Source organism: Embleya sp. NPDC059213, assembly GCF_042754445.1.
Lineage (GTDB): Bacteria > Actinomycetota > Actinomycetes > Streptomycetales > Streptomycetaceae > Embleya.
On record NZ_JBHZAV010000085.1, the window covers coordinates 1 to 40620 of the forward strand.

Here is a 40620-nt window from a genome sequence, read left to right on the forward strand (position 1 = left end):
CGGACCAGTCGCACCACCGTGCGCGACCTGGTGCACGAGCCGTACGCCCACGACTTCCCGCTGCTGATGGCGGCCAACCGGGCGGAACCGTTCGCGTACGAGGCGCTGGACGACCTGATCCGACACGAGGACGCCACCGACGCGGACCGGGCCTCGTTGCAACTGGAGTCGGTCAACTTCCTGCGCGAATACGGGCGTCGCGCGATCGACATCGCGCCGCAGGAGTGGCTGCGTACCAAGGCGTTCGACCGGCACGAGGACTGGGCCAACGCGGCCGTCGAGCACGGCCTGCTCGACCCGGTCCACCTGGTGGACGTCGCCCATCCCGGGCACGCGGTCATCGCGAGTATCAAGCGGCTGAGCCCGACCCTGGTCGTGGCCCCGATGCGAGCCCGGCTCGCCGAACTGACGCGGGATCATCTCGCGGGCCACACCGAGGCGTTGGCGATCGCGGTGGGCCTCGTCGACGGATTCGACGGGTCGCTCGCCGAACTGGTCACGCTGGCCGGGCAGGCGGCGGGCCCCCGACCGGACGCCGAGGAGGTGGCCCGGGCCGACGCCGCCGCGCTCGCGCGAGCCCGGGTCGAGGCGGCCGAGACCGCGCCGACCGCGTCGGTGCCGGCCGCCGCGGACCCGGTGGCGGAGACCGGGCACCAAGGCCCGAATCGGCCGACCGAGCCGGACCGCACCTCGCACCTGGTCGCGGTACACCTGCTGCGCACGCAGGCCGGTGTGGTCGAGGGCGATCCCGAGGCCGCGCCGGTGCCCGACGATCCGGCCGTGCTCGCCGCCCTGGCCTCGCTCTCGACGTTCGACGCGCCCGGCTACGAATATCCGAGCTGGCTCTACGAGGCGTGTTTCGCGAGCGAGTCGGTCGAGCCGCGGGTGGCCCTGGCACGTCGGGTGTTGGACGAATCGGTCGCCAACGACCTGATCGACCTGGGCGAGCCGGAGGTGCTGGCGGCGCTGGGCGAGAACAACGGCTTGGCGGAGCCGACGGCGAAGCGGCTCGCCGCGATCGTGGCCGGCAGGCCGGCCGGGCGGCCCGCGCAGTATCCGTCCCGGGACACCTGGCCGGATCCGGCCGAGCCGGGTATGTGGCTGCGTTGGATCCACGAGTACTTCGGCGAGGGACGCGGCGGTGGCGGCGAGTTCCTCGCCGAGGGCGCCTACCGACACGGCATCGTCGGGCCCACCGACCTGCTCGGCATCCTCCCGGCGCGGGCGCTGACCCCGCTGCCCCGGAAGTGGCGGTTCCGGGTCGTGGCGGGCCCGATCAACCGGGCGGTCGACGCGCTGGTGGCGGATCGGCTGGGCGTGGACCCGGACCGGTGGTTGCGCGCGCTGATCGCGATGGGCACCGAGGCGAACCGTCCGCTCACCGAAGTCCTTTCCATGAAACCGGAGTTGCCAGCCGTCGAGGACGAGGACCGGGAGGCCGCCTGGCAGCGTCTCGAATCCCCCCACACGATCGAGGCCGCAGTGGCGCACGAGGCCGAGTGGCGGGTGCGGCGCGCCTGGCACTGGCCGGCCGGCGACCTGCTGCTGCACGCGTCGCCCGAGGCGCTGGCCGCGATCCTGCCCCGGCTCGGCCCGCACGCCTACCCCTCGCTGTGGGCGTACGCGCGGCACGTCGAGCACCCGTCGCCCGCACTGGACGAGTACCCGTTCATCGCGAACGACCATGCCGCGCTCCGGATCGTCGCCACCCACAGTGAGAGCCCGGCGGTCCTGAAGCGCCTGTTGCGTCTCGACGACCCCGAACTCAACAGTGATCTGTACGGCCCGCCGTTGGACGACGAGGGCGCCTCGATCCGACGTGTGGTGCTCTCCCGGGTGCCACAGGGTCGGCCGGCGACCGGCCCCGACGACCTGCTTCCGCTCGACGCGGAGTTGCGCGCCCGGTTGCTGGCGGAGCACCGGCCCACCGCCTCCCTTCTGCCCGCGCTGCGCCTGAAGGTGGAGGCGGCCGACCCGGGGATCGTCGAGCACGCGCTGCGCCAACTGAGCCGGAAAGCCTCGCTGCCGGACCGGCTCGTCGGGGTCCGCGGCCTGCTGCGGTACGGCGGCGCGGACCGGATCGGCGCGTTGGTCGAGGAGGGCGTACTCGGTGCCGCGGCCGGACGGGTGGTGGCCAAGGCACTCACCGAGCCCGACCCCGACGCGGCGCTCACCGCCCGCATCGACCGCGAGCGCGGCGGCGACAAGTTGGTCGCGAAGCTGCGCCGTTGCTCCGGGGCGGCCGACGCCGACGAGGCACTGGACCTGCCCTACATCCAGGACTGGGACCTGATCCTGGCCGAGCACGAACGAGAGCCCTTCCCCCGCGAAGTGCTGAGCCGCCTGGTTATCCAGCGGGAATCCCCCGCGAGGCTGCTCGAACTCGGCCCGGTCGACGTCCGCTCCGCCCGCCGCTCCGCCCTCCTCAGCCCCGCACACGCCCTCGCCTGGATCTCCTCCGGCCAGGACGCCCTCGGCGATGCCACCTGGTACACCCACCTGGACGACCTGGTCACCAGGGGCCACCTGACCGGACGAGACCTGGTCCACCGGGCCCGCGGCGCCGCCACCATCCTGCGCTGGACAGCCGAGTCCACCCGACGCATCGAAGCCCCCGCCCGAATCCACAGCGCGGGCCGGGAAGCCCTAACCGAAATCGAATCCCTCCTGACCCCCAAAACCCGATGGCCCCGGATCTACGCGGCCCTGACCGGCCAAGACCCCACCTGGTCCCCGGAGTCGCCCACCTCGACCATCCACAACCTCCTGACCCGCACCGAGTAGCCCCGTACAGCCGCCGAGACCGCAGCCGACGACCACGCGCCATGTCCCACCCGAACGCGCAAGGTCGAATCGCCACCCTCACCGACTCGAACGCACGCATCCGCGCCCGGCAACGGGACACACCACCGCCGGTGCGACGTTCGGTCGGGGGGTGGCGACTCTCCATGGGGCGAGAAGCAGCGGTGTGGCGCGCGGGAGGTGCCTCAGGCCGCAACAGCGGGCCGGCGGCGCGAATTTGCTCGCCGGCCAGGGTGGCGCGTATGCGATGCGCCTCGGTCTTGTCGTTCCGCGATCGCAAACGGCGTGCCGTCGACGGTCGGGTGCTTCGGGGCAGCACAATCGTCGCGTGATCTCGCCCGACTCGCCGACCGCGTCGCCCTACGAGCCGATGCGTGTTCCCGCCGGCACCGACCGCCGCCTCATCTCGCCTCGCCGCTGGACTCCGCCCCGCGCCCCCGCCGACGCCGGGCGTACACCCCTCACCGGCCGTCTCGTCGTCGCTCGCCGCATCGGCACCGGCGGTCACGGTCCCGAGGACGTGATCTTCGACAGGCAGGGCGGCCTGCTGACCGGCCTCGGCGACGGCAGCATCGTGCGTATCGATCCCGCCGCCGGAACCCGCACGGTGGTGGGCAACACCGGTGGCCGTCCGCTGGGATTGGCACCGGCCGCCGACGGCGGCATCCTGATCTGCGACCACGACCGGGGTCTGCTGCGGATGTCCGCCGACGGGTCGGTCCGGGTGCTGGTCGACACCATCGCGGGGCGGCCGCTCACGTTCGCAAGCAACGTCGTCGAAGGCCCGGACGAAACCGTCTGGTTCACCGTGTCCACCCGCCGCTGGGACCTGGAGCACTACCTCGGCGACATCGTCGAGCACTCCTGTACCGGCCTGCTCTGCCGCCGAGACCGCGACGGCACCGTCACCGTGCTGCGCGACGGTCTCAAGTTCGCCAACGGACTCGTCCTCGCCCCGGACGCCTCACACCTGCTGGTGGCCGAGACCGCCGGGTACCGGATCAGCCGCCACTGGCTCACCGGCCCGAAGGCCGGAACCGACGAGCCGTTCGTGGAGAACCTCGCCGGCCTGCCCGACAACATGAGCCTGGGCAGCGACGGGCTGGTCTGGGTGTCGATCGCCGCACCCCGCAACGCGCTGCTGGACCGGCTGTTGCCCCTGCCGGGGCTCCCGCGTGTCCTGCTGTGGAACCTGCCCGAGGCCCTACGGCCCAAGGCCACACCCGTCGCCTGGGTGATGGCCTTCGACCTCGACGCGCGCGTCGTGCACGATCTGCGGGCCGACGACGTCTCGTACGGCTTCGTCACCGGCGTCGCGGAGCACGAGGGCACGGTGGTCGCCGGCAGCCTGCACGAGGACGACATCGTCGTGCTCGCCTCCTCTTCGGCCCGGTAGGTGGCGCACCCGGTCGGCGGCCCCGAGGACCCCCGGAGGCGATGGCCGAAGTCTCGGTCCGCTCGCCCCCGGGGAGTCGGCACGGAACGTCACTCCCCGGCGAGACGCCAAAGCGAAGTGACTTCCGCGGCCCGGGCGGCGTGCAGAGGGTCGGCGGTGTTCCGCGCGCGTGGATGCCGGGGCCGGGTGTCGATCCGGTCCAGCACGTGCAGGCCCGCAGCCTCGATGTCGGCGAGAAGTTCGCTGCGCGTCCTGAGCCCGAGGTGCTCGGCCAGGTCCGACAGGACGAGCCACCCTTCACCTCCCGGTTCGAGATGCGCGGTGAGTCCGTCCAGGAAGTCGCGGCGCATGCCGCTGCCCGGGTCGTAGACACCCTGCTCCACGGCGGAGGTGGGTCGGGCCGGAATCCAGGGCGGGTTGCAGACCACGAGGTCCGCTCTCCCGTCCGGAAAGAGGCCGGGGCCCACGACGTCGATGTGCCCGGTGAAGTGCAGTCGGCGGACGTTCTCGCGCGCGCAGGCCAGGGCCCGCGGACCGATGTCGGTGGCCACGACGTGGTCGATTCCCCGGCGGACCAGGACGGCGGCGAGCACTCCCGTTCCCGTGCCGAGGTCGAATGCGGTACGGCGGCCCGGGCGACGGCCGGGTGTGGGGAGTGGCGCACGTGCGACGAGGTCGACGTATTCGCCCCGGACCGGGGAGAACACTCCGTAGTGTGGGTGAATGCGAGCGTCGAGGGCCGGTACCTCGACTCCCTTCGTGCGCCACTGATGCGCTCCGATCACGCCCAGCAGTTCCGTGAGCGAGACAACCATCGGTTCGGCCGGCGCACCGTACGCCTCGGTGCATGCCCGGCGCACATCGGGTGCGCCGCGCAGATTCAGGCGGTGGCCCTCGTCCAGCAGAACGAGGAGTTTGCCCAGCACCCGGGCCCGGTGGCCGCGGGCCCGGCGATGCAGGTGGAAGGTCTCGGCCGGGCTGTCGCCTGGCCGTGCGGGCTTGCGGTCGATGCGGCGGCCCATCGCCTGCAGCAGTCGACGTGCGTGCCGGAAGTCGCCCCGCCACAACAACGCGGTGCCTTCGCAGGCGAGTCGGTAGGCGTCGTCGGCTTTCATGCGGTCGTCCGCGCCGACGACCCGGCCGGGAGCCGATGTCGCGCTCTCGGAGTGCCAGCGGGCGGAACGGGGCGTGTTCGTCTCGGTCCAGTGGATGGTGGACACCACGTACTCCTCGTGATCGAACGTGCAAGGGCACGAAGAGCACTTCGACGAGGAGCAGGGCGAACGGCCCGTGCGGCAGCACGGGCGCGTAGGTCAGGGCAGGTCGGGGGACCGCTCCCGCGTCGAAGCGCGAGAGGAGTCGCCGAGAACCATGCCGAGTGTCATGACCAGCCCTTTCGGAGATGACGTAAGAGGTTCGCATACTCCTCTCACCGCGGACAACCCCGCCTGGGGGTGGAGTGGTTCCCCACTCCACCGGTTCGAGAGGTTCAGTGCTCGCAGAGGGAGAACTCGCGTTCGTAGAGCTGCTCGTTGTGTTCGTCGACGAAGAACTTGCGTTCCCGCATGAGTTGTTCGCGGTGCTTCCTGGCCTGTTCCAGCGTCATGGTCGAGGTGTCGGACCATGGTTGTTGCGGTGGCACATCGGACGTCGAGACGATCCTTTTCGACGGGTCGACCAGGAAGAACGCGAGAATTTTGCGATGCCCCGGGCGGCTGGGGTCCGCGAGGCGGAAGGAGTCGACGCGGTGTTGCAGGATGTTCGGGAACGCCAGGCAGCGGCCCGCCGGGGTCGAAGTCGATCCCAACACCAGGTTCAGCGCGTCTTCGTCCTCCAGGCCGTAGATGTCACGTAGGCCGTTGTCGTCGTTCTGTTCGTAGTTCGGGTCGTCGAGTGCCGCCCGGAAACTCAGCCGGCTTTCGGTGATGTTCTCGCTGTCCCAGTAGTAGATGCCGGTCGAAACGATCCGCTCGTTCATCATCCCCTCGACATGCCAGGAACCGCCGGGGTACTCGGGCTTGTCCGGGGTGAGCCGAATGGTGGCGAGCTTGACGATGATCTGGAGACGGCGGCCACGCAGGTCGACGCGGGCGGATGCGTCGGGCAATTCGGGCGGAGTGAAGGCCGGGGCGTCCGGGATGACCGGACGGCGGTTCTCCCACCAGTCGTCCTGGGCCCTTTCCCAGACACGGAGGGCTTCCGCGTAGGCCTCGTCGTCAGCGTAGGAGGATTTGTTCGGGTGCTCCGGCTCGGAGTCGTACCACCCGTAAGGATCGGCCTCGATCCGCACGGGCCGCGGATGGCGCAGATCGGTGAGCACGTTCTCCAGCAGCGGGCGCATGCGTGCGAACAAGTCCGGTAGGACGGCAGCCAGTTCGCGATGCTTCACGGGATGGACGTTGTTGACGTACGAACGGAAGGTGACATCGCCGCCGTCACTGACGTCGACGTCCGTGGGCAACCACTGGTATTTCTCCGAGAATTCGTACTTCGAGTAGCGGTCCGTCGGGTTGTGCCAGGCCCGTTCGGGCGCACCGCTCACGTTTTTCACCAGGCAGAACAGTGAGGGGTGAACCAGATCCAGCACCTGGCCGTCGGATCCGGGGTGCCAGTCCTGTTCCGCTTCGGGGACCCGTTCCAGAACCCGAACCGCCGCGCGCAGCCGGGACGCGAGCTCGTCGTCGACCAGTGTGTCCGACTGCCACACCCCGTCGACGGTGGACACCTCGACGCCGGTGCGTTCGTCCCGCAGCGCGGCGTAATGCAGGAGTTCGGCGAGCACGTAGCGAACCTGCGCCTCGGTCAGGCCCTGGGCGACCGCTTCTCGCGTCCACCTGGCGACGATGTCGGCATCGTGCATCTTGTCGAACCACCCGGGCTTGGCCCGAATGTGTGAGCTGCACTGCATCATCTGAAGTTCCCGCAGCGTTCGGGGTGTTGCGAACGATATGGAACGGGAGGCCAGAAAGGGCAGCGGGAAAGCGGACAGGCCGGTCAATTCTCTCGGTCCTCACAGTCGGTGTGCGGCGGCGGGAAGCATACTTCAGCGGACGGACACGGCGGCCGGGAAGCCATCGGCCGCCACCGGCAAGGCCGTTCCCTCCCCCATCCACCGATTCCGGTCCCGTCCCGGTCCCGCCGGAGATCCGGCTCGTGTTCCGGCGGAGCCGCATATCGGCGCCATGTCCCGGTTCGGGCGTCCGCGGCCGGGCTCGCGCCGATGGTAATCCCTCGTCGTGATCTCCCAGGGCCCGCTTCGGGAACCGCCACCGGTGCGGTGCCGTCCATCGGGACATCGACGTCGATCGGGCCTCGGCCCGGGTCGACGATGCGAACACCCCACACAGGGGTCGGAGCGGGGGGACCCGATCCAGTCGGCGGTTTCCGCGAGGGGGGCCCTGCGGACGACTGGGGCGGGATCCGGCACGACCCGAAGTCCACCCGGCGCGCGTGCGCCGGGTATCGAAGCTTTGGGAAACGCGGGGGATCCGGAGACAGAATGCGTTACCGACAGGAACAGCCCCATCAGTCGTATCCGCAGCAGATGCCGTCGCCGTCCGGGCGCGGACCCGGACGTGAGGAGGGACACGGCAGGCTCATGCTGGTCCTCACGCTGGTGGGTACGCTGGCGACCGTGGTCAGCGTGCTGATCGCGCTGGGCATCGGCCCGTTCGACGTGACGGGCGGCGGCGGGAGTGGGGGAGGGGACAACAACCCGCGTGCCGGCGGGGATTCGGGCCCCAGGGGCGACGACAAGCCGGCGCAGACGGGTGCGACGTACGTCGAGACGGTCAACAAGATCTGTGGCGACAAGCTCGACGGCATCACCCGACGGGTCACCGAACTCAACCAGGCCGTCGCCGATCAGGACCTGGACGCGGTCGGCCTGAGCCTGTCCCAGGCGAGTACGGAACTTGCGGCGCTGACGACGCGGATCAAGGGCGTCGCCCTGCCGACCGACCCGAACGAGGCGCGACCGTTGCAGGAATGGCGGGACCTGTACCAAGCCAACGCCGAGGCGATGAGCAAGGCCTCCAGTGAATGGCAGAACGGCAGTTACGACGTCGCGAGCACCACGTTGAACGGCGCGCCGAGCGCCGAGGCGGACGCGAAGGGGGACGAGGTACACATCGCCTGCCCCTGACACCGACGCGCCGCGCACGGGCGAGTCCGCACTTCGACGCGCCCTCCGCGCCCAAGCCCCGGCCGGCCCGGCCCCGGGCCGGCCGGACGCGGGAGAAGCCCGTCCCAGCCTTCGCCCGCTCGAGCAGCGAGACGAACAGGACCCGGTGCGACGCGTCGCAACGCGACAACCATGGACGTGAGTTCGCACGGGAGACCGACCCGGCTCGTGGTGATCCGTGTGATCGGCGTCGGGTGGTCATCCTTGGGGTTGATCCGGGTGTGGGACTTTCCGTCGACGTGTGGCTCGTGCGTCGTTGACAGTATCTCGGCATGATCGAATCACGGGGGATCGTCATGTCGAGCCTGTCGGGATCCGCTGCGCCGCCCGCCCCGCGATGGGCGATCGTGGCCGCGCACGTGGCGGCGCTGACTCCGTTGCCGTCGGCGGTCTGGCGCTTCGCGTTGGTGTTCGGGAGTCACGGCGGCTACACCGAGCAGGGCTACGCGGACCTGGGCATGGACGGATGGGGCGCCGCCTGGGTGGTCTTCCTCAGCCTGTCCACCGAGTCGGCGGCACTGCTGACCCTGGCTCTGGTGCGGCCCTGGGGCGAATATCCGCCGCGCTGGGTCCCGTTCGTGGGCGGCAGGAGGATGAAGCCGGTACCGGTCACCCGGATCGCGTGCGGCGCGGTGGTGGTTCTGGTGCTGTTGTGGGCCCAGTTCCTGTTCTGGTGGGCTCTCCCGCACGAGGACATGACCGATTCCGGGGCCGACCTGCTCGGCGTGCTGTATCTGCCGCTCGTGCTCTGGCCCCCGCTCCTGGCGGCCGTCACCTGGTCGTACCATCGGCGCCACCTCGCCGAACCCACCCCCGGCAGCATCGGGCGGTCGTGACGTTGCCCGACGCTGCGCCACACGCCTGCCACGGCCGGGCCGGTGCGCCTTCCATCCCGGCTCTCGACCGTGGCTCCTTCGTTGCTCCTCCGTTGCTTCTCCACCCGGTCCCCAGTCGTCGACTACCTGGGGTCGTAGGCGAGGTTGGGTCGGAGCCAGGCCTCCGCCTCCCGGAGGTCCATGCCGCGTCTGCGGGCGTAGTCCTCGGTCTGGTCGAGCCCGATCCGTCCGACGGTGAAGTACTTCGCGTCGGGGTGGGCGAAGATCAGCCCGCTGACGCTCGCCGCCGGGGTCATCGCGAACGACGTCGTCAGGCCCATGCCGATCCTGTCGGCTTCGAGCAGGTCGAACAGGTGCTTCTTGAGACTGTGGTCGGGGCTTGCCGGGTAGCCGAGTGCCGGCCGGATGCCGCGGAACCGCTCGGCGTGCAGGTCCTCCAGGACCGGGTCGGCGTCGGGCTCGAACCAGTCGCGACGTGCGCGTAGGTGGAGGTGCTCGGCGAAGGCCTCGGCGAGGCGGTCGGCGAGTGCCTTCACCATGATCGACTTGTAGTCGTCGTGGTCGGCCTCGAATGAGGCGGCCAGGGCCTCGGCGCCCTGGATGGAGACCGCGAAACCGCCGATGTGGTCGCCTTCGGGTGCCACGTAGTCGGCGAGGCAGCGGTTGGCCCGGTTTTCCGGCTTGGCGGTCTGCTGCCGGAGCATCGGGAAGCCGACCCCGACAGGGGCGTCGTCGAGCACGATGTCGTCGCCGCGGGAGTGGGCGGGCCAGAATCCGTACGCGCCGTGTGCCTGGAGCAGCTCGCCCTCGACGATCTCGTCCAGCAGGGCGTTGCCCTCGTCGAACAGCTCGCGCGCGACGGGTTGGTCGAGGATGGCGGGGTACTTGCCCTTGAGCTCCCAGGCGAGGAAGAAGAACTGCCAGTCGATCATCGCGCGGAGCTCGGCCAGGCTCGGCCGAACGGTGCGAACGCCGGTGAAGGCCGGGACCGGGAGCTCGGTGAAGTCGACCCGCTCGGGGTTGGCCCGGGCCTGGCCGAGGGTGAGCAGGGGCTGCTTCTGCCTGGTCTCGTGCAGTTCGCGCAGGCGGGCCTGCTCGGTGCGGTTCTCGGCGTCCAGGACTTCGGCGCGGGTGGGGTCCAGCAGGTCGGAGACGACGCCGACGACGCGGGAGGCGTCCAGGACGTGCACGGTGGTGTGGTCGTAGGCGGGCGCGATCCGGACGGCCGTGTGCTGGCGCGAGGTGGTCGCGCCGCCGATCAGCAGCGGGATCTTCAGCCCCCTGCGCTGCATCTCGCTTGCCACGGCGACCATTTCGTCCAGGGACGGGGTGATCAGGCCGGACAGGCCGATGGCGTCGGCGCCCTCGGAGATCGCGGTGTCCAGGATGGTGGCGGCCGGGACCATCACGCCCAGGTCGACGACCTCGTAGTTGTTGCAGCCGAGTACCACGCCGACGATGTTCTTGCCGATGTCGTGCACGTCGCCCTTGACGGTGGCGAGAACGACCTTGCCATTGCCGCGTTCGGTGTCGGCGGCGTCCTTGGCGGCCTCGATGTAGGGCTCCAGGTAGGCGACGGACCGCTTCATCACCCGGGCGCTCTTGACGACCTGCGGCAGGAACATCTTGCCGGAGCCGAACAGGTCACCGACGATCTTCATCCCGTCCATCAGCGGGCCCTCGATCACGTCGAGCGGTCGAGCCGCGTGCCCGCGGGCCTCCTCGGTGTCCTCCTCGATGAAGTCGATGATGCCGTGCACCAGCGCGTGGGCGAGGCGTTGCCCGACCGGGGCCTCGCGCCAGGACAGGTCGACCTCGCGGCGGGTGCCGGAACCGGTGACCGTGCCGGCGAAGGTGACCAGCCGGTCGGTGGCGTCCGGCCGCCGGTCGAAGATCACGTCCTCGACCAGTTCCAGGAGTTCGGCGGGGATGTCCTGGTAGACGGCGAGTTGGCCGGCGTTGACGATGCCCATGTCCAGGCCCGCGGTGACGGCGTGGAACAGGAACGCCGAATGCATGGCCTCGCGGATGATGTCGTTGCCGCGGAAGGAGAAGGACAGGTTGGAGATGCCGCCACTGGTGCGTGCGCCCGGGCAGCGTTCCTTGATCAGCGGAAGGGCGTCGATGAACGCTTTGGCGTAGCCGTTGTGTTCGGCGATGCCGGTGGCGACGGCCAGGACGTTGGGGTCGAAGATGATGTCCTCGGCGGCGATCCCGGCCTGTTGGGTCAGCAGGTCGTAGGCGCGGCCGCAGATGGCGACCTTGCGTTCGGTGGTGTCGGCCTGGCCCTGCTCGTCGAAGGCCATGACGACGACGCCGGCGCCATAGGACTTGATCGTCGCGGCCTGTGCGAGGAAGGGTTCCGGGCCCTCCTTGAGGCTGATCGAGTTGACGACTCCCTTGCCCTGGATGCACTTGAGGCCCGCTTCCAGGACGCTCCAGCGGGAGCTGTCGACCATGATCGGGATCCGGGCGGCCTCGGGCTCGGTCGCGATGAGGTTGAGGAAGGTGGTCATCGCCTGCTCGCTGTCGAGCAGGTCGGCGTCCATGTTGACGTCGAGCAGGTTCGCGCCGCCGCGGACCTGCTCCAGGGCGACGGCGACGGCCGCCTGGTGGTCGTTGCCCTCGATCAGCTTGCGGAACCTGGCCGAACCGGTGACGTTGGTTCGCTCACCGATCATCACGAAGCCGGTGTCGGGCCCGATTTCGAAGGGTTCGAGGCCGCTGAGCCTGGTGGCGGGCCTGGTCTGCGGGACGGTGCGCGGCGGCAGGCCCGCGACGGCGCCGGCGATCCTCTCGATGTGTGCCGGGGTGGTGCCGCAGCAGCCACCGACGATGTTGGCCATGCCCGAGGCGGCGAACTCCCCGAGCAGTTGCCCGGTTTCCTCGGGGGTCTGGTCGTAACCGCCGAAGGCGTTGGGCAGCCCCGCGTTGGGGTGGCAGGCGACGTGGGTGCCGGCGAGGCGGGCGAGATCGGCCAGGTGGGGGCGGATCTCGTCCGCACCGAGGGAGCAGTTGACGCCGACGATCAGCGGGTTCGCGTGTTCGACGGAGTTCCAGAACGCCTCCACGGTCTGGCCCGACAGGGTTCGTCCGCTGAGGTCGACGATGGTCACCGAGATCCACAGGGGCAGATCGGGGGTGACCTCGCGGGCGGCGGCGATGGCGGCCTTGGCGTTGAGCGTGTCGAAGATGGTCTCGATCAGGAGGAGGTCGACGCCGCCCTCCTGCAGGGCCAGGAACTGCTCGGCGTAGGAGTCGAAGACCTGCTGGTAGGAGACGGCCCGATAGGCGGGGTCCTCCACCTTGGGGGACAGCGACAGGGTCACGTTGAGCGGCCCGACCGAGCCGGCGACGAAGCGTCCGCCGAACTCGTCGGCGGCCTGCCTGGCGAGCCGGGCGCCCTGCACGTTCATCTCCCGGACCAGGCCCTCCAGGCCGTAGTCGGCCTGCCCGATCCCGGTGGCGGTGAAGGTGTTCGTGGTGGTGATGTCGGCGCCTGCCGCCAGGTATTGCCGGTGCACGTCGAGGATGACGTCCGGCCGGGTCAGGTTGAGCAGGTCGGGGTCACCCGTGACGTCCCTCGGGTGGTCTGCCGTGATCAGGCTGCCCCGGTAGTCGTCGGCCGTGAGCGAGGCCCCCTGCAGCATGGTGCCCCAGGCGCCGTCCAGCACGACGACCCGCTGTCGCAGCAGCTCCCGCAACCTGGTCTCGGACGATCTTTCCACCAGTCCACCTCCCATACGTCGGGAGGCGCCCTTGATCGTCGAACGGGCCGAGCGTGGCGGGCCGTGACCCGTTGCAGCGCCTCTCGGCCGTGGGCCAACCATAGCGAGTAAGTGGGCCCGGGGCCTGCATTGGGTCGATCTCGTTTCGCTTCGCGTCGCCGCGGCCGGTGTCGCGGGCAACTTCCGGCTGCGGTGGACCGGCTCGGCTCGGTGTGCGCGTGACGGCGCCGGCTGCGCCGATGCCGGATCCGGTGTCGCGGTGCCGACCGGGGCGGCGGGGCGGGATCGCATCGGAATCCGCCGTCCGGCTCCCTGCGTTCGATGCCTCGGCCGGCGCCGGGTCGGGTGCCAGACTGTGGGGGATGAGCACGCCGATGCGCCCTTCGGGTGGGGCGAGGCCGCGTGGGGTGGTGACGAGCTGCCGGTTCGGGAACGAGCGGTCGTCATGGGCGTCCCTGGTCGGTGAGTTGCGGCGGCACGGATATCTGTCGGCGGCGGACGATTTGGAGCGCCTGTGGTCGGCGCAGAGCCCGAGATTCGACGTGGAGATACCCGACGACGTGTGTTCGGGCCTGCGGGAAACGGTTGCCCTGGTGCGCTTTCGGCCGTCCCACGGGTACCTGGCACGAACCTTCTCCACCTCGGCGCCGTTGTCCTGGGCCGAGGCGTTTCGGCGGTATGGCACGGCCCTGATGATCCGGGCGTTGGCGGACGTGCGGGGCCGAGCGGAGATCCCGGGCTACGGAGGTCGGCGGGTGCGGCAACGCCTATGGAAGAAGCTCTGGTTCCTCTGCATACCGATTCTCGGGCCGAGAATGGTGCTCGCGCTGATCCACCGATCCGTCACCGAAATGCGCCGGCGTGATACCTCGGCCGCGCATCGAACGCCCGCGTGGCTGGTGTCGCTGCTCGGCGCGGGGCCTCCGGCGGCGGCCTTCGCGGCTGTGTGCTGGGCGTGGTTCGCCATTCCACTGCCGCCCGACGGCGTGCCCGCGCGCCTGGCCGTGGCCCTGCCGGCAGCCGGCACCGCCGCGTTCCTGGTGGTGATTCCGTGGTGGGTCTTCCTCGCGTTGGCAAGCATGCGGCCACAACCAACCATGGGCGACGACCCCTGACCTCGCGCCGCCCCGCCGCGACGATCGTCGTGTGAGCCTCGCCGACCTCGTCTCCCAGGGCTTCCGGTGGGCCGCGCGCCACACCACCCTCCGCTACGCCGCCGTCGGTTCGGGCGCCGCGTCGGTCGTCGCGCGCTGTCCGAGCTCCAAGGCTGCGATGGCCTCGGCTGTTTTCGGGGTTTGCGCTGTGGCGACCGACGGGGAGCCGATTCGCCCGAGGAGGTGCGCGGACTCCGCCTGTTGAAACCGGCTCCGGCCATGCGGGCGATAGCCTGGGTCGCATGGCTGGGATCACGGGCGCGGAGATCGTCGCTTTTGCGGACGCTGCGGCGTTCGAGAGCTGGCTGGCCGAGAACTACGGGCGCCACGAGGGTGTGTGGATCAAGGTAGCCAAGAAGAAGTCCGGCATCCCGACGGTCACCGATGACGAATTGGTCGACGTCGGGCTGTGCTACGGCTGGATCTCCGGGCAACGGCGGTCGTTCGACGAGCAGCACTACCTGCAGAAGTACGTGCCACGTCGACGCAAGAGCCTGTGGTCGCAAGTGAATGTGGAAAAGGTGGCGACGCTGACGGCCGCAGGCCGGATGCGCGAACCCGGGTTGGCCGAGGTGCGCAAGGCGCAGGAGGACGGGCGATGGGCGGCGGCCTACGCGTCGCAGAAGACGGCGACCGTACCGCCCGATCTCGCGGCGGTGCTCGACGCGAACCCGGCGGCCGGGAAGGCGTTCGAGGCGCTCGACAGGACCGGACGCTACCTACTGATCCTGCCGCTGCTCCAGGCTCTCACGCCGGAGGCCAGGCAGGCCCGGCTCGACAAGACCCTGCACATGCTGGAGAGCGGTGACGGCCCGGAATGAGCCGACGGCCGCAAGCCCGACGCGTGCGCCCCCGTGGAGCAGCGTGCCCGACGGTCCTGCCGACCGCAGCGCTCGTTCGCGGCGCGAACCGCTTGGCCCCGCTCGCGGCATCGAGCGCGTACACGTTGCCGTCGAGGCTCCCGGCATAGACCACGCCGTCGGCGACCACGAGGGAACGGGAGGCGGTACGACGGCGAGCAGGCGGCGCTGTACGTCGTCGGCCGACGCGGGCCGCTCGGCCGGGTCCTTGGCGAGCAGGGCCGGCACCAGGTCGTCGAGCGTGCCCGGCACGCCGTCCCGCCGCCTGCTCGGCGGTTCCGGCACGGTCCGCAGGTGCGCGTTCATCGTTGCTGCCGGCCCGGTGGTCCCGAACGGGACGTCCCCGGTGAGGAGTGCGTACAGGACGCAGCCGAAGGAGTACAGGTCGGAGCGGGCGTCCCCGCCGTGCTCGTGGAACCGCTCCGGCGGCATGTACGCGAGCGTCCCCATGACCATGCTCGCCGGGTTGGTGGTCTCCGTGAACCGGGCGATGCCGAAGTCCGGGATCTTGACGGTTCCGTCGGCGGCGAGCATGAGGTTCGCGGGCTTCAGGTCGCGGTGGACGACGCCCTCCGCGTGCGCACGGGCGAGCGCACCGGCGGCCTGTGCCGCCCAGTCGGCCGCGACCGCCACCGCCGGAGGCCCGTCGGCGCGCAGCACTCGGGCGAGGTCCCGGCCGTCGACGTACTCCATGACCAGGAACAGTGTGCCGTCGGCGTCGTCCTCGCCCGTGTCGACACGGTGACCACGCCCGGATGGTTCAGGGCCCCGGCGGTGCGCGCCTCGCGCAGGAACAGCTTCGCCCCGGCCGCGTCGCCTTGCGCGTGCGGCAGGAGTGCGACGGCGACGCGCCGTCGAATCCGCCGGTCGCGGCCCTCCCACACTTCGCCCATACCGCCCCGGCCAACGAAACGGACAAGCTCGTACCGACCCGCCAACACGCGCACAGACACCACTCCCCGACCGCCCGTTTCCGCGCCGCCGAGGTTACCGGCCCGGTTGCCCGGGCCCGGACGGGTGTCGGACCGTACGCCACTTCGCGCACCGCGGGGCCGCGGCCGTCAATCGCCCGGCACGTCCGGCCCACCTCGGCCGCGCGTCCTTCCCCCGCGCGGTGGGTTGGGCCCCGGGGTCAGAACCGCCAAACGCTCGCGATACTCCTCGGTGTCGATCTCGCCGCGGGCATAGCGCCGAGCCAGCACCTCGGTCGCCGACGAGCCGGCCGAATCCGAGGGCCCGCGACCACGTGAGGTGCCTCGCACCAAGAACCACACCACTGCGACGATCGCCGCGAGCAGGAGCAGCATCATCATCGACCCCCACACCCAGCTCCAGCCGTCCTCCTCGTACATGTGCCCGACGCGACGCGTGGGCGCCGTCGCCAGGACCGGAGTCAATCTCATTGCCCTCACCTTCCCGGGACGCCGAACCGGCCTGCACCTTCATGGTGCGTCGCAGACCCGAGGAGCGTCGGAGCCGTTCGGCCCGGTCGGCCGGGTCGACCGGCCCTCCCGGGCGGTATCGCCGGTCCGGGCAGCGGAGGGCGAGCGGACATCCGCACCCCACTCGGGATGGTGCGGCCGGGCCCTGTCCGGCGGACCTTGGCGGATCGGGGGCCGCGTCGTGTCGCCTCCGTTCGGGTCGTCATTCGCGCCAAGGGTCGGTCGGGTCGAGCGTCTCCGACACGGGGCGACGAGGAGTGGGGGCTCCGGGAGGCCCGTATCCCATCCGCAGCACCATCTGGACGTACCCGGGGCCGGTTCGCGGATCGCGCAGATTCGCGCGGGTGTCGGGCCACTCCACGGCTTGGTGGAGGACCGACATGCGCAGGCCGTGGACGGTCGCCAACAGCCAGGCCCGCTCCATGGCCTGGCCCGCCCGCATCCAGTCCTGCGGATGATCGAAGCGGGTGGTCAGGGTTGCCACTTGGGGTAGCGCCTCGAAACGCTGTGTCGTCACGGGCGAGGTGGGCGGGTGTCCGGTGAAGGCACGGACCGGTACCCGGGCATCGTGGTCCTGTGGTCCCAGGGCCGCACGGGGGATGCCGTCGGTGGCGGGCGCCTCCAGGCGCAACCACGTGCGGGTCTCCGCCTGCCGTGCGACGTCCGCCGCGGTCCGCCGCTCGGCCTCGGCGGTCAGATCCAGGACGCGGCGTGCGTCGCCCTCCTCCAGCACGTCCAGGACCGCGCCCTCGGCTTCGGCGGCGGCGATGAGATCACCGACGACGCGCTCCGGTACGTCGCGGTTGGAGAACGGCAGGCGGCTGGAGTGCCGTTCGGCGATCGCCGGGTACAGGTCCGGGCCGTACGGATATGCGGCGTCGGCGCCTTGGCTCAGGTCCAGCACGGCCGCCGGCAACTCGGGGGTGTCGTGCGACGACAGGGTCACCACGGGTTTCCGGCCCAGGTGCAGCGCGGCGACGCGCAGGTTGAACACGGCCGCGCCGACGGAGATGTGCATGGCCCTGCCCGCCGGGTCGGTGAGCGGGACCGCGCGCCTGCCGTCGACGAACACCGCGAGTCCACCTGCGTCTACCGTGGGCCGGAAGAACCACGGCTGGCTGTTGTGGAGCGAGGGGGCCGCACCGCCCGCCGCGGCCAGGGACCTCACGTCGACGGGGCTCGGGGAAGTGTTGGTCATGTCGATCTCTCCCTACGGCCCCTCGACGCGGCCGAATGTGGGGGACGGGTGAGCCGGACCGGCGGCGCGGCAGGATCGGTCGGGTCGAACCTGTGGTGCCGGTGCGGGGACGGTGGCCCTGTCGGGTACGTGGGTACGGTCGTCCATCTCGACGCTCCCGCCGTGGATCGCGCGGCCCGATCGGGCCGACGGCCTGCCGGGACAAGTCTCGGGTGCCCGACGACGAGGCCACAGGGCCGGACGCCCCGGGCGTACCAGGGTCGTGAGTCCCACGCCCGGGCTTCGCCGCCCGAGCCGGTCGTTCGCGCTCCACCGGCGGCGATCCACCGGTCGGCGCGGGCGGCGACGTATCCCAGGATCGCACCGGCGAGGGGCATCAGCAGGTCTTCGACGGGCAGGGCACGTGTGCCCGGCCGGTCCCGCGGCATCGCTACGCACCCGCCGGCCGGTCCCGGGGCGGCGGAAACGGGGACGGTGATCGGCAATGCGCAGGCCGCGACCCAGTCGGCGCCGACGAGCAGCGTCGCGCCGACCGCGGCCGCGGTGACCGGGTCGGTGCCGGTGCCGGGTACGAGTCGTCGGGCGATGTGCGGCGCCGCGAGCGAGACGAACGAGTTGTCGGAACCGGCGGAACAACCGCCGAGCAGCAGTGCGGTGAGGCAGAGGCAGACGAGGGCGACGACGGCGGATTTGGGGGCGCGCATGGGGGTGTTGCCTTTCGCGGAAGCGAGCAAGTCAGGTAAGGCTTACCTTGCGAACCATTGAAAAGGCGATCGGGTGATACGGCGTCGTGCGGCCGGCCGCGGCGGGGTCGGATTCGGCTCGAATCCCTTTCGGGCAGGGCGAGTTCACCATCCGGCGTGGTCGCCTGACGGTGTTCCGATCATGGGGCGGGAGTCGGTCCCGCCCCGCCGACGGTGTGGGGTGGGCGGGTTGCTCAGGACCGACGTGCCCGCGCCGCCGCGGAGTTCGTGTCGTGGTCCGGGTCGCGCGGCAACAGCCCGTCGACCAACGCCCGCAGGCCCTGCGGGTGGATGTCCCGGGAGACCAACGTGGGCCAGCGGTCGGCGAGGGCGGCCAGGTGCGGCAGTCGAGCCGGGTCGACCTCACCGAGGATCGTGTCGCGCCGGATGGGCCGATGGGCGTCCTCGGCGCGGCGGCGCGCGGCATTGGCGCGGACCAGGATCTCGCCGACGGTGAAGTACCAGACGCCGCGGTAGAGATCCACCGCCTCCTCCGGGGTGCACCCGCAGTCGACCGCGCCCGCCACGATCGCCTCGACCATCCACAGCGCCGATTCGCCGATCACGTCGTCGGCGGTGAGGACCTCGACGATCCACGGCCGGTCCGCCAACACGTCGTGCATGAGGGTCGCGGCGGCGAGGATGCGCCCCCGGGGGTCGTCCGGGAGTTCGGGGCGCACGATCGTGTCGGCGTAGTCGCTCAGCAACTGCGCCAGGAGGTCGTGCCGGTCGCGGAAGTGGTGGTAGAGCGTGGTCGGCGCGGCGCCGGCCTCCGCGGCCAGGCGGCGCATGGTCAGCTTGTCCCAGCCGTCCCGGTCGATGAGCCGACGGGCCGCGGTCATGATCTGCGCGCGGGAGGTCCGGGGCGGGCGACCGGTACGGCCGGAAGACGAGGCAGGCGGTGGCATCGCCCCATGATGGCGGCTTCCGCGATCCCGGGCGAACCGCGGCGGCCGACCCGGCCCGCGCGCGAGATCGACAGTCGCGCGACGCCGGTGATACTTTCCGAACATGTTCGGAAAGTATCACGCGACCGACGGAAGGACCGCCCGATGGCGATGAACGCGACAACTCCCCTCGACCTGTTCGACTCCGTGATCCAACTTCGAGAGGGCGGCACGATCGACGCGAGGCCACGACGGGGCCTCGGGGATCCCGGCCTGTGGACGGTGACGGCCTTCCACGCCGCGGACGACCGCGCGGTGCACGCCGACGTATGGGAACAACACCCCGACGGCCAGGAAGTCCTGTGCCTGCTCTCCGGAATCGTGCACGTCCACCTGCGCGACCACGACAGCGGCAGCGAACCGGTCGCGACCCTGACCGCGGGCACGTCCTACATCGTCCCGGCCGGCCGCTGGCATCGCCTGACCGTCGAGGAACCGGGCGACCTGCTGGTCATCACCCCACGCACCAACACCCGCCACGAACGCATGCAGCCCGCCGACGAAACCCGACAGCCGTAGCGGTCCCTCGGGCGCCCACCGGGCCCTCGCCCAAGCCCGGGGCGGCGGCGTACTCGCCTCGTGCAACGGCCGCGACGACACCACCGACCACCGCCCCGACCACCGCCCCGACCACCACACGATCGGGAAGCCGGACCCGTGGACCTCAGCCGAAAAAGCTCGCCGGGGAAGTCGGCGTCTCGGGCTGCGCCAGATAGCCGGCGACGGTGCAGTGCAAGGGACCGAACCTGTTCGGCGAGTCGAGTTGGTGGAAGCTGACGTCGACCTCGGTGGGGGCCCGACCACCCGGGACGCGGGCGTTGGCCGCAGTGCAGACGAGTTGGTGGATCGCCTCCACGGGCACCTGGGCGGCGTCCACGGGCAGCGTGAGCGTGACGCTGCCGTTGCCGGTGTCGACGCCGACCCGGCCGACCAGATCCGCGAGGGCGCTCATCAGTCCCTGCCGACGTTCGGCCTCGGTCGGTCCCTTCAACAGCAGGGTGATCGCTTCGCCCGGGTCGACAGGCGTTTCGGTGGGCCGGGACACCGCTTGCACACCGGCGAAAGACACGAAGAACAGGCGGACCCGGTCGGGGACGGCGCCGATTTGCGGAACACCGCTGGCCGGGGGCCCGACTCCGTGTGGCGTCGTGGTGGAGATGCCGCATCCGGCGACGAGGGCGGCCACGAGAGCGGCGACCACGGTGGTGGGGAGCTTCACTGATCCTCCGGACGTTCGTGTCCGACCTCGCCCGACGACGCGGGCTCGCCGTCGTGATCGGTTCCGGCTGCGCCGATGCCGTCGAGGTGTCGGGGAGCCGACACGGCGGCCGGCGGTGCGAGTGGGAGTTCGATGGTGAACACGGTGCCCTCGCCCGCAGTGGAGGCCGCCCGCAGGGTACCGCCGTGCAGGTGGATGTTCTCGCGGGCGATGGCAAGTCCCAGGCCGCTGCCGTCGGATCGGGTCCGGGCCGAGTCGGCTTTGTAGAAGCGGTCGAAGATGTGCGCGAGCACGGCCGGATCGATGCCGGGACCGTGGTCGACGACGTCGAGCACGATCCGGTCGCCGGCGCGGCGCAGCACGACCCGGACGGGGCCGCCGCCGTGCCGCAGCGCGTTGCCGACCAGGTTGGCGAGGGCGACGTCGAAGCGTCGAGGGTCCAGGACGGCGCGGATCCCGTCGGGGAGTTCGGTGTCGACCCGGTCGCTCCAGCCGCGGGCTCGCAGGGTCCGGCGTACCGAGGTGGAGACGTCGACCTCGTCGGTGTGCAGGGTGGCGGCGCCCGCGTCGAAGCGCGAGATCTCCATGAGGTCGTCGACCATGCGCGCGAGTTTGCGGGTCTCCTCGGCCACCAGTCGGAGCGCTTCGGAGGTGTCGGGGTCCAGATGGGCGGTGTCCTCGTCGAGGACCTCGGTGACGGCGACCATCGCCGCGAGGGGGGTGCGCAGTTCGTGGGAGACGTCGGCGGCGAACCGGCGGGCACCGGCTTCGAGGCGGCGCAGTTCGGTGGCGTCGCGTTCGATGGTGTCGGCCATGGTGTTGAACGTCGCGGTCAGGTCCGCGAGTTCGTCGTTGCCGCGGACGGGGATGCGGGTGTCGAGGTCGCCCTCGGTGATGCGGTGGGCTCCCGCGCGGAGCCGCCGTACCGGGCGAAGGACGTGCGCGGCGGCGAAGAGCGCCGGGACGAGGGCGAGGCCGACGGCGGGGAGCGCGCCGTAGCGGGCCGCGGTGACCAGGGCGTGGATGTCGGCTTGCTCGCCGCGCAGGGACATTTCGGCGTACACCACGATCCGGGTGGGGGTGTCGTCGTGCCCCGCGTGCAGGATCGGCATCCCGATGACCAGCCACGGGCCGTCGGGGCGCGCGACGCGCTGGGCCACCGCGCCGTTCTCCCGCAACACCGCGGAGCGCAGGGCCGCGGTGATCGCGCCGGGATCGCCGGGCGCCTCGGCGGGGACGAGTGGGCCGTCCTGGTACGAGACGTGCGTGTGCCAGTCGCGCGGGGTGCCCGCGCGGTCGAGCAGGACGGTCAGCCCCAGCAGGCTCTCCGTGCTGGGCGGATACGGCAGGTCGGGTGCACGCGAGTCGAGTTGGGCGCGCAGTTCGTCGGTCGCGGCGCTCTGAGTGCGGTCCAGGATCGCGTCGCGGGCCTTGTCGTACGTCAGCGCGGAGGTGATCAGGGCGCTGAACGCGGCGACGAGGAGAAAGGCGACGACCAGCCGGGGACGAAGACCCCGCAGCGACCACCGGCGTCCGAGGGTTCGCGGTGACCGGGACGCGGAACGCGCGGCGGAGGCGGTCACAGCGGACCGAAGCGGTAACCGAATCCGCGGACCGTCTGCACGTAGCGGGGTCGGCGCGGGTCGTCCTCGACCTTTCCGCGCAGGCGCAGCACACACGCGTCGACCAACCGGGCGTCCCCGGCGTAGCTGTGCTCCCAGACACGTTCGAGGAGGAGGTCGCGGCTGTACACGCGCCCGGAGGAGGCGGACAGGTACAGCAGCAGTTTGAGTTCGGAGGGCGCGAGCGTGAGCTCGGTTCCGTTCTTGGACACGATGAGCGCGGCCCGGTCGATCGTCAGATCGCCGTACCGGTCGACCTGCGGCGCCATCGGGTCCGCGACGGTGGCGTCCTCGGCGTCGGCGGGAACGGCGCGGCGCAGGGCCGCCTTGACGCGGGCGCCCAGGACCTCGCCGCCGGCCGGCTTGACGACGTAGTCGTCCGCGCCCGCCTCCAGGCCGACCACGACGTCGATGTCGTCGCCGCGAGCGGTGAGGATGATGATCGGGAGTTGGTGTCGCTCCCGGATCCGGCGGCACACCTCCAGGCCGTTCATGCCCGGCAACATCAGGTCCAGCAGGACGAGATCGGGGCGAAAGTCCTCCAGGGTGGCGAGTCCGGCCTCCCCGGTGGGCGCGACGGCGACCTCGTGGCCGCGCCGCCGAAGCGCGATGCCGACGCCCCTTTGGACTGCGGGATCGTCTTCGATAAGCAATACGCGTGGCATGGTGGTGACAATTCCCTGCTGAGTCGTCACGGCGGATCATAAGGATTACGGGGGTTGTGTCCGGGCCGTCCGAAGACCGTGTGGTGCGGCAATGGACGGCAGGCTGCGGTGCCCTTCGACTTTACGACGGATTGCGGGGTGCCGGTCCCGTGCCGAACCGGTCGGCGGGCGGGTCGGCGCCTGTTTGCGCGGCTCAGGGCCTCGTTGACCACCGTATGGTCCCGGGATGACGGATCCGTGCGCGATATGTGACGAGACGATGACAGCCTCCGGTTTCGATATCCGAACGTGTTTGGCTCGGCGAGCAGTCGAACGAAGACCCGGGATATCGAGACAGGAATACCCATGACGATCGGTGGAATACGTCGCGGCGACATCGCGAGGGGCGCGGGTGCGGCAATGGCCCTCGTCGTGACCGCGGCCGCCCTCACGAGTTGCGGTGGCGGCTCCGACACAGCGGCGAACCGACGCGTCGGCGGCACCCACCAGGCGGCCCGCCCGGTGCCGGGCGCCGCCGATGTCGAATCGCCGACCGGCCCGGGTCCGAAGGAGAGCGGCAAGGTCGATCCATCGATCTCGCGGCACTCGGAGGACGGCGGCAAGTCGGTCAACCTCACCCTCGACGACGGCCCGGACGGCGTGTGGACGCCCCGCTTCCTGGATCTGCTCGAAAAGCACAAGGCCAAGGCCGTGTTCTGCGTCCTGGGGCCCAACGCCAAGGCCAACCCCGAACTGCTGGGCAGGATCGTCGACGCCGGCCACCGCCTGTGCAACCACTCGGTGCATCACGACACCGGCATGGACAAGAAGCCCGTCGACTACCAGACGCAGGAGATCCTCGACGCCAAGAACATGATCGACCAGGCGTCCGGAGGCCGACGGATCTGGTACTACCGCGCACCCGGTGGCGCGTTCACCCCGGAAAGCCGCCGGATCGCCGCCGATCACGGCATGCGCCCCCTCGGTTGGAACGTCGACCCGAGCGACTACCAGCGCCCCGGAGTCGACGCCATCGTCACCCGCGTCCAACAACAACTGACCAAGGGCCCCACCGTTTTGATGCACGACGGGGGCGGCAATCGCGAACAGTCATTTCAGGCGCTCGAGAAGCTCCTGACGTGGTTCGACGAACAGGGTTACCGCTACAGCTTCCCGCAGGCGTGAACCTGCTTCGACGACCGACACGGCCCGCCCCGGCCCGCGACATGCGCGCCCCGCCCCGGTGCGCGAGACCCCCCGAACCAAGCGGCCGGCCGGTCAAGCGACCGGCCGGCCTCCTCGTGGAACTCTCAATATCCGTCCGTGAGTCGGGTGACATCCACAGAGGTCGCGCCGCTCTTCGGCTCCGGTATGCCCGCCCACAGGGCCGCCAGCGCGGCGAACGTGGCCACCAGGGCGACGGCGCCGGTCCGCCCATGCGCCCAACGGGCCCGAAAGCGGATCGGATCCTCGACCAGGAACTTGGAAAGTACGGCGGCGGCAACGGAAACGGCCACGACGACAGCCGTCCGCCCCCACCCCGAGAAGCCGAGGTGTTCCTCGTCCAGCAGCAGATAGACCGGCCAGTGCCACAGGTAGAGGCTGTACGAGATCAGACCGGTCCAGCGCAGCGCAGCGCCGCCCAGGACCCGGCCGACGGGGCTACCCGGCGCCCGGGTGAGGCAGGAGATGAGGAGGGCGGCGGCCAGCGCGTGCAGGAACATTCCCCCCTGGAACAGTGAGGGGGAATCCTCGCCGTCGGCCAGGACCCAGTACCCGCCGATGCCGCACACCAGGGCCAACGAGAGCCACCCGGCCGGGCGCTCGCCCAGTCGGGCCACGGCGCGAGTGGCCGGTCCGGTGGCCATCACAGCGCCCAACAGCAGGGAGAAGGCACGAGTGTCGGTGCCTTCGTACACCCGGGTACTGTCGATCGGATCGGCGAGATGGAGCATCAGGGCCAGCGAGGCGAGAGCTCCCGTCGCCGCGACGACGGCGACGTTTCGGCCCGCGTTCCGGCCCCGGGCCACCAGAACCAGGAGCAGCGGCCAGAACAGATAGAACTGCTCCTCGACGGCGATGCTCCACAGATGGCTGAAGACGCGGGTGTCGCCGGAGTTCCAGTAGCCCATCCGGTCCGCGATGAAGTGCCAGTTGGCGAGGTTCGCCACCACCCACGGACCGTCGTCGAGCGCGTTGCGGATCAGCGCGGGCGAGCCGAAGGCCCACACCAGCAACGAGGTACCGGACACCATGGCGGCGAGCGCGGGCAGGAGGCGGCGCGCCCGCCGGCCCCAGAACGCGATGAGGTTGATGCGGCCGTTCCCGGCCGCCGCCTCCTTGAGCAGCAGTCCGGTGATCAGGAACCCGGACAGCACGAAGAACAGGTCGACGCCCAGGAAGCCGCCGCCGAAGTTTCCGGCGTGAAAGAGCAACACCGCCGCGACGGCCACACCGCGCAGACCGTCCAGCGGTCCGATGTGCGCTTTGACGGAGGTGAGCGGGCTCTTGGGCGTCGCGGACGGCGTGGGAACCCGCCGATGGATACGCCGAGGGGAAGTCTGCGCAGGCATGGGGTATTTCTCCGAAAGACGCGGGGCGGAACGAGCCCGGGCCCGTTCCGCCCCTCGATCGTGTTGGCCGGGGAGGCGAGCGCGTCGCCCGGGGTCGACTACTTGCAGCCGAGGCGTCCGTACACCTTGTCGCCGGTCCACGACCCGGTGGCCCAGCGGTCCACCGCCGCCGGTGCGAAGGAGTACTGCCTGCCGAGTTCCTTGCCCAGCCAGTTGGCGAACGCGGCGGAACCCTGCTGACAGGAGTGGATGCCGTCGTTGCTCCGCTGCGCCTTGGCAGCGGCGCTGTCGGTGCCCCACAGGGCCGCGGCGTCGAGGAAGTGCACCTTGCCCGGGTGCTTGTCCGCCACCTCTTTGGCCGACTTCGGGGCGGATTTGATCTCGGCCTCGTGCCGCTTGTAGAAGTCGTCGATTCTGAACGGCGGCGCGGAGACGATGACGAGTTCGGCGCCCGCGTCGGTCACCGTCTTGACCAGTCGTTCGTAACTCGCTTGTTGTTCCGCCGCCTTGCCCCAGTCGTAGGTCGTGATCTGGTAGACGACGACGTTCGGTTCGAAGGAGCCGAGTTCCTTCGGCAGTTCTTCCCAGGTGGATTGGGCCACCTCGCCGATGACACCGCCGCCACCGGCCGCCGCCATCGATTTGAACTCCGTGCCGTTGGCCTTCATCGCCGCCCCGAGCGCGGGGGCCTCGACTTCGCCGATGGAGTCACCCATCCACAGCAGCTTGGCGAGCTTTGCGTTCTTGTTCCCGGCGCCGGACGGTTCCTGGCCGGCGCGGGCCGTGCCGGCGGGGGCGGAGGTCGAGGATACGGTCGAATCGGATCGGCCGTCGGCGGCCCCGCGTTGCTTGTCCGAGTCGTCGCAGGCGGTGAGTCCGAGGAGCCCCGTCGCGGTGACGAGGGCGATTCCCATGGTCAGCCGGACAGGGCGCCGACGGCGGGTGGAGGGGTTGGTTGTGCTGTTCATGCCGTTCAGTAGAGCCGCTGGAATCCCTCCCCGGAGGGGTCGTCATCGTTTCATCACATGCTGCGAGAGGAACAGTCATCCGCCATGTCCGGGGCCGACGCAGGCGGGCAACGGGGGTACGCCGCGGCCTCGGTCGGCAACTCCGGCGTGTCCTCCCGGGATTCGAGCTTCCGTGGGCCGTCGCGCGGTCCCGACCGTCACCGGGTTGCCGTCCGGCGCCGAGCGCGCCTTCGCCGCCGATGCCGACTTCGTCGGGTGCGATGCCGTCCTGCCGCTTCGCTCGACGCTGGTCGCCGCTGCGTCGATTCGGGTGAACCACCGTGCGGATCAGGCCAATACGACGAAGGGCATGACGGCGCCCGGGGGCGCGGAGGCCAACGCTGGCGGTCGACCCGGAGTAGCCTGCGGGCATGACCGACGTGATCATCCTGCACGGTGCCTGGCATCAACCGGCTCACTACGATGACCTGGTCGGGCTGCTGCGCTCCCGAGATCTGAGTGTGGAAGTGCCCGACCTCCACGAGCTGTCGTTGGCCGACGGCACCGCCCTGGTCGAGGACATCGTCACCGCCTCCGAACAGCCTCCGCTGGTGGTCGGGCACTCCTTCGGAGGTGTGACCGCCGGAACGGTACGCGGCGCGGCGGGACTGATCTTCCTGGCCGGTTGGCTTCTCGATGTCGGTGAGTCACCCGCGCAACTCCTGGAGGAAGTCGCGAAGGAAACCGGTGCCCCCGTCGAAGGGCTGCTCGCCACCCTCGACGACAACGGGCGGCTTCGACTCGATCCCGAGGATGCTCGAAAGAACCTCTACGGTGACGTCGACGAAGCGGCGGCCACCCGCGCGATCGAGCTGCTGCGTCCGGAACCGCCCTCGATCTTCGGGGCCACACCCGGCCACGTGAGCTGGCGCGACACACCCTCGCTCTATGTCGCCGCCCGCGACGACCGTGCCATCGCGGCTCCACTGGTCGGGCGCTTCGCGGCCCGTTGCTCGGCCTCGGAGACATGGGAGAGCAGTCACTCGCCCCACCTGAGCCGGACCGCGGCTGTCGCCGATCTCATCCACCGCCGGCGACGAAACGCGAGTGGTTGACCAATCCGCGCGTGCCGTGCGCATTGGCACATCCGGGAACCGGCGGCCATCGGGCCGACTTCCTCCGCTCGGGGCCCGCTCGGTCCATGCTCGACCTCGCGCACGGTGATCGCGTACACCGCGGCGGGATCGACCTTCGCCGCAGGGCGCTGCGCCGCCCGGGCGGCGGGGGTGGACACACCCGACACGGCGCGACCCCGCCGGGAAGCGATGGCGGGGTCGCGTCGCGCTTTCGTCTCGCCGGGCGGGCACCTGCCGCGCCCATGCGGCACGGCAGACCGGTGGCCTACGCCGGATCGCACGGACCGCCGGCCGGCGGCGCTACCGCGTGCACCTCTCGTAGACCGGCTGCGCGTACTCCTCGGCCAGTCTCTCGCCCCATCCCTCGCCCAGAGCGTAGTGGTAGGCCGCGACGGCCTGGGACATACGGGTACGAATGGCGACCACTGCCGGCCCGGAGTCGGCCGACGGAATCGAGGTCGGTAGCCGGGGCGGTGGTGCGGGCGAGCGGCGTGCTCAGGTGAGGAGCTCGGCGAGTCGGGCCATTTCGGTGGGCGGGTCGACCACCGGTTGGATGAGGAGTTCGTCGACGCCTGCCTGTTCCAGGGCAGTGATGCGGGTGAGGACATCGTCGCGTGTGCCGATCAGGGCCAGGATGTCCATCAGCGAGGGTAGAACCAGGTCCCGGTCCTGCGGCGCGATGCGCCCGAGGTAGTTGGGGTAGAGCTTGGTGTACCGGTCCGGCGCGACGGCGGTGGTGCCACGCCGGACCAGGAGTTCACGAACCGCCTCGCGTTCATCGGGGCCGAGTTGCTCTGCGAAGGCGGGCGCGTCCGCGGCGTAGTTCAGAAACGACAGGACGAGGTGACCTGTCGCATCCCGAGCCGCGTCGCCGTGCGGATCCTCGTTCTCGTGCAGCAGGTGGAGCGAGGTGACCACGTAGGAGTTCACGGGGGAGTCGGGGTCGCGGGACGTGCCGTGAACGGCTTGGCGGCGGGCGTCCTGGAGTGCGCGCCAGGCGGTCGGTTCGAGCAGGCCGAAGGAGATCAGGCCGGTACCGCGGCGGCCGGCGACGGCAGCGGCCTTGGATCCGAGCGCGGCCACGACGAACTCGATGGGATCGGTGGTGTTCACGTGCGCCCCGGCGTGGAGGAACCGGATGTCGCGGACCCGGTCACCTTCGCGGTACTCGGTCGAACGCCCGGCACACAGATCCTGCAACCCCGCGGTGAATCCCTCCAACGCGGACGTCGTGGTCGGCGGCATGCCCAAGGTGCGACGGGCGGTGTTCCCGGTGCCCACCCCGCAGATGATCCGGCCCGGCGCCAAGGCGTTGAGACCGGCGATCCCGCTCGCGGCGGCCGGGGCCGAGCGCAGCGCCGGTGAGGTCACGCCGATACCCAGCTTGATGCGCCGAGTGGCCTTCGCACACAGGCTCAAGGCGACGAAGGGGTCACCGTGGACCATCGGGGTGTCGTTCACCCAGAAGCTGTGCAGGCCCAATTCCTCGGCCCGCACGGCGAGATCCTCCACACCGGGGCGAGCGGCAACCACGACACCTGCACGCATCAAGCCTCCAAGCCACGAGAACCGACCCGAACATGCTCATACTGGCAGGTCCCAGGTTTGCGCGAGATGCGAGCGGGAGCGTCTTTCGTGTCGGGCCGGCCGAGGCCAGGGTTTTGACGCAGCGAGTCACCCACGAGGAGCCGGCCTGCGTTTCGTCGCCGGCGATATCGTGAGGAGTGGGGGCTGCGCACCAGCCTGTTGGTAACGGCCGCGGGCATGATGTCGTCCCCGGTGGTGATGGCTTCATCCCCGCTCGCATGCCTGGGACGGGAACTGCCGACCTCGCACGACGTGCCGCCGACAGCCCGGGTCCGGGCAACTCCTGCGGCGTGACGTCACGATGTGATGCCTTCGTGTCACGCCTTCTCGGTGACAGCACAATCGCCGAGGAGGACGTCATGTCGCCAACACACAAGGACGAGGCTCCGGTCCTCGTCGACGCGCCGGTCGTCCAGGGCCGGTACGTCGACCTCGACCAGCGGATCGTCGACACCACGCAGCACGAGTTGGCCGACCGGCTCGTCACCTTTCTCGAAACGGGGATCCCGCCGGCGGGCCTGTTCGCGCCGGACGCGTTCTGCGACTTCACGCTGCCGCAGTGGCGCCTGCAGGCACGGGGAATCGACGACCTCGTCGCGCTGCGCAAGGCCGGGCACCCCGGCGCCGGTCGGGTGCCCCGGTCGCGGTTCGACGCCACGACGACGGGCTTCGTCCTGGAAGTCGAGGAACAGTGGGAGCAGGACGACGAATCCTGGTACTGCCGGGAGTTGTTCCGCGCCGACGTGATCGACGGGTCGATCTCGCAGCTCTCGGTGTACTGCACCGGCGACTGGGATCGAGCCCGCGTCACGGAACACGCCAGGTCCGTACACCTGCACAAACCGTGACCGCGGGTCGGGCCGCAGTATGATCCGATCATGGAGTCTGCGGCCGACAAGGTCGCCGCCGCCCGGGCGGAACTGCTGGCGGCTTATTACGAGGCCCGCGACAACGGTGACGCCGAAGGTATGGCCGCGGCGGCGCTGAGACTGCCGTCGAGTCAGTACTTCGGCACAGATGCGGGTCAGGTGCCCGCCCTGATTCACGAGGCGTACACGGTCGCGGTCGGGCCGGCGAGCCGCTGCCGACTCGCCGCCGCGCTCGCGCGGGCGTGGGCCTACGGAGGCGAGGCCCGGCGAGCGGTGGCATTCGCCCGGGAAGCGGTCACGATCGCCGACCGCCTGGGTGACCCCGAGATCGTCGCCGACGCCCTCGACGCCGCGCTGCTCGCAAACTGGGGGCCGGACGACTTCGCCGAACGGCCGGCCCTCTCGGCGCGTCTGGCCGACGTCGCGGCCCACCTCATCGATCCCGCACAGCGGCTGACCGCTCAGCTGTGGTGTCTGACCACCGCGTGGGAATGCCTGGACGTGGTCGCCGTACAGCGCCGGCTTCGGGCGCTCGACATCATCGCCGAGGAGTCGGGCTCGGCCCGCGCCGCCTTCTTCGCCGCGTCCCGCCGGGCCATGCACGCCCTTGTCACCGGCGACCTCGACACAGCCGATCGGCTCATCGCGATCACCCACGACCTGGGCGGCAAGGCCGCCGAGCCGGACCGGGAGGCGGTCGTGCACAGTCTCGTTGCCGCCCGGGCACGACAGATCGGTGACACCGCGACCCTGCGGAGCGAGGCCGCCGCGTTCGAGGCGTACGGTGCGGGCGAGGGGGTGCCCTCGGTGTCCGCCGAAGCCGCGGTGCTCTGGCTCGCCGCAGACGAACCCGACCGTGCGCGGCAGCTCTTGCACCGGCTCACCGGCGCCGGGCTGGGGACCGTGGCCCGCGATGTCGACTTCCTGCTCACCGTCACTTCGCTGGTCGAGGTCGCCGCCACGCTGCACAGCGACGCCATCGTGGCCGACGGTGTCCGCCTGCTGGAACCCTTTGCCGGCCGAGCGGTGCTCAACGCCGGTGCGGTGACCTTCCACGGCGTGGTCGACGACTACCTCCACCGCGCCGAACAAGCACTCGGCGGGCCCGCCGCGACGCGGTGGCGCGACAACGCGGCATCCGCCTACCGGCGAATCGGGGCCGCCTGGTGGCGGGACCGGCTGATCGCCCCCGCAGCGGCGATGCGGCCGGCCCCTCCCGTCACCGTGCACCTGCATCGGGACGGCGCACTCGGCTGGGTCGTCGGCGCCGACGGCACGACGGTCGTGCTGCCGGACCTCAAGGGACTGTTCTACCTGCGTGAACTGCTCCGCAGCCCAGGCGTCGAGTCGAGCGTGCTCGACCTGTCCGCCGCGGCACCGGGTCATGCCGGCGTGGTCACCGAATCGGATACGGCCGAAGTGGTCGACAGACAGGCTCTGGCGGCCTACCACGACCGGCTGCGTGCCATCGACGTCGAACTGGACGAAGCCGAGTCGTGGACCGACCAGGCCGGACTCGACCGATTGCGGCTCGAACGCGAGGCCCTGCTCGCCGAGGTACGCACCGCCACCGGCCTCGGCGGTCGACGCCGACGCTTCTCCTCCGCGCACGAGCGAGCGAGAATCGCCGTGCGCAAGGCGATCGCGTCGACCCTCGACCGGATCGAGCTCCACGATGCCCCGCTCGCGCGGCTGCTGCGCGACACCATTCACACCGGAGCGTCCTGTCGCTACGACCCGGACCCCGCTCGGCCGGTGACCTGGCTGCTCGACAGCCCGACAACCGAAGAGTGATTCCCGACCGTGGCAGAGGCCCGGGTCGCCCGACCTTCGCTCGCCCGCGTGTGGTCAGGGCGCTTTCGGGCCGTCGACCGTGTGCGGTAGGTCCAGGCCGGCCAGTACGGCGTCGGCGCGATGGCGCCAGGTGTACCGGTCCAGGACCTGCCGTCGGGCCTCCGCGCCCAGGGCTCGGCGCAACCCCGGATCGGCGATCAACTCCCGGACGGCGTGGGCCCATGCGGCCGGGTCGTCGGGTGGTCGGATCAAGGAGTTGACCCGATCGGTCAACACCTCGTGCAGGACCGGGAGGTCGGACGCGACGATCGCCCGGCCGTAGGACATGTACTCGAACAGCTTCATCGGGGACGTCCATCGACCGGTCTCCGCGAGCCTGCCCGTCACGTACACCTTCTCCTCGTACGGCGCCAACACGACGTCGAAGAGCGGGTAGTAGCCGGGCAGCGCGGCCGGCGGCCGATGGCCGTGGAAGTACACGTTGCCCGGGGTGCCGGGCCGTTCCCAGCGCTCTCGGTCCTCGGGTGTGCCGCCGACCAGGTGGAAGTCCAGGTCCGGGAGTCGGTGGGCGAGGTCGAGGATCAGGCCGATGCCGCGGCCGTCGTAGAGGTGGCCCACGTAGCCGACCCGGGGCACGTCCCGGCGACCGGGCAACCGCACGACCTCCGTGGGCGGTTGGGGCGGGTCGGCGCAATCGGGGCTGATCAGGATCGGAAGCGGAGCCGGGTCCGCGTACTTGGCCCGCAGGTCGCGGGCGAGCGCGTGGGTGATCACCACGACCCGGGCGAGCCGGGGCCGGGCGAGCAGGTGCCGTTCGGTTTCGGGCGGGGACAGGTCCTCGCGCAGTTGGTGGACCTCGTACACGAACGGTGCCAGATCCGCGGTGGCGGCGAGGCTGTAGGGATCCCGGCCGTAGATCAGGTCGGGGACACCGTCCTCGACCAGCAGTTCGCGGACGCGTTCGGCGCGGTGCCGGTATCCCGCGGGGGTGTACTCGGGGACCGGCACGGTGTGGATCGGGAATCGATGCCTGACCCCGTAGTAGGCGTACACGTCGTCGACCGGATGGGTGCCGGGCGCGGCATACAGGCGAATTTGGTGCCCGGCCGAGGCGAACGCGTCGCACATGCGCATGACATGGACGTTGTTGGCCCAGAGCGAGGGGATGCTGCCGCCGTGCAGGTAGGCGATGCGCATGTCCGATCGGCCCTTCGTCGAGGGGTGGGGCTCGGATGCGCGCGGAGACGGCGACGCCGGCTCATCATCACTCGTGATCACCCGAGTGCCAAGAGTGACGCGTGGGGGAGGGTGATAACCGGTCGGGGTCGAGCGAAGCGGGAAGGGGCGGTGTGGTCACGGGCGTACGACGGGTGCGGCCGGGTGATCACAGGCGTGCCAAGGGCGAGTGGGCGGTGTCCGTCCGATGGAGTAGGCGTGGCACGGGTCCCGGCACAACGTCCGGATCCGGGTGCCGCGGTGGTCTTCGCGAGGGTGGGGCTGATAGGCAGTGGCGCCGCATGCGTCGGCGCCGGCCGGTGCTGGTGGGCCGGATCGAACGACCTGTGGGAGGCGTATGTCCGACACGTTCGACGGCACCGGATCCTCCGATGATGCCGCCGATACCCGACCGCGCGTCGACGGCTATCCCGCCCGGGCGGGTGTGCGGGCCGGCGACACCCTCCGGCTGCATGTCTCGACCCGGGCCCGCAGGTTCCGAGCGGACTTCTACCGCTGCGGCGTGGGGCTGCGCTACATGGGTCGGTTGGCGGGCGAGGGCCGCTTCGCGCCCGACGGTCGACCCGAAGGGGACTGGCGTTGGCCCGCGTACGACTTCCCCGTTCCCGGCGACTGGCCCTCGGGCGTGTACCTCGCCGTGCTCCACGCCGCGGCCGACACGCCGCCGTACCCCGCGTTCGATCGGGCCGAAACACTGGACGCGCGCCACGCGCGGATCCTGTTCGTGGTCACCCCGCGCGGCCCCACCAGGGCACGCATCCTGTACAAGGTCCCGCTGTTCACCTACCACGCCTACAACGAGAGCGGCGGTGGCAGCCTGTATCGATCGCGATTCGACGACGGCGTCGCACCGCCCGGCGGAACCAGGTCCGTCGGCCTGCGTCGGCCCGGCGGGGGAATCGGCGGCCCGGTCAAGGGGCACCCCGACGCGCACGACCCGCGCACCCCGCGTCAGACGTTCGCACACTGGGACGCCCCGTTCATCGCGTGGCTCGAAGGCGCCGGCTTCGCGGTCGACTACTGCACCGACCTCGACCTGCACGAGTCGTACCGACCCCTGGACGGATACCGCCTGTTGTTGTCCGTCGGCCACGACGAGTACTGGAGCGCCGCCACCCGCCGACACGTCACCGCCTTTCGCGACCGAGGCGGCAACATCGCCTTCTTCGGCGCCAACACCTGCTGGTGGCGGGTCACGGTCGGCGCCGGCGGCAGCGTCCTGCACTGCGCCAAGTACCCGCCGGGCGTCCCCGTGCACGCCGACGTGGACGGGCTGCGCCAAGTCCCCGGCCACTGGTGGGAGATCGCACCGGAGAACACCCTCACGGGCGTCAGCTACCGCAACGCGGGCGGCCACTGGAGCGGGCGCCGAACCGGCCTGGGCCTGACCGTTCGCCACGCCGACCACCCGCTGTTCGCCGGCACCGGACTGCGCGACGGCGACGTTCTCGGCGCCGAACACGCCCTGGTCGGCTACGAATGCGACGGAGCCGCGCTGAGTCGGGGCCCGGACGGCACGCTCGCGCCGACGGGGGAGGACCGGAGTCCCGCGGGGTTCACGATCCTGGGCGTCGCCGAACTCCCCACCGACCCGAACTCCGGTTGGTACCACCCGATTCGCGAGCGAGAGAGCGGAATCCGAGCCGCGACCATGGGTCTGTACACACACGGCGGCACGGTCTTCACCGCCGCCACGACCGACTGGGCGCGGGTCCTGCCCTTGGACGAACGGGTGCGCACCGTGACGCGCAACGTGGTGACGCTGTTGTCGGCCCGGTGATTTCGAGAAACGACGTCGTGACTCCCGCCCACTCGTTCGCGCCGCCGCCCGCGCGGTTGTGCCGCGCCGCGCGGGAGGGCGGTCCGACGTTTCCGGCCAATTTTCCGGCGGTTCGATCGAGCGAGCGGGCCGGATACCGCGTTGACGGGGTTCGGCTCCGGTACTACCGGCCCCGGGTCCGATCGGCGAACTCGCTGCTGGGCGTGCCTTCCCGGGGCTCGGCCTTCCCGGCTCGGCCCGATGCACGCAAGGCGGATTCCGGCTGAACCGACTCCGCTCACCACGGAACGCGACACCTTCACGACTTCTTGTATTCGCCGCCGTCGGGACCCAGCATGACGATCCCGGCCTTTGCCGCCGACGGCGGGGAGCCGGCAACCGAAGGGAGTCCGATATGCAGGACGACATCGAACTGATCTCGGAAGAGGAACTGCCGGAACTGGCCCTGATGGTCGACGTGCCGAGCTGAGGCGGACCGACCGACACGCGGCGGATCGGCGATCGCCGGTCCGCCGCTCCCGCACCGGGATCACGGGAAGGCAGTCACGATGCGCGTGGAACCAGATGCCGGGCAAAGCGTGAGAGAGCGCGCGGTGTTGGCGCGGATGACCCGCTCCGTCCTGGCCCGAGCCGACCTCGTGGCGACCCCTCACGAGGCGACCCACCCCGCCGTCGTCGAGACCGCCCACCTCGCCCAGCGCGTGCTGCACAAGGACCCACCGGACGCACAGCGCCTCGCCGCCCTCGGCCGGCTGCTCGATCACGCCAGAGCCGACATCGCCGATCCACCCGCCGAACTCCCCTGGCCGGTCGACCTGGTCGCCCCGCGCGCACATCTGGACCGCAGCGTCGCCCGGGCCCTGAAGGCGATCCCGAAGCCGAAAGGGCACGAAGACGGGGACGGCGCGGAACCCGCACGCACCTCGACCACGGTCGCCTGGCGGGCGCAGGACACCGAGACATGGCACGCGACGACCGTGCTCCTCGCCGCCGCCTGGCCCGAGGCGAACGCCGAACTCCGAGAAATCCTGGTCCAGATCGCCCTGTTGCACGGGGCGGCCATCGACGGATTCACCGACTTCTCGGTACACGGCGCGGTGTTCGTGCGCCGCGACCGCCTGGAGCCGGGCGCCGACGGCCTGCCGGGCCCGGTCCGCTTGGCCGAAGCGCTCGTGCACGAGGGAACGCACACCCGCTGCAACGCGGCGTCGGTCGCCGACGAGCCCTTCCTGCGTCCGGCCGAGGGCGACGGCCCGCTGGTGGCCACCCCGCTGCGCGCCGACCCGCGACCGCTCACCGGTCTGTTCCAACAGGCGGTGGTGCTGGCCAGGAGCGTGCTGCTGTACCGACGCGTCCTGGACACCGGCACCGGCGTGGGCGGGAACGCGGGCACCGGTGCGGGCGGCACGCGCGCCACGGCCGCGATCCGGGCCCGCCTGGAGCAACTGGAGCGATCCGCGACCCAGGCCGTGGGCACCCTGGTCGAGTATCGGCACGCGCTCACCGATCACGGCCTCGCCGTGCTGGACCAGGTCGCCCCGGTCGTCGAGGCGACTCGGGTGCGTGGGTGATGCCCGAGTCGGCGTGGGATCCCCAGGTGTTCAGCCCCTACGACAGCGACCCCGACACGGTGTTCGCGCGGATCGCGGCGCGCTCGCCGCACTTCGACGCCGTCGACGCCTCCGGCGGCCGACCGATCCTGGTCGGCAGCGCGGCGGGGCACGACCGCGAGCGCGTCGCCGCGAGCGCGCGCGGCGAACTCCTGGAACGCGTCGGCAACATCCTGGCCGGCCGCGCCGCCGAAGCGGACGCGAGCATGATCGGGACGTACGCGGAACTGTGTCGCAAGGGTGTCCCGGCGCTCGACCCGGCCGGCGACGACCCGGCACCAGCGCGGCCGCCGCACACCGCACCGACCGCCCGGGAGACCCGGCGACTCTGGGTCCGGGGACACCGGTTCGACAGCGGCGAGGAAACCTACCTGCCCGCCGATGCCGTCTTCCTGCACCACCGGCCGCCGACCGGCTGCGACCCGGGGCCGCGTGCGGGCTCGACCGGGGTCGCCTCGCATCCCGACCCGACGTCGGCCGCCGAACACGCCGCCTGGGAAGTGCTCGAACGCGACCTGGTGCGGCGTAGCTGGTACGGCCTCGACCCCCCACCCGTGCGGCTCCTTCCGGCCGGACCGCCGGAGCCCCTGGCGAAGCTGCTGCCCGAACTCGGCGTGCTCACCACCACCCTCGACCTCGCAGCCCCCGACGGCGCCCGCTGCGTGGTCGTCTGCCTGCACGCCCCCGATGGCACCCGCCAGTCCTTCGGCGCCCGCTGCGGCCCCGAGGCGGATCTGCCGACGCTGATCGAGAAGGCGGCCTACGAGGCCCTGATGGTGCGCTGGAGCATGGACACGGCGGTGGCCCGGGCCACCTGGGAACGGTGGCGGGGCGGCAGCCCTCCGGAAACGGCCGTGCAACACGCCCTGTGGGCCTATCACGTACAGGACAGCCTGAGTTCATGGACCACGCGGTCGACGCGGCAGAACGTGCCGCCCTTTGAGGCGGGACCGTTCGAGGAGGGCACGGCACATCCACCGGGCTCGACGCCGCCCGTCGTGCCCTCCGGCCTCGACGCCCTGTCCGCGCACACGGGCCGCGAGATCGTCCTCGTGGACACCACCGCGGGCCCGGCCCGCGCGCTCGGCGCGACGGTGATCCGGGTCGTCGCCCCCGGGGCCGCCGGGCTTCCCGCCGGGCCGGACGACGCGCACCGGCACACACCGACGACCCCACGCGGACCCCACCCCTTCGGTTGACCGACCGAGCGCAACGACCGAAAGCGGACCCGGAACACCGCCCCGGCCCCGGATCGGATCGGCGGCCGGACCCACCCGAACGCCGAAGTGCCCCGGCAGCGGGGCCGTCACGCGTTGAGGAGCCAATGTGCCAAGGACCCACACCACCACGCGCCGAACCACATCCATACACCCCGCCACGCTCGCCACCCCCCGCGAGTCACCCGCGCACCCGTACTATGCCGACGCTCACGCGGCCGACTACGACCGCTGGTTCGGCAAACCGGGAATCACCGACGCCACCGTGGACACCCTCGCCGCGCTCGCCGGCCCCGGCCCCGTGCTGGAACTGGGCGTAGGCACCGGCCGCATCGCACTGCCCCTGGCCGCACGCGGCATCCGCGTCCACGGCGTCGACGCCTCGGAGCCGATGATCCGCCGGCTGCGCGGCAAACCCGGCGGCGAGGACATCCCCATCACCGTGGGCGACTTCGCCACCGTCCCGGTCCCCGGCACCTTCTCGCTGATCTACCTCGCCGGCGGCACCTTCTTCGAACTCCCCGACGGCGCCGCCCGACAACGCTGCCTCACCGCCGCCGCGACCCACCTCGAACCGGGCGGCCTCCTCGTCTTCGACGCGCACCTCCCGGAAGCCCTGGCGGTCGCCGCAGCCTCCGGCATCCCCGAAGTCGTCGCCGAAACCGACGAACACCTCATCCTGTGCCACCGCCGGATCGACCCTGCCACCCAGACCTACCGATCCCACTACCTCATCCACGAAGCCGACCGCACCCGGCACCTGCGCGTCTCGTTCCACTACGCGTCGCCCGGCGAACTCGACCTGACGGCCCGGCAATCCGGCCTGCGCCTCAAACACCGCCGGGGCACCTGGTCCGGCGACCCCTTCACACAAGCCAGCACCTACCACGTCTCCGCCTACGAACGGGACACCGAGGAGACGCCGTGACGGAGCCCGGCACCGACCCCCGAAACACGAGCACAGGTCAACAAACCCAACCCTTCACCCCGAACCCGAACCCGAACCCGAACCCGAACCCGAACCCGAACCCGAACCCGAACCCGAACCGACCGTCCATCGAACCCGGGCCACCCACCTGCGCGTTCCCGTTCCCGCACCAAGACGGCCTCGGCCCCATCCCCGAGTTCGCCGCGCTGCGCCGCGACAACCCCTGCGCCCGCATCCGACTGCCCAGCGGCGACCCCGCGTGGCTGGTCACCCGCTACGCGGACGTACGCACCGTCCTGGGCGACCCCCGCTTCAGCCGCACCCGCGCCACCCGCAGCCCGGGCCCCAGGATGGCCGCCGTCCCCACCCTGCCGGACTCGATCCTGGCCGCCGACCCGCCGGAGCACACCCGGCTGCGCAAACTCGTCGCCGCCGCCTTCACCGCCCGCCGCGCCGAGGCGATGCGCCACGACATCGCCCGCCTGGTCGCCGACCTCCTCGACACCCTCACCGACCACGGCCCCCCGGCCGACCTCGTCCCACTCCTGTGCCGCCCCCTGCCTCTCACCGTCATCTGCGACCTGCTCGGCACCCCACGCGAGCACGGCGACCGCCTCGACACCTGGTGCGACGCGCTGCGCAGCCTCACCGCGATACCCGACACCGCCGTCACCGACGCGGTCACCGAGATGACCGGCTACATGACCACCCTGATCGCGGCCAAACGCAACCACCCGGCCGACGACATGCTCAGCGCCCTGATCGCCGCACGCGACCACGAGGAGCGCCTCACCGAGGACGAACTGATCTCCTTCTGCGTCGTCCTCCTGGCCGGCGGCTACGGCACCACCGCCGACCGCCTGGCCGGCCTGATCCACCTCCTCCTCGACACCCCGACCCACTACCGCCGGCTGCGCGACCGGCCGGAAATGGTGCCCACGGCCGTCGAGGAACTCCTGCGCTACGCCCAGACCAACGTCCAGGCCAACCTGCGCGTGGCCACCGAACCCATGACCCTCGCCGGCGTCCGCATCGCCGAAGGCGAAGCCGTGATGGCCGTCAACTCCGCGGCCAACCACGACGATTCCGTGTTCCCCGACCCCGAGGACCTGGACCTGACCCGAACTCCCAACCCCCACCTCGCCTTCGGCCACGGTGTCCACCACTGCGTCGGCGCCCAGTTGGCCAGGGCACAACTCCAGGAAGCCGTCACCGCCCTGCTCCACCGTTTCCCGACACTGCGTCAAGCCGGCCCACCCACCTGGAAATCCGGCCTCAAAACCAGAGCTCCCCGCGCACTCCCGATCACCTGGTAGCCCGATGCCCGAGCCCAACGCCGAGCCCAACGCCGAATCCGACGCCGACCCCGACCCCGAGAGCAACGCCGAACAACCGCCGCCGGCCCGCCCCCGCGTAGACCTCGCGCGATGCATCGCCTCAGGCATCTGCACCGCCACGGCCCCGAACCACTTCACGCGATCCCCGGATGGCAAAGCCCAGCCCCACCCCGACGCGCCTCCGTGGAACACCGAAGCGCAAGACGCCGCATCACTTTGCCCCATGGAAGCGATCCACCTCCCGCCACGATCCGGATCGCATACCCCCGACTGAAAGGGCCGCGACCCGCGACATCCAGCCGGCGCGGGGCCTCGGTGGAACCGCCGTCCGATACCTCCGCCGTATACGGATCCGGCGGGTATCGGATCGGGTTCGTCGTAAGCCGGTGAACGACACCTTGCGCACGTCCGGGTGGCGGACGAGGTGCGCGCCGACCGTCTCCCCGGGACCGGTGATCACATGGAACGCACCGGCCGGGAGCCCGGCATCACGCAGGATCGCGGCCAACTCCAGCGCCGCGATGGGCGTCTTCTCGTCGACCTTGAGCACCACGCTGTTGCCGGCCGCGAGCGCCGGTGGCCTGCGACGGACGCAGCGGGAAACCGCACTCGCGGGCACCGATCCCGGTGAACTCCTCCATGCGCGCGCCGATCACGCCGATCACCCGGTCCAGGACCGCCGTCCGAGCCGCTGACGGCGCTGCCGGCGACCCGCCTGCGGCACGCACGGCGCAGGACGGCGCCGACGTCGACGCCCGGGGGGAGAGTTGTTGCCGCTTGGAGTCGCCGCGCGCCATGGGTGCCCCGTTCGCCTGTGCTCGGGGTCCAGGAG

The 40620-nt window shown here is 71.0% G+C and carries 34 protein-coding genes, 1 pseudogene and 1 riboswitch; of the genes and pseudogenes, 18 read left to right on the forward strand and 17 right to left on the reverse strand.

Annotated elements, in window-relative coordinates:
* On the forward strand, positions 1-2784 hold a 2784-nt coding region (locus ACFXMF_RS27690), incomplete at its 5' end, for a hypothetical protein (RefSeq protein WP_380020820.1).
* A 346-nt stretch (positions 2785-3130) separates the two neighbouring features.
* Positions 3131-4198, forward strand: a complete 1068-nt coding sequence (locus ACFXMF_RS27695; RefSeq protein WP_360316164.1) for an SMP-30/gluconolactonase/LRE family protein — start codon at positions 3131-3133, stop codon at positions 4196-4198.
* A gap of 89 nt (positions 4199-4287) precedes the next feature.
* On the opposite strand, the gene ACFXMF_RS27700 is transcribed toward ACFXMF_RS27695, so the two are convergent.
* A complete protein-coding gene (locus tag ACFXMF_RS27700; RefSeq protein WP_360316167.1) occupies positions 4288-5418 on the reverse strand; it encodes a class I SAM-dependent methyltransferase in 1131 nt (376 codons plus the stop codon).
* Positions 5419-5687: 269 nt separating this feature from the next.
* Positions 5688-7196: a DUF4246 domain-containing protein gene (locus tag ACFXMF_RS27705; RefSeq protein ID WP_379991635.1), complete on the reverse strand. Its 1509-nt coding sequence runs from the start codon at positions 7194-7196 to the stop codon at positions 5688-5690.
* A 600-nt stretch (positions 7197-7796) separates the two neighbouring features.
* Between ACFXMF_RS27705 and ACFXMF_RS27710 the strand changes: the two genes are divergently transcribed.
* Together ACFXMF_RS27710 and ACFXMF_RS27715 are read left to right on the forward strand one after the other, a co-directional pair.
* Positions 7797-8342: a hypothetical protein gene (locus ACFXMF_RS27710; RefSeq protein WP_379991634.1), complete on the forward strand. Its 546-nt coding sequence runs from the start codon at positions 7797-7799 to the stop codon at positions 8340-8342.
* Between the two features lie 311 nt (positions 8343-8653).
* Positions 8654-9217, forward strand: a complete 564-nt coding sequence (locus ACFXMF_RS27715) for a hypothetical protein (protein ID WP_379991229.1) — start codon at positions 8654-8656, stop codon at positions 9215-9217.
* Between the two features lie 122 nt (positions 9218-9339).
* Here ACFXMF_RS27715 and metH read toward each other — a convergent pair whose 3' ends face one another.
* A complete protein-coding gene (metH, locus tag ACFXMF_RS27720) occupies positions 9340-12945 on the reverse strand; it encodes a methionine synthase (protein WP_379991230.1) in 3606 nt (1201 codons plus the stop codon).
* A 16-nt stretch (positions 12946-12961) separates the two neighbouring features.
* Positions 12962-13036, reverse strand: a riboswitch (S-adenosyl-L-homocysteine riboswitch).
* A 271-nt stretch (positions 13037-13307) separates the two neighbouring features.
* On the opposite strand from metH, the gene ACFXMF_RS27725 reads away from it, so the two are divergent.
* Both ACFXMF_RS27725 and ACFXMF_RS27730 read left to right on the forward strand, forming a co-directional pair.
* Entirely contained in the window at positions 13308-14060 is a 753-nt protein-coding gene (locus ACFXMF_RS27725; RefSeq protein WP_379991231.1) for a hypothetical protein, read from the forward strand.
* Positions 14061-14341: 281 nt separating this feature from the next.
* Positions 14342-14920 (forward strand): YdeI family protein, encoded by a 579-nt coding sequence (locus ACFXMF_RS27730; protein WP_379991232.1) that lies wholly within the window; start codon positions 14342-14344, stop codon positions 14918-14920.
* On the opposite strand, the gene ACFXMF_RS27735 is transcribed toward ACFXMF_RS27730, so the two are convergent.
* The 6 genes and pseudogenes from ACFXMF_RS27735 to ACFXMF_RS27760 form a co-directional block, all read right to left on the reverse strand.
* Entirely contained in the window at positions 14847-15089 is a 243-nt protein-coding gene (locus ACFXMF_RS27735) for a PQQ-binding-like beta-propeller repeat protein (RefSeq protein WP_379991237.1), read from the reverse strand. The two genes, ACFXMF_RS27730 and ACFXMF_RS27735, sit on opposite strands and share 74 nt — an antisense overlap.
* Before the next feature lie 107 nt (positions 15090-15196).
* A pseudogene (locus ACFXMF_RS27740) lies at positions 15197-15652 on the reverse strand (serine/threonine-protein kinase); the annotation flags it as partial.
* Positions 15653-16020: 368 nt separating this feature from the next.
* On the reverse strand, positions 16021-16362 hold the full coding sequence (locus ACFXMF_RS27745; RefSeq protein WP_360316193.1) for an SHOCT domain-containing protein: 342 nt from the start codon (positions 16360-16362) through the stop codon (positions 16021-16023).
* Positions 16363-16603: 241 nt separating this feature from the next.
* Positions 16604-17599, reverse strand: coding sequence for an Acg family FMN-binding oxidoreductase (locus tag ACFXMF_RS27750; RefSeq protein WP_379991233.1), 996 nt, complete (start codon positions 17597-17599; stop codon positions 16604-16606).
* Positions 17596-18303 (reverse strand): hypothetical protein, encoded by a 708-nt coding sequence (locus ACFXMF_RS27755; protein WP_379991234.1) that lies wholly within the window; start codon positions 18301-18303, stop codon positions 17596-17598. The genes ACFXMF_RS27750 and ACFXMF_RS27755 overlap by 4 nt, the downstream gene beginning before the upstream one ends.
* A gap of 233 nt (positions 18304-18536) precedes the next feature.
* Positions 18537-19250, reverse strand: a complete 714-nt coding sequence (locus ACFXMF_RS27760) for a TetR/AcrR family transcriptional regulator (protein WP_379991235.1) — start codon at positions 19248-19250, stop codon at positions 18537-18539.
* Positions 19251-19394: 144 nt separating this feature from the next.
* Here ACFXMF_RS27760 and ACFXMF_RS27765 point away from each other — a divergent pair, with 144 nt between their 5' ends.
* Positions 19395-19808: a cupin domain-containing protein gene (locus tag ACFXMF_RS27765; RefSeq protein ID WP_360316200.1), complete on the forward strand. Its 414-nt coding sequence runs from the start codon at positions 19395-19397 to the stop codon at positions 19806-19808.
* A 145-nt stretch (positions 19809-19953) separates the two neighbouring features.
* Here the strand turns inward: ACFXMF_RS27765 and ACFXMF_RS27770 are convergent, their stop codons facing one another.
* The 3 genes from ACFXMF_RS27770 to ACFXMF_RS27780 all read right to left on the reverse strand — a co-directional run bounded on the left by ACFXMF_RS27770 (position 19954) and on the right by ACFXMF_RS27780 (position 22795).
* Positions 19954-20508 carry a hypothetical protein gene (locus ACFXMF_RS27770; protein WP_360316203.1) on the reverse strand — a complete coding sequence of 185 codons (555 nt, stop codon included), beginning with the start codon at positions 20506-20508 and terminating at the stop codon, positions 19954-19956.
* Positions 20505-22007, reverse strand: coding sequence for an ATP-binding protein (locus ACFXMF_RS27775; protein WP_379991238.1), 1503 nt, complete (start codon positions 22005-22007; stop codon positions 20505-20507). Before ACFXMF_RS27775 ends, ACFXMF_RS27770 begins: the two co-directional genes overlap by 4 nt.
* 80 nt (positions 22008-22087) lie before the next feature.
* Entirely contained in the window at positions 22088-22795 is a 708-nt protein-coding gene (locus ACFXMF_RS27780) for a response regulator transcription factor (RefSeq protein ID WP_360316309.1), read from the reverse strand.
* 399 nt (positions 22796-23194) lie between these two features.
* On the opposite strand from ACFXMF_RS27780, the gene ACFXMF_RS27785 reads away from it, so the two are divergent.
* Positions 23195-23959 carry a polysaccharide deacetylase family protein gene (locus tag ACFXMF_RS27785; protein WP_380020822.1) on the forward strand — a complete coding sequence of 255 codons (765 nt, stop codon included), beginning with the start codon at positions 23195-23197 and terminating at the stop codon, positions 23957-23959.
* 125 nt (positions 23960-24084) lie between these two features.
* On the opposite strand, the gene ACFXMF_RS27790 is transcribed toward ACFXMF_RS27785, so the two are convergent.
* Both ACFXMF_RS27790 and ACFXMF_RS27795 read right to left on the reverse strand, forming a co-directional pair.
* Complete coding sequence (locus tag ACFXMF_RS27790; protein ID WP_379991074.1) at positions 24085-25347, reverse strand: acyltransferase family protein; 1263 nt, start codon at positions 25345-25347, stop codon at positions 24085-24087.
* 98 nt (positions 25348-25445) lie between these two features.
* On the reverse strand, positions 25446-26315 hold the full coding sequence (locus tag ACFXMF_RS27795; RefSeq protein WP_379991073.1) for an SGNH/GDSL hydrolase family protein: 870 nt from the start codon (positions 26313-26315) through the stop codon (positions 25446-25448).
* A 410-nt stretch (positions 26316-26725) separates the two neighbouring features.
* On the opposite strand from ACFXMF_RS27795, the gene ACFXMF_RS27800 reads away from it, so the two are divergent.
* A complete protein-coding gene (locus tag ACFXMF_RS27800) occupies positions 26726-27409 on the forward strand; it encodes an alpha/beta hydrolase (RefSeq protein ID WP_360316211.1) in 684 nt (227 codons plus the stop codon).
* 516 nt (positions 27410-27925) lie between these two features.
* On the opposite strand, the gene ACFXMF_RS27805 is transcribed toward ACFXMF_RS27800, so the two are convergent.
* Positions 27926-28978 (reverse strand): LLM class flavin-dependent oxidoreductase, encoded by a 1053-nt coding sequence (locus ACFXMF_RS27805; RefSeq protein WP_379991072.1) that lies wholly within the window; start codon positions 28976-28978, stop codon positions 27926-27928.
* A gap of 398 nt (positions 28979-29376) precedes the next feature.
* Between ACFXMF_RS27805 and ACFXMF_RS27810 the strand changes: the two genes are divergently transcribed.
* Positions 29377-29865, forward strand: coding sequence for a hypothetical protein (locus ACFXMF_RS27810; RefSeq protein ID WP_379991071.1), 489 nt, complete (start codon positions 29377-29379; stop codon positions 29863-29865).
* Between the two features lie 30 nt (positions 29866-29895).
* On the forward strand, positions 29896-31680 hold the full coding sequence (locus ACFXMF_RS27815; RefSeq protein ID WP_379991070.1) for a hypothetical protein: 1785 nt from the start codon (positions 29896-29898) through the stop codon (positions 31678-31680).
* A 54-nt stretch (positions 31681-31734) separates the two neighbouring features.
* Here the strand turns inward: ACFXMF_RS27815 and ACFXMF_RS27820 are convergent, their stop codons facing one another.
* Positions 31735-32877 (reverse strand): glycosyltransferase family 4 protein, encoded by a 1143-nt coding sequence (locus tag ACFXMF_RS27820; RefSeq protein ID WP_379991069.1) that lies wholly within the window; start codon positions 32875-32877, stop codon positions 31735-31737.
* A 376-nt stretch (positions 32878-33253) separates the two neighbouring features.
* Here ACFXMF_RS27820 and ACFXMF_RS27825 point away from each other — a divergent pair, with 376 nt between their 5' ends.
* From ACFXMF_RS27825 to ACFXMF_RS27850, 6 genes are all read left to right on the forward strand, one after another.
* Positions 33254-34696, forward strand: coding sequence for a N,N-dimethylformamidase beta subunit family domain-containing protein (locus ACFXMF_RS27825; RefSeq protein ID WP_360316224.1), 1443 nt, complete (start codon positions 33254-33256; stop codon positions 34694-34696).
* A 605-nt stretch (positions 34697-35301) separates the two neighbouring features.
* The gene (locus tag ACFXMF_RS27830) at positions 35302-36267 is read left to right on the forward strand and encodes an aKG-HExxH-type peptide beta-hydroxylase (RefSeq protein WP_379991068.1); all 966 of its coding nucleotides are present in this window, start codon (positions 35302-35304) and stop codon (positions 36265-36267) included.
* Positions 36267-37505: a YcaO-like family protein gene (locus ACFXMF_RS27835; RefSeq protein WP_379991067.1), complete on the forward strand. Its 1239-nt coding sequence runs from the start codon at positions 36267-36269 to the stop codon at positions 37503-37505. Before ACFXMF_RS27830 ends, ACFXMF_RS27835 begins: the two co-directional genes overlap by 1 nt.
* Positions 37506-37632: 127 nt before the next feature.
* A complete protein-coding gene (locus tag ACFXMF_RS27840) occupies positions 37633-38451 on the forward strand; it encodes a class I SAM-dependent DNA methyltransferase (RefSeq protein WP_379991066.1) in 819 nt (272 codons plus the stop codon).
* Entirely contained in the window at positions 38448-39767 is a 1320-nt protein-coding gene (locus ACFXMF_RS27845; RefSeq protein ID WP_379991065.1) for a cytochrome P450, read from the forward strand. Before ACFXMF_RS27840 ends, ACFXMF_RS27845 begins: the two co-directional genes overlap by 4 nt.
* Before the next feature lie 4 nt (positions 39768-39771).
* A complete protein-coding gene (locus ACFXMF_RS27850; RefSeq protein ID WP_379991064.1) occupies positions 39772-40062 on the forward strand; it encodes a ferredoxin in 291 nt (96 codons plus the stop codon).
* Here the strand turns inward: ACFXMF_RS27850 and ACFXMF_RS27855 are convergent.
* Positions 40000-40341, reverse strand: coding sequence for an aldehyde dehydrogenase family protein (locus tag ACFXMF_RS27855; RefSeq protein WP_380020824.1), 342 nt, complete (start codon positions 40339-40341; stop codon positions 40000-40002). The genes ACFXMF_RS27850 and ACFXMF_RS27855 overlap by 63 nt on opposite strands.
* Here ACFXMF_RS27855 and ACFXMF_RS27860 point away from each other — a divergent pair.
* Entirely contained in the window at positions 40241-40483 is a 243-nt protein-coding gene (locus ACFXMF_RS27860) for a hypothetical protein (RefSeq protein ID WP_379991076.1), read from the forward strand. The genes ACFXMF_RS27855 and ACFXMF_RS27860 overlap by 101 nt on opposite strands.
* The last annotated feature ends 137 nt before the right edge of the window (positions 40484-40620 follow it).

Excerpts from the sequence above, each read along its gene's own strand:
- ACFXMF_RS27710 (WP_379991634.1), top strand. The coding sequence starts at position 7,797 with ATGCTGGTCCTCACGCTGGTGGGTACGCTGGCGACCGTGGTCAGCGTG.
- ACFXMF_RS27765 (WP_360316200.1), top strand. The coding sequence starts at position 19,395 with ATGGCGATGAACGCGACAACTCCCCTCGACCTGTTCGACTCCGTGATC.
- ACFXMF_RS27750 (WP_379991233.1), bottom strand. The coding sequence starts at position 17,599 with ATGACCAACACTTCCCCGAGCCCCGTCGACGTGAGGTCCCTGGCCGCG.
- ACFXMF_RS27815 (WP_379991070.1), top strand. The coding sequence starts at position 29,896 with ATGGAGTCTGCGGCCGACAAGGTCGCCGCCGCCCGGGCGGAACTGCTG.
- ACFXMF_RS27795 (WP_379991073.1), bottom strand. The coding sequence starts at position 26,315 with ATGAACAGCACAACCAACCCCTCCACCCGCCGTCGGCGCCCTGTCCGG.
- ACFXMF_RS27790 (WP_379991074.1), bottom strand. The coding sequence starts at position 25,347 with ATGCCTGCGCAGACTTCCCCTCGGCGTATCCATCGGCGGGTTCCCACG.
- ACFXMF_RS27785 (WP_380020822.1), top strand. The coding sequence starts at position 23,195 with ATGGCCCTCGTCGTGACCGCGGCCGCCCTCACGAGTTGCGGTGGCGGC.
- ACFXMF_RS27755 (WP_379991234.1), bottom strand. The coding sequence starts at position 18,303 with ATGCGCGCCCCCAAATCCGCCGTCGTCGCCCTCGTCTGCCTCTGCCTC.
- ACFXMF_RS27725 (WP_379991231.1), top strand. The coding sequence starts at position 13,308 with ATGAGCACGCCGATGCGCCCTTCGGGTGGGGCGAGGCCGCGTGGGGTG.
- ACFXMF_RS27730 (WP_379991232.1), top strand. The coding sequence starts at position 14,342 with ATGGCTGGGATCACGGGCGCGGAGATCGTCGCTTTTGCGGACGCTGCG.
- ACFXMF_RS27715 (WP_379991229.1), top strand. The coding sequence starts at position 8,654 with ATGATCGAATCACGGGGGATCGTCATGTCGAGCCTGTCGGGATCCGCT.
- ACFXMF_RS27850 (WP_379991064.1), top strand. The coding sequence starts at position 39,772 with ATGCCCGAGCCCAACGCCGAGCCCAACGCCGAATCCGACGCCGACCCC.
- ACFXMF_RS27780 (WP_360316309.1), bottom strand. The coding sequence starts at position 22,795 with ATGCCACGCGTATTGCTTATCGAAGACGATCCCGCAGTCCAAAGGGGC.
- ACFXMF_RS27820 (WP_379991069.1), bottom strand. The coding sequence starts at position 32,877 with ATGCGCATCGCCTACCTGCACGGCGGCAGCATCCCCTCGCTCTGGGCC.
- ACFXMF_RS27810 (WP_379991071.1), top strand. The coding sequence starts at position 29,377 with ATGTCGCCAACACACAAGGACGAGGCTCCGGTCCTCGTCGACGCGCCG.
- ACFXMF_RS27805 (WP_379991072.1), bottom strand. The coding sequence starts at position 28,978 with ATGCGTGCAGGTGTCGTGGTTGCCGCTCGCCCCGGTGTGGAGGATCTC.
- ACFXMF_RS27800 (WP_360316211.1), top strand. The coding sequence starts at position 26,726 with ATGACCGACGTGATCATCCTGCACGGTGCCTGGCATCAACCGGCTCAC.
- ACFXMF_RS27745 (WP_360316193.1), bottom strand. The coding sequence starts at position 16,362 with ATGAGATTGACTCCGGTCCTGGCGACGGCGCCCACGCGTCGCGTCGGG.
- ACFXMF_RS27835 (WP_379991067.1), top strand. The coding sequence starts at position 36,267 with ATGCCCGAGTCGGCGTGGGATCCCCAGGTGTTCAGCCCCTACGACAGC.
- ACFXMF_RS27760 (WP_379991235.1), bottom strand. The coding sequence starts at position 19,250 with ATGCCACCGCCTGCCTCGTCTTCCGGCCGTACCGGTCGCCCGCCCCGG.
- ACFXMF_RS27825 (WP_360316224.1), top strand. The coding sequence starts at position 33,254 with ATGTCCGACACGTTCGACGGCACCGGATCCTCCGATGATGCCGCCGAT.
- ACFXMF_RS27830 (WP_379991068.1), top strand. The coding sequence starts at position 35,302 with ATGACCCGCTCCGTCCTGGCCCGAGCCGACCTCGTGGCGACCCCTCAC.